Source organism: Campylobacteraceae bacterium, assembly GCA_013215945.1.
GTDB lineage: Bacteria > Campylobacterota > Campylobacteria > Campylobacterales > Arcobacteraceae > NORP36.
On sequence record JABSOM010000017.1, the window covers coordinates 1 to 57,671 of the forward strand.

59 protein-coding genes (1 of these 59 running past the window's edge) are annotated in these 57,671 nt (G+C 30.4%); 20 read left to right on the forward strand and 39 right to left on the reverse strand.

The features are described 5' to 3' along the window. From eno to HRT41_14650, 3 genes are all read left to right on the forward strand, one after another. The coding region (gene eno, locus HRT41_14640; GenBank protein NQY25258.1) for a phosphopyruvate hydratase at window positions 1-165 on the forward strand (165 nt) is incomplete at its 5' end. Window positions 166-172: 7 nt separating this feature from the next. Beyond that, window positions 173-424 carry a septum formation initiator gene (locus tag HRT41_14645; GenBank protein NQY25259.1) on the forward strand — a complete coding sequence of 84 codons (252 nt, stop codon included), beginning with the start codon at window positions 173-175 and terminating at the stop codon, window positions 422-424. Then, the gene (locus HRT41_14650; GenBank protein NQY25260.1) at window positions 421-1,185 is read left to right on the forward strand and encodes an AMIN domain-containing protein; all 765 of its coding nucleotides are present in this window, start codon (window positions 421-423) and stop codon (window positions 1,183-1,185) included. Before HRT41_14645 ends, HRT41_14650 begins: the two co-directional genes overlap by 4 nt. Window positions 1,186-1,242: 57 nt before the next feature. Here the strand turns inward: HRT41_14650 and HRT41_14655 are convergent, their stop codons facing one another. From HRT41_14655 to HRT41_14770, 24 genes are all read right to left on the reverse strand, one after another. After that, on the reverse strand, window positions 1,243-2,400 hold the full coding sequence (locus HRT41_14655) for a cation:proton antiporter (GenBank protein NQY25261.1): 1,158 nt from the start codon (window positions 2,398-2,400) through the stop codon (window positions 1,243-1,245). A gap of 1 nt (window position 2,401) precedes the next feature. Next, a complete protein-coding gene (locus HRT41_14660; protein NQY25262.1) occupies window positions 2,402-3,262 on the reverse strand; it encodes a biotin synthase in 861 nt (286 codons plus the stop codon). Beyond that, complete coding sequence (locus HRT41_14665; GenBank protein NQY25263.1) at window positions 3,249-3,764, reverse strand: YfcE family phosphodiesterase; 516 nt, start codon at window positions 3,762-3,764, stop codon at window positions 3,249-3,251. The genes HRT41_14660 and HRT41_14665 overlap by 14 nt, the downstream gene beginning before the upstream one ends. Before the next feature lie 11 nt (window positions 3,765-3,775). Further along, window positions 3,776-6,220, reverse strand: a complete 2,445-nt coding sequence (topA, locus tag HRT41_14670) for a type I DNA topoisomerase (GenBank protein NQY25264.1) — start codon at window positions 6,218-6,220, stop codon at window positions 3,776-3,778. A 132-nt stretch (window positions 6,221-6,352) separates the two neighbouring features. Beyond that, a complete protein-coding gene (locus HRT41_14675) occupies window positions 6,353-7,144 on the reverse strand; it encodes a UDP-N-acetylmuramate dehydrogenase (protein NQY25265.1) in 792 nt (263 codons plus the stop codon). A gap of 1 nt (window position 7,145) precedes the next feature. Next, a complete protein-coding gene (locus HRT41_14680) occupies window positions 7,146-8,009 on the reverse strand; it encodes a succinate--CoA ligase (protein NQY25266.1) in 864 nt (287 codons plus the stop codon). 323 nt (window positions 8,010-8,332) lie between these two features. Further along, a complete protein-coding gene (locus HRT41_14685; protein ID NQY25267.1) occupies window positions 8,333-8,644 on the reverse strand; it encodes a hypothetical protein in 312 nt (103 codons plus the stop codon). A 331-nt stretch (window positions 8,645-8,975) separates the two neighbouring features. Further along, entirely contained in the window at window positions 8,976-10,466 is a 1,491-nt protein-coding gene (nuoN, locus tag HRT41_14690; protein ID NQY25268.1) for an NADH-quinone oxidoreductase subunit NuoN, read from the reverse strand. Beyond that, the gene (locus HRT41_14695; protein NQY25269.1) at window positions 10,466-11,989 is read right to left on the reverse strand and encodes an NADH-quinone oxidoreductase subunit M; all 1,524 of its coding nucleotides are present in this window, start codon (window positions 11,987-11,989) and stop codon (window positions 10,466-10,468) included. The genes nuoN and HRT41_14695 overlap by 1 nt, the downstream gene beginning before the upstream one ends. After that, the gene (gene nuoL / locus HRT41_14700) at window positions 11,990-13,861 is read right to left on the reverse strand and encodes an NADH-quinone oxidoreductase subunit L (protein ID NQY25270.1); all 1,872 of its coding nucleotides are present in this window, start codon (window positions 13,859-13,861) and stop codon (window positions 11,990-11,992) included. Between the two features lies 1 nt (window position 13,862). Continuing rightward, the gene (gene nuoK, locus HRT41_14705; GenBank protein ID NQY25271.1) at window positions 13,863-14,162 is read right to left on the reverse strand and encodes an NADH-quinone oxidoreductase subunit NuoK; all 300 of its coding nucleotides are present in this window, start codon (window positions 14,160-14,162) and stop codon (window positions 13,863-13,865) included. Beyond that, on the reverse strand, window positions 14,159-14,722 hold the full coding sequence (locus HRT41_14710; protein ID NQY25272.1) for an NADH-quinone oxidoreductase subunit J: 564 nt from the start codon (window positions 14,720-14,722) through the stop codon (window positions 14,159-14,161). Before HRT41_14710 ends, nuoK begins: the two co-directional genes overlap by 4 nt. A gap of 8 nt (window positions 14,723-14,730) precedes the next feature. Next, window positions 14,731-15,354 carry an NADH-quinone oxidoreductase subunit NuoI gene (gene nuoI, locus HRT41_14715; GenBank protein NQY25273.1) on the reverse strand — a complete coding sequence of 208 codons (624 nt, stop codon included), beginning with the start codon at window positions 15,352-15,354 and terminating at the stop codon, window positions 14,731-14,733. Window position 15,355: 1 nt separating this feature from the next. Beyond that, entirely contained in the window at window positions 15,356-16,351 is a 996-nt protein-coding gene (gene nuoH / locus HRT41_14720; protein NQY25274.1) for an NADH-quinone oxidoreductase subunit NuoH, read from the reverse strand. Between the two features lies 1 nt (window position 16,352). Continuing rightward, a complete protein-coding gene (locus tag HRT41_14725; GenBank protein NQY25275.1) occupies window positions 16,353-18,824 on the reverse strand; it encodes an NADH-quinone oxidoreductase subunit G in 2,472 nt (823 codons plus the stop codon). Continuing rightward, window positions 18,824-19,084, reverse strand: a complete 261-nt coding sequence (locus tag HRT41_14730; GenBank protein NQY25276.1) for a hypothetical protein — start codon at window positions 19,082-19,084, stop codon at window positions 18,824-18,826. The genes HRT41_14725 and HRT41_14730 overlap by 1 nt, the downstream gene beginning before the upstream one ends. 214 nt (window positions 19,085-19,298) lie before the next feature. After that, window positions 19,299-20,525 carry an NADH dehydrogenase (quinone) subunit D gene (nuoD, locus tag HRT41_14735; GenBank protein NQY25277.1) on the reverse strand — a complete coding sequence of 409 codons (1,227 nt, stop codon included), beginning with the start codon at window positions 20,523-20,525 and terminating at the stop codon, window positions 19,299-19,301. Further along, the gene (locus HRT41_14740; protein NQY25278.1) at window positions 20,526-21,332 is read right to left on the reverse strand and encodes an NADH-quinone oxidoreductase subunit C; all 807 of its coding nucleotides are present in this window, start codon (window positions 21,330-21,332) and stop codon (window positions 20,526-20,528) included. Further along, window positions 21,332-21,841 (reverse strand): NADH-quinone oxidoreductase subunit B, encoded by a 510-nt coding sequence (locus HRT41_14745; protein ID NQY25279.1) that lies wholly within the window; start codon window positions 21,839-21,841, stop codon window positions 21,332-21,334. The genes HRT41_14740 and HRT41_14745 overlap by 1 nt, the downstream gene beginning before the upstream one ends. After that, window positions 21,823-22,212 carry an NAD(P)H-quinone oxidoreductase subunit 3 gene (locus HRT41_14750; protein NQY25280.1) on the reverse strand — a complete coding sequence of 130 codons (390 nt, stop codon included), beginning with the start codon at window positions 22,210-22,212 and terminating at the stop codon, window positions 21,823-21,825. Before HRT41_14750 ends, HRT41_14745 begins: the two co-directional genes overlap by 19 nt. 239 nt (window positions 22,213-22,451) lie before the next feature. Continuing rightward, window positions 22,452-24,191 carry an ATP-binding protein gene (locus HRT41_14755; GenBank protein ID NQY25281.1) on the reverse strand — a complete coding sequence of 580 codons (1,740 nt, stop codon included), beginning with the start codon at window positions 24,189-24,191 and terminating at the stop codon, window positions 22,452-22,454. Continuing rightward, on the reverse strand, window positions 24,191-24,544 hold the full coding sequence (locus HRT41_14760; GenBank protein ID NQY25282.1) for a hypothetical protein: 354 nt from the start codon (window positions 24,542-24,544) through the stop codon (window positions 24,191-24,193). The genes HRT41_14755 and HRT41_14760 overlap by 1 nt, the downstream gene beginning before the upstream one ends. A 79-nt stretch (window positions 24,545-24,623) precedes the next feature. Beyond that, entirely contained in the window at window positions 24,624-25,472 is an 849-nt protein-coding gene (gene nfo, locus HRT41_14765) for a deoxyribonuclease IV (GenBank protein NQY25283.1), read from the reverse strand. A gap of 10 nt (window positions 25,473-25,482) precedes the next feature. Beyond that, window positions 25,483-25,758, reverse strand: a complete 276-nt coding sequence (locus HRT41_14770; protein NQY25284.1) for a hypothetical protein — start codon at window positions 25,756-25,758, stop codon at window positions 25,483-25,485. A gap of 198 nt (window positions 25,759-25,956) precedes the next feature. On the opposite strand from HRT41_14770, the gene HRT41_14775 reads away from it, so the two are divergent. Genes HRT41_14775 through mreC form a run of 7 tightly spaced genes read left to right on the forward strand, consistent with a single transcriptional unit; the run spans window position 25,957 to window position 32,428 of the window. Continuing rightward, window positions 25,957-27,030, forward strand: coding sequence for an epoxyqueuosine reductase QueH (locus HRT41_14775; protein ID NQY25285.1), 1,074 nt, complete (start codon window positions 25,957-25,959; stop codon window positions 27,028-27,030). Continuing rightward, window positions 27,027-28,070, forward strand: coding sequence for a lipid-A-disaccharide synthase (locus HRT41_14780; GenBank protein NQY25286.1), 1,044 nt, complete (start codon window positions 27,027-27,029; stop codon window positions 28,068-28,070). Before HRT41_14775 ends, HRT41_14780 begins: the two co-directional genes overlap by 4 nt. Window positions 28,071-28,118: 48 nt before the next feature. Then, a complete protein-coding gene (fabZ, locus tag HRT41_14785) occupies window positions 28,119-28,562 on the forward strand; it encodes a 3-hydroxyacyl-ACP dehydratase FabZ (GenBank protein ID NQY25287.1) in 444 nt (147 codons plus the stop codon). Window positions 28,563-28,568: 6 nt separating this feature from the next. Further along, on the forward strand, window positions 28,569-29,360 hold the full coding sequence (gene lpxA / locus HRT41_14790; GenBank protein NQY25288.1) for an acyl-ACP--UDP-N-acetylglucosamine O-acyltransferase: 792 nt from the start codon (window positions 28,569-28,571) through the stop codon (window positions 29,358-29,360). After that, window positions 29,360-30,577, forward strand: coding sequence for an ATP-dependent Clp protease ATP-binding subunit ClpX (gene clpX / locus HRT41_14795; protein NQY25289.1), 1,218 nt, complete (start codon window positions 29,360-29,362; stop codon window positions 30,575-30,577). Before lpxA ends, clpX begins: the two co-directional genes overlap by 1 nt. 15 nt (window positions 30,578-30,592) lie before the next feature. Further along, a complete protein-coding gene (locus HRT41_14800; protein ID NQY25290.1) occupies window positions 30,593-31,621 on the forward strand; it encodes a rod shape-determining protein in 1,029 nt (342 codons plus the stop codon). Window positions 31,622-31,630: 9 nt separating this feature from the next. Further along, window positions 31,631-32,428 carry a rod shape-determining protein MreC gene (mreC, locus tag HRT41_14805; GenBank protein NQY25291.1) on the forward strand — a complete coding sequence of 266 codons (798 nt, stop codon included), beginning with the start codon at window positions 31,631-31,633 and terminating at the stop codon, window positions 32,426-32,428. 7 nt (window positions 32,429-32,435) lie between these two features. On the opposite strand, the gene ribE is transcribed toward mreC, so the two are convergent. Next, entirely contained in the window at window positions 32,436-33,044 is a 609-nt protein-coding gene (ribE, locus tag HRT41_14810) for a riboflavin synthase (GenBank protein NQY25292.1), read from the reverse strand. 149 nt (window positions 33,045-33,193) lie between these two features. Here ribE and mnmG point away from each other — a divergent pair, with 149 nt between their 5' ends. Further along, the gene (mnmG, locus tag HRT41_14815; GenBank protein ID NQY25293.1) at window positions 33,194-35,101 is read left to right on the forward strand and encodes a tRNA uridine-5-carboxymethylaminomethyl(34) synthesis enzyme MnmG; all 1,908 of its coding nucleotides are present in this window, start codon (window positions 33,194-33,196) and stop codon (window positions 35,099-35,101) included. Between the two features lie 130 nt (window positions 35,102-35,231). Here the strand turns inward: mnmG and HRT41_14820 are convergent, their stop codons facing one another. The 4 genes from HRT41_14820 to HRT41_14835 are packed head-to-tail and all read right to left on the reverse strand — an operon-like array spanning window position 35,232 to window position 38,357. Next, a complete protein-coding gene (locus tag HRT41_14820; protein NQY25294.1) occupies window positions 35,232-36,281 on the reverse strand; it encodes a multicopper oxidase domain-containing protein in 1,050 nt (349 codons plus the stop codon). Then, window positions 36,281-36,673, reverse strand: coding sequence for a cytochrome c (locus tag HRT41_14825; GenBank protein ID NQY25295.1), 393 nt, complete (start codon window positions 36,671-36,673; stop codon window positions 36,281-36,283). The genes HRT41_14820 and HRT41_14825 overlap by 1 nt, the downstream gene beginning before the upstream one ends. After that, window positions 36,663-37,394, reverse strand: a complete 732-nt coding sequence (locus HRT41_14830) for a c-type cytochrome (GenBank protein ID NQY25296.1) — start codon at window positions 37,392-37,394, stop codon at window positions 36,663-36,665. Before HRT41_14830 ends, HRT41_14825 begins: the two co-directional genes overlap by 11 nt. Window positions 37,395-37,409: 15 nt before the next feature. After that, window positions 37,410-38,357: a multicopper oxidase domain-containing protein gene (locus HRT41_14835; protein NQY25297.1), complete on the reverse strand. Its 948-nt coding sequence runs from the start codon at window positions 38,355-38,357 to the stop codon at window positions 37,410-37,412. A gap of 172 nt (window positions 38,358-38,529) precedes the next feature. On the opposite strand from HRT41_14835, the gene HRT41_14840 reads away from it, so the two are divergent. Further along, window positions 38,530-38,955 (forward strand): Rrf2 family transcriptional regulator, encoded by a 426-nt coding sequence (locus HRT41_14840; GenBank protein ID NQY25298.1) that lies wholly within the window; start codon window positions 38,530-38,532, stop codon window positions 38,953-38,955. 317 nt (window positions 38,956-39,272) lie between these two features. Here HRT41_14840 and HRT41_14845 read toward each other — a convergent pair whose 3' ends face one another. From HRT41_14845 to HRT41_14855, 3 genes are read right to left on the reverse strand one after another with little or no spacing between them, the layout of a single operon-like run. Then, window positions 39,273-39,947: a copper resistance protein B gene (locus tag HRT41_14845; GenBank protein NQY25299.1), complete on the reverse strand. Its 675-nt coding sequence runs from the start codon at window positions 39,945-39,947 to the stop codon at window positions 39,273-39,275. A gap of 9 nt (window positions 39,948-39,956) precedes the next feature. Next, window positions 39,957-41,801 carry a copper resistance system multicopper oxidase gene (locus HRT41_14850; protein ID NQY25300.1) on the reverse strand — a complete coding sequence of 615 codons (1,845 nt, stop codon included), beginning with the start codon at window positions 41,799-41,801 and terminating at the stop codon, window positions 39,957-39,959. A gap of 26 nt (window positions 41,802-41,827) precedes the next feature. After that, window positions 41,828-42,217, reverse strand: a complete 390-nt coding sequence (locus HRT41_14855) for a hypothetical protein (protein ID NQY25301.1) — start codon at window positions 42,215-42,217, stop codon at window positions 41,828-41,830. A 198-nt stretch (window positions 42,218-42,415) separates the two neighbouring features. On the opposite strand from HRT41_14855, the gene ccoG reads away from it, so the two are divergent. The 3 genes from ccoG (at window position 42,416) to recJ (ending at window position 47,202) form a co-directional block, all read left to right on the forward strand. Further along, window positions 42,416-43,795, forward strand: a complete 1,380-nt coding sequence (gene ccoG, locus HRT41_14860) for a cytochrome c oxidase accessory protein CcoG (protein ID NQY25302.1) — start codon at window positions 42,416-42,418, stop codon at window positions 43,793-43,795. Window positions 43,796-44,023: 228 nt separating this feature from the next. Then, window positions 44,024-45,640, forward strand: coding sequence for a CTP synthase (locus tag HRT41_14865; protein ID NQY25303.1), 1,617 nt, complete (start codon window positions 44,024-44,026; stop codon window positions 45,638-45,640). Beyond that, the gene (recJ, locus tag HRT41_14870; GenBank protein ID NQY25304.1) at window positions 45,640-47,202 is read left to right on the forward strand and encodes a single-stranded-DNA-specific exonuclease RecJ; all 1,563 of its coding nucleotides are present in this window, start codon (window positions 45,640-45,642) and stop codon (window positions 47,200-47,202) included. Before HRT41_14865 ends, recJ begins: the two co-directional genes overlap by 1 nt. Here recJ and HRT41_14875 read toward each other — a convergent pair. Together HRT41_14875 and HRT41_14880 are read right to left on the reverse strand one after the other, a co-directional pair. Next, the gene (locus HRT41_14875; GenBank protein NQY25305.1) at window positions 47,197-47,790 is read right to left on the reverse strand and encodes a hypothetical protein; all 594 of its coding nucleotides are present in this window, start codon (window positions 47,788-47,790) and stop codon (window positions 47,197-47,199) included. The two genes, recJ and HRT41_14875, sit on opposite strands and share 6 nt — an antisense overlap. Window positions 47,791-47,794: 4 nt before the next feature. Further along, window positions 47,795-48,397: a hypothetical protein gene (locus HRT41_14880; GenBank protein NQY25306.1), complete on the reverse strand. Its 603-nt coding sequence runs from the start codon at window positions 48,395-48,397 to the stop codon at window positions 47,795-47,797. A gap of 247 nt (window positions 48,398-48,644) precedes the next feature. On the opposite strand from HRT41_14880, the gene HRT41_14885 reads away from it, so the two are divergent. The 4 genes from HRT41_14885 to HRT41_14900 all read left to right on the forward strand — a co-directional run bounded on the left by HRT41_14885 (window position 48,645) and on the right by HRT41_14900 (window position 54,111). Beyond that, entirely contained in the window at window positions 48,645-49,415 is a 771-nt protein-coding gene (locus HRT41_14885) for a patatin-like phospholipase family protein (protein NQY25307.1), read from the forward strand. 103 nt (window positions 49,416-49,518) lie between these two features. Beyond that, window positions 49,519-53,064 carry a DNA polymerase III subunit alpha gene (gene dnaE / locus HRT41_14890; protein NQY25308.1) on the forward strand — a complete coding sequence of 1,182 codons (3,546 nt, stop codon included), beginning with the start codon at window positions 49,519-49,521 and terminating at the stop codon, window positions 53,062-53,064. After that, a complete protein-coding gene (gene surE, locus HRT41_14895; protein ID NQY25309.1) occupies window positions 53,061-53,849 on the forward strand; it encodes a 5'/3'-nucleotidase SurE in 789 nt (262 codons plus the stop codon). Before dnaE ends, surE begins: the two co-directional genes overlap by 4 nt. Before the next feature lie 4 nt (window positions 53,850-53,853). Continuing rightward, window positions 53,854-54,111 (forward strand): hypothetical protein, encoded by a 258-nt coding sequence (locus HRT41_14900; GenBank protein ID NQY25310.1) that lies wholly within the window; start codon window positions 53,854-53,856, stop codon window positions 54,109-54,111. A gap of 20 nt (window positions 54,112-54,131) precedes the next feature. Here HRT41_14900 and HRT41_14905 read toward each other — a convergent pair whose 3' ends face one another. From HRT41_14905 to moaC, 4 genes are read right to left on the reverse strand one after another with little or no spacing between them, the layout of a single operon-like run. Then, window positions 54,132-55,505 (reverse strand): deacylase, encoded by a 1,374-nt coding sequence (locus HRT41_14905; protein ID NQY25311.1) that lies wholly within the window; start codon window positions 55,503-55,505, stop codon window positions 54,132-54,134. Then, entirely contained in the window at window positions 55,477-56,289 is an 813-nt protein-coding gene (locus HRT41_14910) for a D-alanyl-D-alanine carboxypeptidase family protein (protein NQY25312.1), read from the reverse strand. The genes HRT41_14905 and HRT41_14910 overlap by 29 nt, the downstream gene beginning before the upstream one ends. A gap of 25 nt (window positions 56,290-56,314) precedes the next feature. Then, a complete protein-coding gene (locus HRT41_14915) occupies window positions 56,315-56,578 on the reverse strand; it encodes a DUF493 domain-containing protein (protein ID NQY25313.1) in 264 nt (87 codons plus the stop codon). Beyond that, the gene (moaC, locus tag HRT41_14920; protein NQY25314.1) at window positions 56,578-57,069 is read right to left on the reverse strand and encodes a cyclic pyranopterin monophosphate synthase MoaC; all 492 of its coding nucleotides are present in this window, start codon (window positions 57,067-57,069) and stop codon (window positions 56,578-56,580) included. Before moaC ends, HRT41_14915 begins: the two co-directional genes overlap by 1 nt. A 134-nt stretch (window positions 57,070-57,203) precedes the next feature. Between moaC and HRT41_14925 the strand changes: the two genes are divergently transcribed. Continuing rightward, complete coding sequence (locus HRT41_14925) at window positions 57,204-57,416, forward strand: 30S ribosomal protein S21 (protein NQY25315.1); 213 nt, start codon at window positions 57,204-57,206, stop codon at window positions 57,414-57,416. Window positions 57,417-57,610: 194 nt separating this feature from the next. Here the strand turns inward: HRT41_14925 and HRT41_14930 are convergent, their stop codons facing one another. After that, a protein-coding gene (locus tag HRT41_14930) for an FAD-dependent oxidoreductase (GenBank protein NQY25316.1) crosses the window boundary here: on the reverse strand, window positions 57,611-57,671 show its 3' end. It continues 1,079 nt past the right edge of the window; 61 of the gene's 1,140 nt are visible here — the last part of the coding sequence; its start codon lies off the right edge, out of view; its stop codon occupies window positions 57,611-57,613.

Sequence of the window (57,671 nt, forward strand, 5' to 3'; positions counted from 1 at the left end):
GAAGATACTTTTATTGCTGATTTTGCAGTGGCTTTAAATTGTGGACAAATCAAAACAGGTTCAACGTCACGATCTGATAGGATTGCCAAATATAACAGACTACTAGAAATTGATGCGGAAATCGCATATGCACAATATTTAGGAAAAACTCCCTTTACTAAATAATTGAATCATGCAAAAAAAAGAAAATAAGAACAGTGAGGTAATTAAATTTACATTAATAGTAATAGCTTCTATTGCTATTACACTGTTTCTAAGCTATCATGTGGCAAACTTATTGTTTGGAATTAACTCTTATGATGTTTATTCTAATTTAAAAGAAAAAAGGACCTTTCTTAAAAAAGAGATAAGGCGCTTGCAGTTCGATAATGCAAGACTACAAAAAGAGTATTTTGAATTAAAAAACTTGGAGCCAGAAGAATGAAAAAACATTTTATATTTTTACTGTTATTAAGCTCAACATTGTTTGCGAGAGAAAATCCTTTTGCCCCAACAGATGCTTATTTAGAAGAAGTTGCTCGCTTAATGCAAGAAGGGGAGTGGAATCCACAAGCTTTTACCAAAAATGCTGAAGACTCTAATCAATATGAAAATATGGATTCTACCTTAGAAATTCCAGGAGAAAAAACTACTTACAGTATAACTATGGTTCCTAAAAAAATGAGTGAAGACAAAATGTCTAAAAAACCTATGAAAAAAATGTCTCACAGAAAAACGAATACTATGAATGATGAAAGTATTAATGCAATTTTACATAAAACACTAAAAATGCAAAAAGACATTGAAGAACTTCAAAAAGTAAAAATGCCCGAAAAAACAATGCAAGAAATTGTTTATGTTAAAAAACGTATGGATATTCCAGATGAAAAAACAATGTACAATCCCCTTGATTTTGTAAATATTCAATACGATAATACTTCAATTGATATTGACTCAGGAAAATACAAAGTATTTAAAAAATTTACTATTGAAAAAGAGAATAAAATTATTTTAGATTTTAGAGCTTCTAATCTTAAATTTTACACAAAAAGAAAAACTATAAACAATGCAAATTTTAAACAAATTGTTATTGGTAATCATAAAAAAGAGAATTATTTTAGAGTAGTTATTTCTTTAGAAAACAATCCCTCTATGTATGAAGTTAATTACAATGAAAATATTGTAAGTATTACAAAAAATCAATAAAATATATGCCTAGCATATATTTTATTACTAAGCAAAAAAATCACTCACTTCTTTCTCTTAAATAATTTTCTTCTTCAATATATTAGAATAAATACGAATTACAATCATAACAACTAACACTTCAAGAATAGATGCTAAAATAAAAGCAAAATACCAAAACTCTGTAATAGAGTGATTATGATAAGCAAGTGTAGCAACTGCAATAAGTAGTGTTAAAGGCATAGAATGAGATAAGGCTAATAAGATGAACTTATCAGATCCAAGCTCTTTAATGAAGAGCGTAGATGCTATTACGCGCATTAATATCATAGTAAATGTAATTAAGAAGGCTTTTTCAACCAAAGTATCATCAAAAAGAGCAGATAAATCAAAAGAAGAACCAACACTTACGAAAAATATAGGCACCAACCATCCAAAACCAAAATGTTCTAATTTTGTAGGTAAAGACTTATTGTGTTCTGCAAAAAATGTAGTAACAAAAGTACCTGCAATAAAAGCACCAAAAGCCACTTCTAATTGTAAATATATCATTACTGCTATCATTACAAAAAATATTGCCATAGAGACTCTAATATCTTGTTCTTCATGATCATTTTCAGGCATTAAATAGGCTTTTATTTGTGGGAACCACCAAATAAGATTATGAAAAACTTTATATACCAATAATAAAGCAATAAGGAAAACAATAAATAAAAACATAGTTTTTATAAATTCCCAACCAAAACCGAGTTCCAAACCAGCTGCCACAGTTGTTAATGCAAAAATAGATATCACTTCTCCAATAATCCCCACAAGAATAGAAAGTTTAATCCAGGGAGTATCTCCATATTCTTTTTTAAGTGCTGCTAAAACACCAATAGAAATAAGTGGCAAGATAACAATAAATATTTTACTTAAGTCTAAATATAAAGTAATCATAAAACTCATAGAAAACAGAAGAATATTATAAAGTATGGCTTTTTTTAGTATACGTTTAGGAACAGTAACCAGGGTTTTTAAATCAACTTCCAGCCCTGCTAAAAACATGAGATATAAAAATCCAAGTTCTGCTACTTGCTCAAATAAAGCATGTTCATGTATTAATGAAAATGCCGCGAATAAAGCACCTAAAATAATTTCAATAGGAATAGTAGGTATTTTTGTAATCCTTGATAATAAAGGAGAAGCAAAAATAATAAATGATATTGAAAATATTATTAGGATTTCATCGTTCATTTTATGCCTTGGCCATGCACTCGTTAATGATTTTAAATCCTAAATCTTCTATTGATTTTATATCTTCATAGGCAGATTTTCCTTTTGTCGTTAAATAGTTTCCAACAACAACAGCATTCACACCATGATCAAAAACTTTGTATTGTTCATCACCAAACATTAATTCTCGCCCTCCTGCTGCCATAATCTTCTCAGCATTAGGAACCATTTTTCTTGTTAACTCAATTAGTTTAAACGCTTCTTCCCTTGTAACAGAATTTTCCACTAAAGGCAGAGCTTTATTGGGGTGAAAAAAGTTAATAGGAACATTTCTTGGATTTAAAGAAGCAATGGATTCAAGCATAGAGATTCGTTGTTCTTGTGATTCACCTAAACCGAAAATTCCGCCACAAACTAAACGCAAACCTACTTTATTAACATTTTGACATGTTTCATATCTTTCATCCCAAGTATGGGTTGTAACAATTTCAGGATAAAAATCCCTTGATGTTTCTAAATTATGATTATAAGCATCCGCACCTGCTTCTTTTAACGCTTCTAACTGCTCTATATTAGCCGTTCCATTACAGGCAATTAAGATAAGTCCTAAATTTTCTTTTTTTACAGCTCTTAAAGCTTCACATACAAAAGCTAATCGTTTTTTGGTAAGCCCTTTTCCCGCGGTTACTAAACAAAACCCATTGGCCTGATTCGCTTTTGCTTGTTTTGCATCAGATACTATTTGTTCTATTTCTTTTCTTTTATATCTTTCTATATCCGCTTTATATCGTACACTTTGTGTACAAAATTTACAGTCTTCATTACAGGTACCACTTTCAATATTAGAAATAGCACATAAAAATATAGTTTTATTTTCGCTCATAGTTTTTTCTCTCTTTTCTATAAATTGTTTCGTTTATATTTTTAGAATAATAATCAACAATGTATTCTTTGTCGTTTACTTCTAATAAAACACATTCAATAAGTGGTTTTTCTCTTGCACATACTTCACCAGGGTTAAGAAATAAAGTATTGTTTATATATTCACTTTTAAAAATATGTGTATGTCCATAAATTACAATATCACAATCAGGTGACATATAATAAGGCATATGCATTAATTTAAAAGTAATATCACTTTTCTTAAAATAATAAGGTTCACTCTTAATATTATATTTATGCGCAATTCTTTGCAATGAAGAATCATTGTTTCCAAATACACTAACATAAGGCAAATTATTTTCTTCTAAAAGCGCTAAATTTTCTTCGCAACACAAATCTCCTGCATGTATTACAAAAGTAGCGTCTAAGTCTTTTAAAAAATCCAAAACCTCTTTCGTATAAGAGGTTTTGAAATGAGAATCAGATAAAACAGCAATTTTCATAATATTTACGTTTATTTGTCTGTAGCTTTTGTGCTTTTTTTAGCAGCAGCTTTTTTTGTACTTGTTTTTGCTGTTGTTTTTTTAGGAGCAGCTTTTTTAGCTGGAGCTTTTTTTACAGTTGTTTTCTTAGCTGCGGTTTTTTTAGCTGGAGCTTTTTTTGCTGCAGTTTTCTTAGCAGGCGCTTTTTTAGCCCCTTTACTTTTTGGATCATTTGCAATAATTTCTTCACACTCTTCCAAGCTTAAATCTTCCGCTACTTTACCTTTTGGAATTTTAAAGTTTTTTCTTCCTTGTTTAATATACGCGCCATAACGTCCTATTAACACATGAATTTTTTCTTTTTCAAATACTTTTATAGTAGCTTTTGCTTTTGCTTCATCTAATTCTTTAATTAACTCCAGCGCTCTTGGTAATTCAATTTTATAAGGATCATCTGTTTTTAAAGAATAATATCTTGTTTTTATTTGTAAATACGGACCAAATCGTCCAATATTGGCTTTTATTTCGTCCCCTACGCTATCAAGTCCAACAACACGAGGAAGTGTAAATAAAAACAAAGCTTCTTCTTTTGTAATCGTATCCATATTTAAATCTTTTGGAATAGCTACAAATCTTGGTTTTTCTTCATCGTCTTTTGTTCCAATTTGCATGAAAGGACCAAATCTTCCTACTCTAGCACTCATTGGTTTCCCAGATTCTGGATCTGTTCCCATTTCTCTTATTTGTAAATAATCACTTTTTTCTACGGTTTCTTCTTTTTCAATAATTGTTTTTTTGAAATCCCCATAAAAATTTCGAAGCACATCTTGCCAAGCAATTTTTCCTTCTGCAATATCATCAAATTGTTCTTCTACTTTTGCAGTAAAACCTAAATTAATAATATCAGAGAAATGATCACTTAAAAAAGAGTTTACAATTTCACCTGTTGGTGTAGGTATTAGTTTTTTATCTTCTGTTTTTACAACATATTCTCGTGTTTGAATAGTAGAAATGGTAGGAGCATAAGTAGATGGTCTTCCAATTCCTTCACTTTCTAGTTTTTTAACCAAAGAAGCTTCTGTATATCGAGCAGGAGGTTTAGTAAATAATTGTTCACAAATCAATTCTTCTAAAGGTAAAATAGTACCAACACTTACATTGGGTAAAATCTTTTCACTGGAATCTAATGCAGTATCTGGATTATCACTGCCTTCTGTATAGGTTTTCATAAATCCAGCAAAAATAATTCTTTGACCTTTTACTTGAAATTCATACTCTTTATTTGCCCCCGCTTCTATTTTATACGTAGTATTAGCAATTTTAGCTGCAGCCATTTGTGTTGCTAATGTTCTTTTCCAAATTAATGAATATAATTTGTATTGTGAATTATCTACAAACTCTCTAATTTGGGAAGGTTTTAAAGCCAAGTTTACAGGTCTAATAGCTTCATGGGCTTCTTGTGCCCCTTTTGCTTTTGACTTGTATTTTCTAGGCGTGTCAAGTGAATATTCTTTTCCGTATTCAGCATCAATTACTTTTTTAGCATCACTTGTAGCAAGTGTAGATAAGTTTAAAGAATCTGTTCTCATATACGTAATTAATCCGCCTGTATGATTTGGAATAGTTCCGACATTCCCTTCATAAAGTTGTTGAGCAATAATCATGGTTTGTTTTACCGAATATCCAAGTTTCCTACTGGCTTCTTGTTGTATCGTAGATGTGGTAAAAGGAGCGGCAGGGTTTCTTTTGCTTTCTTTTTCTTCAATATCTACTAATTCAAAGATTCCTTCTTTTACTGATTTTTCAATCACTAAAGCTTCTTCTTCATTTTTTATTTTTGATACTTTTCCATTGTCTTTTGCAAGCTCTGCTTTTAAACTTGGATTTAATAAGTCTGCTCTTACTTTCCAATATTCAATAGGATCAAAAGCTTTTATTTCATTTTCTCTATCAACTATTATTTTAACAGCAACACTTTGTACTCTTCCCGCACTCAAACCGTATCTAACTTTTTTCCAAATTAAAGGAGAAAGTTCATATCCAACAGCCCTGTCTAAAATTCTTCTGGCTTGTTGGGCATCTACTAAGTTTTGATCAACTTCTCTTGGGTTTTCCAAGGCTTCCATAATTGCTTTTTTTGTAATTTCGTGAAAAACAATTCGTTTTAAAGGGTTTTTTTCGATTTTTAAAGCAGGAATAAGGTGCCAAGCGATTGCTTCACCTTCCCTATCCTCATCGGCCGCTAGGTAAATAACAGTTTCTTTTGTTATTTGTTTTTTCAAATCAGCAATAACTTTTCTCTTATCTGTTGATATTAGGTACTGAGGTTTAAAATTATCTTCGGGGTCAAAGCCTAATTTAGACTTAGGTAAATCTCTTACATGTCCCATAGATGCCATAACCGTATAGTCAGAGCCTAAAAATTTTGATATTGTTCTTGCTTTTGCGGGTGATTCCACGATAACTAAGTTTTTCACGTATTACTTACCTCTAAAATATTTTTGAGTGAATTCTAACATATTAAATTTAAAAATACTTAATCTTGGCAAATTAATATGAAAATATTATATAAAAGAAGCTAATAATTGTACTTTTTACCGTTTTGTGAACTAATTGTAAGTAATGATTTCTTCTTCTAAAGTAATATTAAAGGCTTTTTTTACTTTTTCTTTCGCCAAATTAATTAAATATCTGGCTTCTTCGTATGTTCCTTTATTATTATTCACTAAAAAGTTGGCGTGTTTAATAGAAAAACTCATACCTCCATGCTCAAAACCTTTTAAACCTACAGCTTCAATTAATCGTCCAGCACTGTCGTTTTTAGGGTTTTTAAAACAAGAGCCCGCACTTGGTGTTTGGGGTTGATTGTCTCTCATATTTTTAAAAAGCTCTGCTTGTTCTTTTGAAAAACCAGCTTCAATATTAAAAACTACTTCATAGACAATTTCATTTATATTTGTATGTCTATAAGAGTAGAGAATGTCTTCTTTTTTAATATAACCACTTTGTGTTTTAATAGAATGAATATAATTAAATATCTCCCACTCTTTTAAACCTGCATTCATTTTTACCAAACCACCCATATTTCCAGGTAGTTTTCCTAAAAATTCCATATTTTTTATATTATTATTTTTAGCATAATGTAATAGTTTTGCTGATTTTGTCGCACAACCTACATATAATAGCTTGTCTTTTTCTTTGATATAAGCAAAGTTTTCGCCTAAAATTGCAAATTTTGGATGAGTGGATGAAATTAAAGCATTGTTTCCCAATCCAAATATCTTGTAATCATCATAAGTATTTATTTCATTTATTACAAGTACTTGGGCTTTGGGTCCAATTTTTATAGAAGTATAACGAGAGAAATCAATTTCTTTAAAATAATTTTTACTCTCATTCATCTTATTGTGCTCTTAATTCTTCATATTCACAAGGAATTAAAAACTCTTTACTTTTTAATAAGTTCTCATAAAAACCATGTTTAAACCCAAGTTCAAAGAGTTTATCCAAGGCTTTTAATTGTAAATCACTCATTTCTACGGAATCATCATTCGCATATAAATCAAGGTATTTATCAAGTGTTGGCGCATCTACTCTAATTAAACCTTCGTCCATTAACATTCGAGACAATAATGCTTTATTTTTATTTCCAACTATTACCGCTTTTATTAATGTATTTTCATAATTAATAGCATGAGCTAAAGGAAGGGATCTTCTTAAGCACATTCCACCTAAAGGAAGAGGTAAATCTTTTCCAGCAAGGTTTTGCCAAATATCCCACATCTCTTTTTCAACTTCTAATTTATCATCATAGGTTAAAATTGATTCATGAATTAAAACACCTGCATCTACATCTCCATTTAGAACAGCTTCTTCAATTTCTAAAAAATTCATATACACAGGTTTAGCATTGGGATAAGCTATTTTAAATAAAAGGGCATTGGTCGTATATTCTCCACTTAATGCCACTTTAAAATTTCTTTTAAGTTTTTTGCCTTTTAATTTAATAAGTTTAGGACCATAACCATCTCCAAAAGAAACAGCTGTTTTAAGAAGTGCATAATCCTCTTTTACAAAAGGGTACAAAGCAAAAGAAATAGCACAAATATCGTACTCTCCTTTTAGTGTTGCTTGGTTAAGAGTTTCAATATCTGCTGCAATATTTGTAAATTTGGCATCTTTTGGACTTACCCAACCAAATTTAATTGCATAATACATAAAAATATCATCTGCATCGGGGGAGTGTGCTACGCTTATGGTTCTCAATGTGTTTCCTTATAGCTATTGGTATTGTTATTCTTTTGTGATTGTAACAAGTTATCAATTTACTTTTGATGAGTTATAAAATATTCATTCGCATTAATTTTTTTATTAAAATTAGATTGAAGAGTTATAAAAGCATGAAAAAAAATATAAAGAGAAAATCTTTGAGAATTTGTTTTAATTTTTAGTGGAAGGATAGTTTTTTAACTTGGAGTAAAATTGAAGTAATTATTACCTCAATTTTACATATTATTTACTTAATAAAGTATAAATAATTATTAAGTCAATGAAGATTTTAAAAACTTAAATCATTTTTATATCCTCTTTTAATTTATTCTTATTGCAAAAAGTTTTCCATATTGATTATTCGCTAGTACACTAATCTTATCTCCTGTTTTTATTTTTTCAGGGTTTGAAATAAAGGTGTGTTTATCAACCCAAAGATCTTTTCCATCAATACTCCAAGTACCATATAAACCTTTCATGGGTTTTTTATTTATTGTTCCAGTAATATTAAAACTGAGACCTTTTGAAATAACGCTTTCCTGATTTTGAGAATATTTAATTTCTCCGGCCATTAATGAGAGAGGCAATAACATTGCACTTATTCCTAATAAAGTTTTTGTAATCTTTTTCATGTGTATCCTTTTTTTATATATTGATTATATAGAATTTATGTGTAATTAAAGTGAAGACTTATGTGTAATTAATGTGTAGACTTACATGTAGTTAGTGTGTAGACTTATAATTTATATATAAGTGAGATAACATTAGAAGTGCAAAAATTATAGTACGTTTGATAAAATATTAAGAACAGAAATTATACATATTCAAAATCTCTTAAAGAATAGGTCACTAAAGATTCTTGGGCATAAACTCTAAATGAGATAATTTTCAATAATTCTTTAGTGGAAACTCTAAGTATCGTTTTTAGACTATAAGTGCACTTCTAACTTAAAAGGGCACTATTTAGAAACCTGAACTTTGAACATAATATAAAATAATATTTAATAAAGGTTCTATTAAAAAAATACTTAACAAAGTAAAAATAGCACAAGTAGTTAAGACAAAACGCAAAGCTTTTGAAGAGTTATTTAAAACTTTCTTTTTTTCATCCTTAGGCTCTAATAAAAACATTACTACTATGGGTCGTAAATAATAATAAACGGCAATAGCAGAGTTTAAAACCATAATTACAGCTAAATATATCATGCCAGAATTAATAGCACTTCCAATTAAATACATCTTTCCCCAAAAGATTGCCAAAGGGGGAAGACCTGCTAAAGAAAGCATAAATAAAGCCATCAAAATTGCAGTATATTTTGAACTTCTAACTAATCCAGCATATCGCTCATAAGAATAATCGGATTCATAATTTTCATAATCTTTATTTCTCATAACCCAAAGCAAAGCAAAAACTCCCAAATTAACTACAAAAAATAAAATCCAATACAAAAACATTGCTTGTGTTGCTTGTGTCGTTCCAATTAAAATAGCACTCATAACAAAACCAGCAGAAGAAATAGAAGAATACGCCAACATTCGTGCTAAGTCTTTTTGCAATAAAGCAAGAATATTTGGAATAGTCATGGTTAAAACAACAATCACGTATAAAATAGCTTCTACATAAGGATCACGTGCAGCTACAAAAATCTCAAAGAATCGTAAAGCTACAACAAAACCTGCTACTTTTGGAACAATGGAAATAAAACCAGCGAGAGCTGCTGAACTTCCTTGATACACATCTGCAACCCAAGCATGAAAAGGAACAAGTGAGAGTTTAAAACCTAAAGCCCCCACCATAAAAATAACCCCAACAATTACAAAAGCATAATTTTCAAAACCGGACTCAACCAAAACATCAGAAATAATACTAAGCTCAACACTTCCTGTAAGAGCATAAAAAATCATAGAAGCAAAAGCAAAAAAAGCAGTAGCTAAAGCGCCCATCGTGAAATACTTGATGGCCGCTTCTATAGCATTGTGTCTGTTATGCATTGCTATCATGGTATATAAAGCCATAGAGGAGGTCTCAAGTCCCACAAAAATTAAAATCAAAGAATCAGTGCTTACCATAAACATAAACCCAGCTACGGCAAATAAATACAGGGCAAAATACTCTGGATATTGTGTTTCATGAAAGTGCATTTTATTTAAATATAAAAGGACAAAAAACACAGAGGATATTAATATAATGATTTGAGCTAAAACAGCTATTCCATCAATCAACATTAAATCAAACATTCCACGCACAGGTCCTGAGAACCCAATAATAGAGCCCAAAGCCATAAGTAAAAACAAAACACTTAAAATTATATATAAAGATTTATCTGTTTTTTTTGTAAATAAATCTATACATAAAATACTTAAAGCTCCTACAATAACAATAATCATAGGTAATAAACTGGCAAAGTTTAATTCTGCAAAATCAATTACAACAGAAGGAATATTCGGATTCATTATTTACCTCCTATCACATTAATTATTCTTAATGTATCTTTACTGCTTTGTTTTACCGCTTTAATTTCCATAATATTAACAAGCTCATTAACACTTGTATTCACAGGTGTTAAAATAATTTTAGGAAAAATACCTAAGAGAACAACTAAGAAACATAAAGGAAGTAAAGCCAAAACTTCGTTTTTATTAATATCAATTAATTTTTCATTCTTTTTATTATCAAGTTTTCCAAAGAATACACTTTTATACATAACCAACATATAAACAGCGCCTAAAATAATAGTAAGACCTGCTAAAGAAGCTATTATAGGTGAGACCTTAAAAAACCCTAAAAGAGATAAAAACTCTCCTACAAAACCAATTGTAAGAGGCAATCCCACACTTGCCATTAACATTAAAGCAAAAATAACTGCAAACTTAGGCATGACAGATGCTAAGCCTCCAAATTCACTTATCATTTTAGTATGACGCCTATCGTATAACATTCCTACTAACATAAACAGTGCCCCTGAAACCAAACCATGAGAAATCATTAAAAATATTGATCCCCCTATTCCTTCAACATTTAAAGCAAAAGTTCCTAAAATAATAACACCCATATGTGAAACTGAAGAATAAGCAATAACTTGTTTCATATCTTCTTGAGCGTAGGCCAACATAGCAGTATAAATAATAGCAATAAGAGCTAAAATAGCCATAGGTATCATAAAATAAACACTGGCATCAGGAAACAAAGGAAGAGAGAAACGAATAAAACCGTAAGTTCCCATTTTTAATAACACTGCAGCTAGAAGTACAGACCCAATGGTTGGTGCTTGTCCATGAGCATAAGGCAACCATGTATGGAAAGGAAACATAGGTACTTTTACTGCAAAACCTGCAAAAAAGGCTACAAATAACCATAACTGCATATCAAAAGGCAATAAAAGCAAATTCCAATCAAGTAAAGAAAAACTCCAAATACCTGTGGTTGCATAATAAATATATCCCAAATACAACATTGCAACAAGCATAATCATAGAACCTAAGAAGGTATATAAGAAAAATTTAATGCAGGCATAAATTCGTTGTTTCCCACCCCAAACACCAATTATAAATAACATAGGAACAAGTGATAATTCCCAAAAAAGATAAAAGACAATTGCATCAAGCGCTAAAAACACTCCAACCATTGTCATTTCTAAAAATAAAACAGTAAGAATTAATTGTTTTAAGTCTTTTTTCTCATTTAAAGCAAGTAAAGAAATAAAACTCATAAAAGTAGTCATAATCACTAAAAATAAAGAAATACCATCAATTCCTACAAGATAAGAAATACCATAAGAAGGAATAAGCGCATATTCTTCTATGAACTGCATTTGTGCTTCATGGACATCAAAAAGTGAATATAAAATCAAGGATAAAACTAATTCTAAACCAGTAACTATAAGACCATAGATAAAAATAGAATCTTTTTTAACCAAAATTCCAATAAGAGCAGCAAGGGCTGGGAAAAATATTAGTATTGATAAAATGTAATCCATTTATATCACCTTCTTAAAAAAAATAACAGCAGCAAAAATAAATAACACAAGTATTCCTATAGTCATAACTTTTAAAGAAGAAGATAAAGAAGCTTTTTGTACAATTCTGGCTTCTTTTCCACTTGAATAAATAAAATGGGCAATACCATCAACAAAAGCATCAATTATTTTTAAATCCACTTGTTTATACGCTATTTTAGATAAATACAAATACGATTTACAAATAATATTCTCATAAAACCAAGGCACATAATATTGATTTTTTAATATTTTATACATAAAATTATTTTCCCAAGAAGATGAAAAACCATCTTGTTTAATGTATTTAAACCAAGCAAAGAATATTCCCATAAGAGCCACAAAAGAAGTAATTAAAATTAAAATAAGTGCCGTAGAGTGTTCCATGTTTAAAGCAGCCCAAGATGGCAATTGATTCGTAACAAAAGTCTCAAAACTATGTTCAAACCAACCTGATATAACAGCTAAAATAACTAAAGGAAGCATGGAAGCCAAAACATAGTTATGTGTTTCATGAGGCTTTAACGTATCTACATCATAAGAAACTTTTCCAAAAAAGACTTTAAAAATCAATCTAAAAGAATAAAAAGCAGTCATAAATGCACCACTCCATAATACAAACCAAATAAATGTGGCATCTGCATTAAAAGCTGCTTCTAAAATTTTATCTTTTGAGAAAAAACCGGCTAAAGGATAAATTCCTGCAAGTGCAATTGAAGCAATAATCATGATTATTGCGGTACTTTTCATTTGTTTATACAAACCACCCATTTTTCTAATATCTAATTCATTGTGCATAGCATGCATAACATTTCCCGCACCTAAAAACAGAACTGATTTGAAAAAAGCATGAGTAACAAGATGAAATAAAGCTACCCAATAAGCGCCTAATCCAGCAGCTACAAACATATATCCCAATTGTGAAAGCGTTGAATACGCAATGATTTTTTTCATATCATTATGTACTAAAGCCATTGAGGCTGCAAAAATAGCAACAAAAGCTCCCAAACAAGCAATTGCATAACCTATATGAGGTATTAATACATAAATCTCATTACAACGTACTAATAAATAAACTCCAGCTGTTACCATAGTAGCAGCATGAATAAGGGCAGATACAGGAGTTGGTCCTTCCATTGCATCAGCCAACCAAGTATGAAAAGGAAATTGTGCTGATTTACCCATAGCTCCTATAAATAAAAATATTCCTATTAAACTTATAGTTTCTATATCTAAAGTAGAAATATTAGCAAAAACAATATCATAATTTAAAGAACCTAAATTCCAAAAAATCAAAAAGATTGCTATTAACATTCCCAAATCAGCCACTCTGTTCATTATAAATGCTTCATTTGCTGCCCAAGAAGCAGAGTCTTTGTGATACCAAAAACCAATAAGTAACCAAGAACATAAACCAACACCTTCCCAGCCTATAAATAAACCCAAAAAATTATCAGACATCACTAAAACAAGCATAGAAAATACAAAAGCACTTAAATAAGAAAAGTACCTGTTAAAACCCTTATCATCTTCCATATAACCAATAGAATGAATATGTACCATGGTTGATACCAACGTAACTACACACATCATTACAACAGAAATATAATCTACTACAAAAGAAAAAGAAACATTTATATTCCCAATATTAATCCATTGCATTAATTCTACTTGGATTACTTCATTTGTTGTAAAAATAAAATACAATAAATAAAAAGAAGAAAGTGTAGAAATTCCCAAAAGACAAGAAGTAAAAATCCCTGTAAATAAAACTTTCTTTTTCATTGCAAACAAGGCTGCGACTAAAGAACCTACAAGAGGTGAAAACAGTGCAAGATAAACAAAAATTTCCATCTTAACCTTTCATCTTAGTAAGTGAGTCTAAATCAATAGAATTTTTCTTTTTAAACCAAAGGATTAACAAACCCAAACCAATAGCAACTTCAGATGCAGCAATTGCAACGATAAAAAAAGAAAACATTTGACCGGTTAAATCTCCATAATGTCGCGATACTGCAACAAAACCAATATTGCATGCATTTAGCATAATTTCAGTAGAAAAAAAGAGCATTAAAAGATTTTTTCTTCTAAGTACTCCAAATAAGCCAATACAAAAAAGCAAAGCTGATAAAATCAAATAAGCATTCAAGGTCATTTTTCATCCTTTTTTTCTAAGCTTGTAATTTCATCTTCACTTAAAGACGAATAAGAAATATCCATTTTTTTACCAGCTAAAATAATTCCACCAATCATTGCTACTAACAACATAACAGCAGCTACTTCAAAAGCCACCAAATACTTAGTAAACAATACGATTCCTACATCTTGAGTATTCCCCCATGAAGGATGAACAGGCGCATGGGCTACTATTCCCACATCAATTAAAGGAAAAGAAAAAATAAGTACAATACATAAAGCAATAAGTCCAGATAAGGCAAACACTAAACGAGGATTGGATATTTTTTCATCAATGCCAGACAAAGAATCAAAAAACATCATTCCAAAAGCATATAAAGCCATAACAGCTCCTGTATAAACAACAATTTGAACCACCCCTAAAAAATCAGCATCTAAAATAAAGAAAAAAGCAGAAATAAATATCATTCCAGCTGCTAATGAAGACAAAGCGTATAAAACATTATTAGTAGTTACCGTAATAGAAAACATCCCTACGCATAAAAAAGAAAATAAATAAAAAGCAATAATTTCGTACATAATTTATCCTAGTAAAACAAAGGAGTTTTTTTAACTCTTTTGTCTGCATCTGGTGAAACAGCACCAAAACCATCGTATTCTTTTTGGAAAATAAGTTTATCCAAGGGTGTTGCCATATCTTCTTTTAGAACAAAATGGGCACGCTGTTCACTGGCATTTTCATACCTCTCCCCATGAACAATAGCTAACTCAGGACAAACCTCAGCACAATACCCACAAAAAATACAACGTCCAAAATTAATAGAAAATTCTAATACTTCTTTTCTTGAGTTTTCATCAATTTTTGTATCCAATCTAATACAATCAGCAATACAAATCTTTTCACATAAACCACAACCAATACATCTGTTTTCCCCTGATTCTAACAGTGCTAATAATTTGTGCACTGCTCTGTATCGTGGACCTATTGGAAGTTTTTCAGCAGGATATTGCACGGTATGCATTTGTTTGTTAAATAAGGCTTCTTTCATCATAATAAACGTGATTTTCAAACCACCTAAAAGCTCTCCTTTAAGTGAGCGTTTAAACACTTGTTTAAATTCAGCCCAAGGAGTTTCCGGATATTCATCTTGTTTAACATTTACATAAGAGCCCTGCCCTACATTTCTGTTTTTAAAATCTTCCACATTCATTTTATAATCCTATCATCACAATCACACCCGTTAAGAGTATATTTAATACAGCTAAAGGCATTAGTACTTTCCAACACAACCACATCAATTGATCTGGTCTAATATGAGGCCATGAAGCTCTTGTCCATAAAAATAAAAAGATTAAGAACATTACTTTTAAAATAATAGCAAGTCCTCCTGGAATAAATCCCCAATCATTGAAACCGCCTAAAAATACCAAAGAGACTAAAAAACAAATAGTAAATAAATTGGCATATTCTCCAATAAAAAACATTCCCCATCTCATACCTGAATACTCAGTCGCATAGCCAGCAACTAATTCTGCTTCATGTTCAAGTAAATCAAAAGGTGTTCTATTGGTTTCAGCAAAACCAGCAATCAAAAAAAGTAAAAATGCCAAAGGCTGAGTAAATATCATCCACGATAACATTCCCCCACTTTGATAATTATTCAAATCAATTAAAGATAAAGAACCAACTAACATAATAGGAGCTAATAAAGCAAGTCCAGAAACCACTTCATAAGAAAGTAACTGAATAGCTGTTCTAGCACCTCCTAATAACCCCCATTTATTTGCAGAACTCATTCCTGCTAATAAAGGTCCATATAAACCAACAGAAGCAACGCCTAGTACAAATAACACACCTATATTAATATCTGCAATAATAGGTCGTACTGTATATCCAAAAAGCTCAAATTCTGGAAAAAAAGGAATGGCACTCATAGCTATAAAAGCTGTTGCTGCTGTAATAATAGGAGCTATCATAAATACAGGTTTGGAAGCATTTGCAGGAATTACATCTTCTTTTGTAAAAAGTTTAATTCCATCTGCTAATACTTGCAATAAACCATAAGGTCCTACATTCATAGGTCCTAAACGTCTTTGCATGAAAGCCAAAACTTTTCTCTCAATATAAGTAGTAAAACCAGCCAAAGCAGAGAAAACTGTTAAAACGATAAGTACTTTAACAATGGTTTCAATAATTATTGTTTCCATCTTAAGCCTTTTTGATTAATGCAATATTATATCTGCTATTTGTAAACAATGCTTTAGTTCTTAGGTTTTTATCAAAGGTAGAAACATAAACAATATCACCTTCTATTTGATTATCTAAATAAACATTTGTTTCTAAAGACAATCCATTTGCATTAATAAAAATTCTGTCTTCATCTTGCATTTCTAAGCTTTTTAAATATACTTCAGAAACAAAAACACCCGATTTATTTGATGTTTCATGTGCTTTTGCTGTAAATTCATTAAATTGATTCATAGGATTGGCTCTGTAAATTACTACTTCTTCACTTTTTGGCTCTAGTTCCAGGGCAGATGAAATTTCAATTTCTTCACTAATATCAATATCATAAGAATTAAGAACATAACCTCTGTTTTCAAGTCTGTCATTCGTAAATTCATTTTTCAAATCATCAAAATCTATACTTAAAAAACCTTTATTAATAGGCAGTTTTTTTGTATATTCAATAGTATGTTCAATATCTTCTTCTAATAAAACATTTGCTAAATCATTTAAGTTATACCCTGTAAAATCTAAAGCAGCATTGGTGGGTACTATTCGTTTATTAATATTCGTAAAGGTTCCTTCTTGTTGATTTAAAGCAGGCATATCTAAATCTCCATCCCCTAAAGAAGAAAGTTCAAAGTCTGATTTCTCATTATAAGAAACACTTTTCCCTTCAACTTCTTCTTTATCTAAATCACAAAGTAAAGATACCCCCAGCGTATTCGTAGAACTTGGAATAATAAGAACTTTAAATTCGGTACATCGTTGAATCAAACCTAAGAGTTTTGCTAAAGTAGAAGCTTGGGGATGAAATATTAAATCTTCTCCCACAATCAATGAAAACTTATCTTTTTTAGCAAGCATTGTCTGTACTAAAGAACTTAAATCTTGTGAAGCATTAATCTCATCTAAGATTTTTGAATGTTCATATTCTTCTTCTTTGGATACTTTTTTAGACACAACTTTTTTAATCTCTTTTTCTTCACCTGTTTCTTCATCTACTTTAATAGTAATAACTGTTTCTTTTACTGTCTCTTCTACTGTTCTGCTTCTTGTTTCTTTAAAAGAATTTATATGATCAAGAATAGCAGAAGGTAGATCTTTTCCAAAAGTATCTAAAATATAATATAAAACCATCTCTTCTTTTAAAGCAGGTGGATAAATAAATTGTGTAGTTTTGCCTTTTTTACCAATACGTTCCATAATAGGATCTTGTATGGGATGAAAGTATAAAGCCGCACCCTTATTCATAATAACAGAGTTGTTTAAAGCATATCTGGCATGTGGTAAATCACTTTTCAAAAAAGACCCTACAGAGATAACAAAATTTGATTTATGTACATCATCTAGTGTTGCATTGTATAAACTCGTACCAGAAGTGCAAGAAAAATGTTTCAAAAATTCTTGATACGCATAAGCATCTTTATTAATTAATCTAAATCCCAATTTTTCTTTTAATTTTTGTAAAATAAAGGCTTCTTCATTGGTAATAAAAGAATTAAATCTAAGATTTTTTGCTTCTTTAAAAGCTTCTATTGCATTTTCAAAAGCTATTTTAATTTTACCTACACTCTTATTCTCAAAATCATAAGCAAAACGAGCAGCGCCGTTTAACGTTGAATAGTGATGGTCATTGGTTACTCGGTATATTTTTTGAACTCTGTGTGTATCAATAGATTCAAACTTGGTTTCATAATACATTAATGAACAATCACTTGAATGAGGATTTGATGCAGGAATTCGTGTTAACTCCCAAGAGTTTGATTTGTATTGAAAATCATTAGATACTAAAGCTCCAACAGGGCAAACAGAAATACACTCACCACAATCTGTACAGGCATTTTCATCAAAACCAATTAAAGATTTATTTAATTTATTCCACATAGAATAGGCATCTTTAGGCATAGTTTCTTTAAAAGATTTAAAAATAGGCTCAGATCCTCTTTTAACCGTTGATAATGCACTTGAACCAATCATGTCCTTACAAACCGTTACACATTTTTCGCATACAATACAAAGACCTGGGTCATAATTCATAACTCCCCAATGAGACGTTGGTCGAGCTACATCAGGAATTGCATAATGCTGTTTATCAACTTTCATATACAAAGAATAGTTTTGAAGTTCACACTCTCCACTTTGATCACATACTCCACATTGCAAAGGATGATTTACATCATAAACTTCCATGATAGATCTACGTTCTGTTTCAATTTTTTCTGTGCTTGTACTTACTGTCATACCTTCTTTTACTTTGGCATTACAGGAATATACTTGTTTTCCATCAACTTCAACTAAACACAATCTACATGCAAGCGTAGGTGAACATCTGCTTAAATAACATAAAGCTGGTACAAAAATATCATTGGCCCTTGATACATTAAGTAAAGTTTCGCCTTCTTTTGCTTGTACCGCTTTTCCATCAATAACTAAGTTTATTTTTTCACTCATTATTGATCCTCTTCTTGTACTTTAGGTTCTGGTGCTAATTTTTTAACAACCAACGTCCAATCAACTTCATTAAATTTAATAGAATTCATTAGGGTATAACCTGCAGTATAAATAACATCTGCTGATTTTTGAATGGCTGTAAAATCACCAATTTCAAACATAAAGATAGCTACTTCATTTGCAGAGATTTCATTTTTCATCAAGAATAACATTCTGTCATAAAAATCTTCTTTTAAAGGACGTAAATCAAAACGTTTCATGAAAAATCCTTATTGTTTTCAAGCAAATTTTCATATGTAAGATTATTCTTCAAGCTTTCGTGCTTTAAAAAATATTGTGACTTATTTTTCATGCTTTCGTGCTTTAAAAAATATTGGGACTTATTTTTCAAGCTTTCGTGCATTAAAAAATATTGGGACTTATTTTTCAAGCTTTCGTGCATTAAAAAATAAAACTGTTTATTTTTTAAAGCACTCATCTATCAATCTCCCCAAATACAATATTTAAACTTCCAATAATTGTAACAACATCAGCTAATTGATGGCCGGGTAAAATATCTTCCAGAATACCTGTATGCCAATAAGAAGGCGCACGTAATTTCATTTTATAAGCATAAGGACTTCCATCACTTACAATCATATATCCAAGCTCACCTTTTGGAGATTCTGTTGCTACATAAACTTCACCCTTAGGTGGTCTCATACCTTGTGTTACTAAAACAAAATGTTGCATCAAAGAATAATTTTGTGTCATTATTTCTTCTTTTGGAGCTGAGATATACTCAGGGGAATGAACCATTAATTGAGTATCACTTTCTTCATACATAGGTATTAATTGTTTTAGAATTTTTGCACTTTCTTTCATTTCTTGCATATACAATTGATATCTGGCATAAGAATCACCACTTTTTCCAACGGGTACATCAAAATCAAGTTCAGGGTATAAACCATAAGGCATTTCTCGTCTTAAATCCCATTTAATCCCAGAAGCTCTTAAAGTAACTCCCGTACATGCCCATTGTTTTGCAAGTTCTTGATTAATAACACCAACATTCTCAAGCCTCATTTTCCAAATTCTATTTTCTGTTAATAAACCTTCATATTTTACAATCTCTGTTTCTAAAATGCCTATGAATTTTTCTAAATCCTTGCACCAGTTTTTTGGTAAATCTAAAGGAACACCACCAATTCTAATAGCAGAATGCGTAAGTCTGGCACCACAATAATCTTCAATTAAATCCATGGCAAATTCACGTTCTCTAAAAGCATATAAAAACACAGACATAGCTCCTACATCTAAAGCATGAGTTGCTAACCAAAATAAATGAGACATAATTCTATTAAGCTCTAAAAGCATGGTTCTGATTACTTCTGCCCGTCTTGGAGCTTCTATTCCCAATAGTTTTTCAACTGCCAGCGCATAACCATAGTTATTTGAACTAGCAGCTATATAATCCATTCTATCAGTAGTAGGTAAGAATTCATTGTAAATCATATTCTCGCCCATTTTTTCCATACCACGGTGTAAATAACCAATTCCTGGAGTTGCTTTGGTAATTTCTTCGCCTTGCATTTCTAGAATCAAACGCATTTGACCATGAGCCGAAGGATGTTGGGGTCCGAAGTTAATAATCATAGTATTATCTTCTTTTTCAAAGTTTATATTTTCAAAAAAAGGTTTTAACCTATTGACTGTTTGCATTTATCTTCTGCCTTTTATTGTAATTGAATCTTTGGGATCAAGTTTTTTAATAAACAAGGGTTTATCATCTTCTTGGTAAGAAGTACTTACTTGTTTAAGTGTTTTGTCAGTAACTTCTACTCCAAATTCAACTTCATGTCCAAGTCTTGAAAAGCGCGAAGTATCGTATCTGTCAATAGCAGCAGAATCTCTGATTTCAGGACCTATTGTATCTCTTGCTTCTTTTCCAAAAATTTTATCAACTTCATACCATGAAGCTGCTTCATCCCCTTGAAGTGGATAAGTTTTTAATAAAGGATAATCGTACCAATCATCTGGCATTAAAATTCGTTTCATGAAAGGATGATTTATGATTTTAATACCATACATATCAAACATTTCTCTCTCACTCCAATTGGCCATCTTAAAAACATTAATAACTGATTCAAGTTCTTCTTTTTGTTTGATAAAACATTTAACTCTTAGTCTTTTTCTCTCACTCATGCTTAACATTTCGTAAAAGATTTCAAAACCTTGTTTTGTTTTAATATAATCAATAGCAGAAAGTTCCATTAGCATATCGTAAGAACATTCATCTCTTAAATATTTTAATACTTCAACATTAGCAGAGGCATTAATATAAACTACTAAATGCTCAACTTCAATATAAGCATCTAAGACAGTGAAGTTTTCTTCTAATTTTTGCAAAGTATCAAAAAATACTTCATCATCTTGTACTTTTTGTCGTGGAATACTTGGTGTAATATAAAATCTGTCATTAAAGTATGATTTTTTTTGAACATCCTCTTTGTTTTTATATTTTCTCACTAAACCAACCTTTTACGCTTGTGCGACCTAAAAATACTTTCTCTTCGTATTTTTTTTTGTAACATCATAAGAGCATATTGCAAAGTTTCTGGTCGTGGGGCACAACCAGGTAAATAAATGTCAACAGGAACAATTCTATCAGCGCCTTGAACAGTGGCATAAGTATTAAACATACCACCCGTATTAGCACAGCTTCCCATAGAAATAACCCATTTAGGATCAGGCATTTGATCATAGAGACGTCTCATGAATTCTGCATGTTTTTTAGTAAGCGTACCTGCTATTATAATAACGTCTGCTTGCCTTGGACTGGCTCTAAAAATAGTTCCAAACCTATCAAAATCGTATCGCGAAGCGCCTGAAGCCATCATCTCAATCGCGCAACAGGCCAAACCATAAGTAAGCGGCCATAAAGAGTTTGAACGCCCCCAGTTTACAAATTTATCAATACTAGTAAGTGCAATAGGTGCACCACCATCTTGAAAATAATTTACTTTATGCTGTGCCATTCTAAGGCTCCTTTTTTCCATGCATATATGAATCCAATTGTTAATAATAAAATGAATAAAATCATTTCAATAAAACCAAACCAGCCTAAAACTTTGAAGTTTACAGCCCAAGGAAACATAAATATAATCTCAATATCAAAAAGAATAAATAACAGAGCCATTAAATAAAATTGTACAGAGATACTGTTTTTTTGTTTCGTAACTTCAGGACCACATTCATAAATACTGTATTTTAATTTTTCAGTATCTTGTCGTGCTAACTTACGGCTAATTAATCGTGCTAAAAAAATGGTGGTAGTAAAAGCCCCAAAGGTTATTACAAACATCATGAAAACGCCAAAATAGGGATGTGCGAACTCCATATGAGTCATCAAAAGTCCTTGTTGTTTATACATATGTTTAAAAAACAAACACTTAGTGTGTTTGTTTTAAATACTTTTAATATTCTATTCGTAAACTTAGTTTGCAAAAAAGCAAAAGCTTAAGAAAAAAATATTATCTTCTTATTTAAGAGATAGTATACAACAATTTATCTTTTGACAAAAATACTCAAGAATTAAATAAGACATGTTTTGTCCTATTTAGCCTTAAATAAGAAAAATAGTTACACTTATGAAACAAAACCTACTTTGTTTTCACTATCAAACTGTCCTTTTTTCTCTTTTGAGATTTGTTCTTTAAAAATTTCAACTGTAAAAATAGCTTCTTGCATAACAGCTACTTTATAAGCAGTATTTTTAATAATTAACTCAATTTGTCCACCCGTTAATTCAATTTTTGCAAGCTCATTTATATTAAAATCTTTCTCTAAAGGAAGAGTAGAAGGTAGTAATTTTTTCCATAAAGCAAGTCTTTGTTCTAAATTTGGTTTTACAAATTCAATTTTGTAATTAAATCTTCTTGAAAATGCTTTGTCTAAGTTTTCAAGTAAGTTTGTGGTTGCTATTAATATTCCATCAAAACGCTCAATCTGTTCCAAAAATATATTTTGCATTTGATTGTGCATTTTATCACTAGAACTTCCTTGTCCACTTGAACGTGAAGACAAAAACTGATCGGCTTCATTTAATAATAAAATAGGCTCAGATTTTGTTTTTATTTTTAATTCTTTATATTTATCAAAAATTTCTCTTACATTTTTTTCACTCTCACCCACATACATAGACAAGATTTTAGAACAGTCAAAAGAAAGTACCTGACGTTTTAAAGATTTTCCAAGTGCTAAAGCAGTTATTGTTTTACCAGTACCAGCTGCGCCATAAAAAATTATTTTGGCTTCAATGCCTTTCTTTTTATCTTTAATTCCCCACTCTTTAAGTCTTGTAACTACTTCTTTATCTACTTGTTTTAATAAAGCATCCAATGTTTCTTTGGTTTTGGGATTTAAAACAACATCTTCAAGACTTTTATTGGTAGTAATTAATTCAAACATTTCTTGCTCTGCAATTAATGAGTCCAGTTTAATTTTAGCCGCTCTTGTTTTCTTTTTTGCGGGATGAGAAATTTTATATAAAACCTCATCAGGAATAAAAAAGTTTCTAGAAATTCCACCAAAAGGTGTTAACATTTCATCATAATCTACTAAATTATTAGAAACCAATTTTGAACTCTCTTCTAAAAGCGATCGATGTTTTATTTTTTCATAATCGTCATGGGATACCAATTCAATTAAAGAGTTCATATCTCGCAAAGACTCATCTCCTCCAGCATATTCTTCTTTTAATAAAGATAAAAAAATCATACGTTCGTTTACATCCAAAGTATTGTCTTCAAAAAACTTTTCAATCATAATATCAGTTGAAGTAGCTTTAATTCTCTCAGATATACGGTTCTCCAAAAGCGCAAGTTTTGATTTTAATCTGTTAATATTAGGAGAGTTTTCATCAAAACTGTGTTTAACAACATTTAGTTTCTGAGCCAAATCTATTTTAAAGAATTGATCTTGTAAATATTCTAAATGGTCCGTGTATTCTTTAATTTCAGGCAGAGCAATATCAAGCGTACCATCTTCTACTAGTTTTAAAAAAGAAGAACTTAAAGTCACAGAAGAATTTAATAACTCTAATTTTGATATTTCACTTAGTTTTACATTGGTATACACACTGCTTTGAACCATCCACCCAAGCTCCAATAGTTTTTTAACATGTACAATTTTTTCAATATGTTCGTATTTTTCTAAGTCATAAAATTGTGAAAGAATATCAAGAACCATAATAGAATCACGGCCTTGAACATATTCTTTACTTATATATTGCAAAATTTTTGCTTCTTGCAAAGTGCATTTTAACTGAGAGTATAATTGTGTTTTTCTAAGATTTGTACTGTTTATAAAGATTAAAAAATCTTTCATTATATTTTATCCTCTAAACTTTTTTTAAATGTTTTTATTTCTTCATTTTTTTCAAAAAATAAAATAAAAAGTTTATTTTGTGTTTGTATTTCTATGGAATTATTTTTTTCTTGTATTTTTTCTATTTTAGAAAAAACAATCTTTTCATTGCTTGAAAAATCAAGTGAGAATTGATTGTTTATTAGTAAAATTTTTGAATCACAAATACTTTTATATCTGCTTCTATAATAAAACACTTCTTGGCACTTAGCTTTTTTTAAATAAGCTCTAACTTCTTCATCATTAGAAGAGTCAACCATCACCAACCAGCCAATTACTATAAAAAAAGGAGCAAAAAATACAAGTAAAATCACGTTTTTCCTTATTGTTATACTTATTATATAATAAAAAGATTAATGTTTTGTTTATTAATTATGTATCTGCCCTCGTTTCTTATTCCACCAAATCATAAAGACCTTGAATTTCTTGGGGCCAAATTTCATCATTAATGGTTTCTAAAATTAAGGGAATATCATCCATTCTATCGTCATTCATTAAATATTTAAAACTGTCCCAGCCTATTTTTCCAAGCCCCAAGGAATCATGTCTGTCCACTCTGCTACCCAGTTCTGGTTTTGAGTCGTTTATATGCATTCCCATTAAATACTCAAAACCAACAATATTTGAGAATTCTTCCCATGTTTTATCATAAGTCTCTCGTGTACGAATATCATAACCAGCAGTAAACATATGGCAAGTATCAATACATACACCCATTCTGCTTTTATCATCTACTTTTGAAATAATATGCGCTAAATGTTCAAACCTATAACCCATATTAGAACCCTGTCCTGCTGTATTTTCAATCACCAGTTTTACTTTGGAATTAGGAGTGGCATCTATTACTCTATTTAACGTTTGGGCAATATTATCCAAACACTCTTCTTCACTAATTTTACGTAAATGAGAACCAGGATGGAAATTAAGTCGATCAAGTGTTAAAATATCACAGCGTTCTACCTCATCTACAAAAGCATCAAAAGATTTTTCTCTGTTTTCAATTATAGGATGTCCTAAATTAATCAAATAAGAATCATGAGGTAAAATATGTTTAGTTTGAATACCTGTTTTTTCTAATTCTAAAAACCACTTATCAATTACTGTTGATTCTAAGTCTTTCACTTTCCACTGTCTTTGGTTTTTAGTAAATAAGGCAAATGCTTTTGCTCCAATAACATTTGCGTTGATACAGGCATTAAATACCCCTCCACTTGCACTAACATGTGCTCCAATATATTTCATTTTTTTCCTTTTAGTCTTTTAAAATTTTAATTAAAATGTGATTTTTTTTATCTCTAAATATGATTTTTTTTTCTTTTTGCTCAATTAGTTTTTTGAAAAAGTCTTTTTTATAAGAAGAATGTAAAAACTCTTCATTAAAAGCTTTTGGACTTAAACATTTAAAGGTACTTTTACAAATTCTATCTGCATATACTTTTAGATCCAAAACAAGTGAACCTGCTGAAAAAACTTGCAGCTGTGTGTAAAAAGGGAAAAAAGAAATAAAACCTTTGTCATAAAATTTCATTTTGGGTGTTTTTATTAATATAGTCGCACTCTTAGATAGCTGTGGAGTTTTTGATGCACAAGCAATAAATAGAAAAAGGACAAGAATAAGTCTTAAATATTTAAACATTTTTTCTCTTTACAATCATTTTGAAAGAATTTTACTATAATAGGATTAAATATAGCAGAAAAAACATCCTGCTTTTAAAAAAGGTTTAATTTGTTAGTACATATTTGCTGTTCTGTAGACAGCCATTATTTTTTAGAAAGAATACAAGAAGAATACCCAGATGAAACACTTGTTGGATATTTTTATGATCCAAATATCCACCCTTTTGCAGAATACCAACTAAGATATAAAGACGTTGCATATTCATGTAAGAAACTCAATATTGAATTGCTTGAAGGCCCATATAATTTAGAAGCATGGCTTAAAAAAGTAAGTGGTATGGAATTATTACCTGAAAAAGGCGATCGTTGTACTGTTTGTTATGACGATAGATTAGAAAACACTGTTCAAAAAGCAGTGGAATTAGGTCATGATAAATTTACCTCAACACTTTTAATTTCTCCTAAAAAATCACAAGATAAGTTAAAAATTATTGGAGAAAGACTCACAGAAGAATACAAGTGTGAATTTATTTTTAAAGATTATCGTGCAGGACAAGGTCAAGTATTGCAAGGTATTAGAGTAAAAGAGCATTCTTTATACAGACAAAACTATTGTGGTTGTTTATTTGGCTTAAGTCCTCAAAGAGAATCTCAAGATAAACTAATGGATGAAATGATTAATCCTATTTCCAATCAAATTCTGCCTGAATCAATTGAAAGCAGACTAGAGTTGTATCACAGAAGAGATGAATTAGAAGAAAAAGACATTCCTTACAAAGTAATCAAACAAAAGTTTTTAAATTACAGGCTATTAAGTGCTTTAGTAAAAGTAAATAAAATTGCTGTACCTTCTTATTTTTTATGTTATTCAATTTCTTCCCGTAAAAAATATTCGGGAAGAATAGAATATGAAAGAGGCGATATTGCTTATTTAAATAAAGAAGAAACAAAAATCATTCCTATTGAGATATTTAATGATATAGCAGGTACCAATTATGACAATGTAAAAGCCTTGATGTACGGACCGCCTACTTTTCAAGCAGAATTAAACGCACGAAATAAAATTACTAAAAATCCTTATGGTTTATCCCCTATAATTATAGTAGATAGCTTAAGTGAAGACAAATATGAAATAGAGCTTAATGCAAAAATTTATGAAGATGTAAAAGAAGACATTATATGAAAATTTTGGTTTCAGCTCTTGAAACCTCTTCTAATATCCACTTAAAAGAACTGCTTAAAGAATTTGACGAAACAACTGAATTTTTTGGTATTTTTGATAAAAAACTAGGACCTGCATCTTATGATTTAGAAGAACTTGCAGTTATGGGTTTTGTTGATATTTTAAAAAAATTGCCTTTCTTTTTTAAACTAAAAAAAGAAATGGTTGAACTAGCACGTGAGGCAGATAAAGTCTTACTAATGGACTCTTCTGGTTTTAATCTTCCTTTAGCAAAAGCAATTAAAAAAGAATTCCCCAATAAAGAAATCATTTATTATATTCTGCCTCAAGCATGGGCTTGGAAAAAAGGAAGAATTCCTAAAATTGAAAAGTATTGTGATAAATTATGTTCAATACTGCCTTTTGAAAAAGATTTTTATTCACAAAAAGATAAAATTACTTACGTGGGACATCCATTATTAGATGAAATTACTTCTTATAAAACACAGCAAAGTTCTTCTTCTAGTATCGTTTTTATGCCAGGAAGCAGACGTACTGAAATAACAAATCATATGCCTATTTTTAGAGAATTAATCAAAAAAATTCCTCAAATGGAGTTTGTTTTAATTATTCCTTCGAAATTTGATCAAAATTATATAGAAAAAACCTATGGAGACATTTCTTCATTTACTCTTTCTTCTAATGCCCATGAAAGTCTAAAAAAGGCACACTATGCTTTTATTTGTTCAGGTACTGCAACACTAGAAGCTGCAATTATTGGAACACCTTTTACTCTTTCTTATATTGCAAAAAAACTGGATTATTTTATTGGCAGTCGATTGGTAAAACTTCCCTTTGTAGGTTTGGCAAATATTTTCTTCAATAAGATGGGTAAAGGGCAAATACACAGTGAATTTTTACAAGAAAATGTCACTGCGCAGGCTTTATTTAATGATTATAAAACTATGGATAAATCATTATTTTTAAGTAATTCACAAATTTTAAGAGACTATTTACAACATGGTAGCTCAATAAAAGTAAAACAAATTATCCAAAGCTAATAAAGTTTTCGATAAAATATTGTTTAAAGAAAAAAATAGGATAAATTAATGTTAGATATAATGGAAATACAAGAAATATTACCACACAGATACCCATTCTTATTAGTAGACAGAGTAACAGGAATGGAAAAATCAAAATCAATAGAAGCCTATAAAAATGTTTCCATTTCAGAACCTGCATTTACAGGTCACTTTCCAGGACATCCAATTTACCCTGGGGTTATGATTCTTGAAGGAATGGCACAAGCAGGTGGAATCTTGGCTCTTAAAAGCAATGATTTATCACAAGAAGAACTTAAAAATAAAGTAATTTATTTTATGAGCATAGATAAAGCTAAATTTAGAGCGCCTGTTAAACCAGGAGATCAATTGGTGTATAAAATTGCTATTCTTAAATTAAGAGGTAATTTGATTGTTCTTGATGGAAAAGCATATGTTGATGACAAATTAGTCGCACAAGCTGAATTAAAAGCAATGATAATGGATAAATAAATACAAATGAACAATATACACAAGACAGCGATAATTGAAGATGGAGCAATCATAGGTGATGATGTCACTATTGGTGCCTATACAATTATAGGAAAAGATGTAAAAATTGGGAATAACAATACTATTGCCTCTCATACTTTAATTACTGGATATACCAGTATTGGAGATAACAATAAAATATATTCTCATGCAGCCTTAGGTAGTGAGCCTCAAGATTTAAAATATGCAGGTGAAAAAGTAGAACTAATTATTGGAAATGACAATAAAATTAGAGAATTTACCCTCTTTAATCCAGGAACGTCTGGTGGTGGTTCTATTACAAGAATTGGAAATAACAATTTATTTATGGGTTATGTTCATGTTGCACATGATGTAATCATAAAAAACAATTGTGTATTTGCAAATGTAGCTACTCTTGCTGGTCATGTAGAAATTGAAAACAATGTTGTTGTAGGTGGACTTACTCCCATACATCAATTTTGTAAACTCGGAAGCCATGTAATGATTGGAGGAGGTTCTGTTGTTACTCAAGACATTCCTTCTTTTTGTTTAGCACAAGGAAACCACGCAAATGTTCGTGGTATCAATCTTAATGGTTTACGACGTAAATTCTCAAGAGAAGATATTAATGCAATAAAACTTGCATACAAAGATCTTTTTGAATCAGGACTTCCTTTAAGTGAAACAGCACAAGATTTAATCAAAAATTCAAACAATACTTATGTAATTGAATTAGCTACTTTTGTATCCAATACAAAAAGAGGCATTCCATTTACTAGAAAAACAAAGGAAAATTAATGAGCAAACTTCAATGTGATTTTTGTGGGACAAACGACAGCAACGAAAATCCAATAATCTCAGGAGACAAGGCTTGCATTTGTCAAGCCTGCGTAAGTGCGGCTCATGAAATCATGGATCATACAAAAGAAGAATCTTCTAATCCTTCTAATCTTCCTGTTTTAAGAGAAGAAGTTAAATTATTAACGCCCAAAGAACTAAAAAGTATTTTAGATGATTATATTATTGGACAAAATAAAGCAAAAAAAGTTTTAGCTGTTGCAGTATACAATCACTATAAAAGAATTTTTAGAAAAGATGAAATTGAAGAGGGCATTGAAATTAATAAATCAAATGTTTTATTAATTGGACCAACTGGTTCGGGTAAAACTCTTTTAGCTCAAACTATTTCAAAATTTTTAGATGTTCCTTTGGCTATTGCGGATGCTACTTCTTTAACAGAAGCTGGTTATGTTGGTGATGATGTAGAGAATGTAATTACACGTTTACTTCAAGCAGCAAATGGGGACGTTAAAAAAGCAGAAACAGGTATTATTTTCATTGATGAAATTGATAAAATCGCTAGAATGAGTGAAAACAGATCTATTACAAGAGATGTATCAGGAGAAGGTGTTCAACAAGCTATGCTTAAAATCATAGAAGGTGCAACAGTTAATGTCCCTGCTAAAGGTGGAAGAAAACATCCTGGACAAGATGCCATTCAAGTAGATACTACTAATATTTTATTTATTTGTGGTGGAGCTTTTGATGGGCTGGAAGATATAATCAAAAAGAAACAAGGTGGAAATACCTTAGGTTTCAATCAAGGTCTAAGCACTAGAAAAGATGGGGAAGAACTTTTATCTTTAGTTGAAGCAGATGATTTAGTAAAATATGGTTTAATTCCTGAACTTATTGGGCGATTACATATGATTGCTACTTTAAATGAAATTTCTTTGGAAGATATGGTTCATATTCTAACTGAGCCTAAAAATGCATTAATTAAACAATACCAGCAACTGTTTTCTATGGATGGTGTTATTTTGGATTTTGAAGAAGATGCATTAAAAGAAATAGCAAAAAAAGCAATTGATAGAAAAACAGGTGCAAGAGGTTTACGTTCAATTTTAGAAGAAATCATGTTAGATATCATGTTTGATTTACCTGATTATAAAGGTAAAACAATTACAATTACAAAAGAAGTAGTACTAGACGACAAACTACCAAACATAGCTTAAAGGAGAGATTAGATGATATTAGACAAGCTCATTGGTTTATTTTCAAGCGATATGGCAATTGATTTAGGTACAGCAAATACAATTGTTTCTATCAAAGGAAAAGGAATCATTATTAATGAACCTTCTGTTGTAGCAGTACAGCATGACAGATATGGTACTGACAAAATTCTTGCAGTAGGGCAAGAAGCAAAACAGATGATAGGAAAAACTCCTTTAAATATTCAAGCTGTACGTCCTATGAAAGATGGAGTAATTGCGGATTTTGAAATGACTGAGAGAATGATCAGATATTTTATTGAAAAAGCACATGCTAGAAAATCTTTTATCCGTCCAAGAATCATCATTTGTATTCCTTATGGAATTACACAAGTTGAGAGAAAAGCAGTAAAAGAATCTGCTTTAAGTGCAGGTGCACGAGAAGTATTTTTAATTGAAGAGCCAATGGCTGCTGCAATTGGAGCAGGAATTCCTGTATCTGATCCTTCTGGATATGTAATAGTTGATATTGGAGGAGGAACTACTGAAGTAGGTGTTACTTCTTTAGGTGGACTTGTATTATCTAAAAGTATTAAAGTAGCTGGAGATAGATGTGATAAAGCCATTATTGATTATGTTAGACAAAACTATAATCTTTATATAGGTGAGAGAACAGCTGAAAATATCAAAATTGAAATAGGTACAGCTATTAAATTAGATACTGAACTTAAAATCAAAGTAAAAGGTAGAGATAACTCTGGTTTATTATCAACTATTGAACTTGGTTCTGAAGGTGTTAGGACTGCTATTAAAGAGCCCTTACGAGAAATAGTATCTGCTATTCGCTCAGTTTTAGAGGACATGCCACCTGATTTAGCAGGTGATGTTGTTGATAATGGTGTTACACTAACAGGTGGAGGCGCACTTATAAGAGGTCTTGATAAATATATTGCAGATATTATTAAACTTCCTGTACGCGTTGCAGATGAACCTTTATTAGCAGTTGCTTATGGTACAAGTGCCGTATTAGACGAACCTCAATTATTAAAAATAATATCGAATCAATAAAGTATTCCATTGAATAAAATAGTATTCTTTTTATTTTTTATTCTACTTAGCCTATCTTATATCTTTGATATAGATAGGCAAATTATTCGAAACTTCAATTTTATAAACTCTTTTAAAAACTATTATTATGAAAAAACAATAATAAGCTCAAATTTTATGGATGAATATTTTGAACAAGCCCAAAAAATAAAAAATTATCGAGATGAAAACCTGCATTTAAAAAACTTCCAATACTTGTATGAAATAAATGAGTCAAAATACCAACAATTGTTAGAAGATTCAAAGATAACAAAACAAGAACATAAGATGGAACTTGTAAAAGTATTATCCTATGTTAAATTCAATGATTTTACAAAAGTATGGTTGGATAAAAATAAAACAAATGATAAAATCCTTGCTTTAATAGATGATGAATATGCAGCAGGTATTGTTATTCAATATGATAATAAAAGTTTGGCATTATTAAATGGGAATGAAAAATCAAATTATGCTGTATATATTGGTGAAAATGAAGCACCGGGTATTGTGCATCAAAATAAAAACAATAAAGAATATTTAAAAATTAAATATATACCTATTTGGATTAATATTAAAATAGATGATGAAGTTACTACTTCTGGAATGGATAATATTTTTTATAAGGGATTAAAAGTAGGAAAAGTTGTAAAAATAAATAAAATGGCAGATATGCAAGAGGCTATAATAAAACCCTACTCACAGGTGTATCAAAAAAGATTTTTTTATACCTATGAAAATATAAAAGAAGAAACAGCTTCTAGCTTAGAAACTAAAGAAAAAAAGAAATAAGTTTATTTTAATAAGATGCCATAATCTTATCAACACTATCCCAACTTAGATCATTTTTGTTTTTAAACATATTGTAAATATATCTGGCAAACATATCTGTTTCAATATTTACTTTTGTACCTACTTTGTAGGTATGGAAAAGGGTATTTTTAATAGTGTGAGGAATAATTGTTAATCTGAATGTGTCATTTATTACTTCATTAATAGTTAAAGAAACACCATCAATTGTAATAGAGCCTTTTGGAATAATAAATTTAAGATATTCTTTTGGCAAAGAAATAATAAAATCACTAGAATTACCTGTATTATTAATACTTTTTATTTCTCCTATACAATCTACATGTCCTTGAACAACATGGCCTTCAAAGCGATCACCCATTTTCATGGCAGGTTCAATATGTACCAAACCTTTATAATTATCCATAGCAAGAACTTTTTGTGATTCAGGTGAGAGTTCTACATCAAAAGTATTTTTTCCTAAATTTACAACCGTTAAACATGCTCCATTAATAGCAATTGAATCCCCAATATTAGGACAATACTTAGCTTTTATACTTAATGTACTGTTTTGTAAACTTAAAACTTGGCTCATTTCTCTGATTAATCCTGTAAACACTGTCTGCCTTTTGTGAAATATTCGCTATAATAGCGAAAATATATTAAGAAGCTAATTTTAGCTTATATCTTACTTGCTAAATAATCACAGTTCTTAATAATACAATAAAAAAATACTAAAGAGTTAAAATAGTATTTTATGGAGACAAAATGAGATATGACGTAATAGTTGTAGGAGCAGGACATTCAGGAATTGAAGCCTCTCTAGCAGCGGCAAGAATGGGTAAAAAAACTTTATTAATAACAATGCTTGTTGAACAAATAGGGGCAGCTTCTTGTAATCCAGCAATAGGTGGACTTGCAAAAGGTCACTTAGTACGAGAGCTGGATGCACTTGGTGGTGAGATGGGATTATGTACGGATGCCACAGGAATTCAATTTAGAATTTTAAATGCTTCAAAAGGTGCAGCTGTTCAAGGCAGTCGTGCTCAAATTGATATGGATGAATACCGTTCATATATGAGAAAAGTTTGCCACAATACTCCTAATTTAGAAATCTATCAAGACGAAGTAACTTCATTAATTATAAAAGAAAATGAGGGTGAATATAAAGCCTGTGGCGTTGAAACAAAACTAGGAGAAGAGTTTAAAAGTAAACGCGTTATTTTAACAACTGGTACTTTTATGAAAGGTCTTATTCATATTGGTCAAAAGACCTATGAAGCTGGACGTGCTTGGGAATTACCATCGTCAACTTTATCTACTCAGTTAAAAGAATTGGGATTAAATGTTGGACGATTAAAAACAGGAACACCTGCAAGAGTTGATGGTAACTCTTTAGATTTTTCGGTTATGGAAGAACATGGTGGGGATGAAAAACCTACTCCTTTCTCATTTAGAACCAATAAAGATGAATTTAATCCCAAACAATACCCTTGTTATATAACCTATACCAATTTAAATACCCATGGAACTATTTCTTCTAACTTTGCTCGAGCCCCTTTATTTACAGGTCAAATAAAAGGATCAGGTCCGCGGTATTGTCCAAGTATTGAAGACAAAGTAAATAGGTTTTCAGAACGTGATCGACATCAGTTATTTTTAGAACCACAAACGGCTACATGTAGTGAGTATTATATTAATGGACTTAGCACTTCTATGCCAATTGATGTACAAAAAACAATGATTCATTCTATAAAAGGAATGGAGAATGCAAAAATTGTTCGTTATGGTTATGCTATTGAATACGATTATATAGATCCAACAGAATTAAAACATACACTTGAAACGAAAAAAATTAAAAATCTTTATAATGCAGGGCAGATTAATGCAACTACTGGTTATGAAGAAGCCGCAGCACAGGGCTTGATGGCAGGAATTAATGCTTGTTTATCTATTGATAAAAAAGAGCCTTTTATTCTACGACGGGATGAAGCGTATATTGGGGTTTTAATTGATGATTTAGTAACAAAAGGGACAACTGAACCTTATAGAATGTTTACTTCAAGAGCAGAGTATCGTCTTTTATTAAGAGAAGAAGGTGCAGATATAAGACTTAGCGCTTATGGACATCAATTTGGTCTTATAAATGATGAAACGCTGGAGAAAGTAAAAATAAAAGAAAAAACTATTTTAGATGCAGTTGATTTAATGAAAGAACAATGGTTTACTTCAAAAAAAGAAAACTTAGAATTATTAGAAGCCTTGGGTCAAGATAGAATTAAAGATAAAGTTTTATTATTGGATATTGTAGGACGATCAACTGTTACGGTTAAAGATCTTGATGTTTTAGTTCCTTCTTTAAAACCATTAAATACTTATATAAAAGAACAAATTATAATAGAAGCAAAATATTATAGATATGTTCAAAAACAAAAAAAACAAATTGATAAAATGAAAAAGTTACTTAAAATGAAAATTCCAAGTGATTTCTCTTATATAGGTATTCCAGGACTTTCAAATGAAGCAGTAGAAAAACTAGAGAAGTTTAAACCCCCTACTTTATTTAATGCAAGTGAAATATCGGGAATTACTCCAGCTGCTTTAGATATTATTCATTTGTATATTGATTTACGATGTAAGAAACAAGATAAATCTATAATAAGAAACAAAAAATGATAAGATAGATTCATACTCAAAATTTAAAAATTCTGAGATAAGATAAATGAGTAAGAGTTCATATGAGAAAAAATAGAACTTGACTTTATAAAGTTTGAAAGAAAAATGACTCTCAAACGTTTACTAAATATTAGTTTTTCTTTTTTTTCTTTCTCTTTTTTCTCTTTTCTTTTTTTAATGGATCAAGTTTAAAATAAGCAGTATTATGAATTCCATAAGGTTTTTTCATACTTTCACTTAAAAAATAATCCGGTCTTTCTTGCTGATCTTTCCATACATACCACTCAGGTTTTTCTACACCTTCATATTCTATAATAAGAACGGAGCCTCCTGGCATTTTCCCATTATTTGAGGTATGGTGCTCTATATGATCGTGGTTAAGCCATAGTCCTGGATTATCCATTCGAACGATAACATCTATTCTCTCTCCTTCAAGTAAAGGAACTACATCTGCCCAATAGGGATTATCTAGGGGCAAGCCATCTTTGTGTGTCACCCACATATCATGGCCGTGCGTATGAAATGCCACATTTGAGGAAACTGCAAGTAATCTAATTCTTAATACGTCACCTTCTTTAACTTTTAAAGGAGCATTTGATGGGAAAGCTTTTCCATTAATTGAGTGATAGTCATTCACATCTCTTGGATGTCCACCTTTTCCATATTCATTAGCAACTTCTGAATCCCATCCTGAAAATGCCATAATCACTTCTTTTGTCACTTCTTTTTCAAGAGGCGTTGGCTTTAGTGGGTCCACAATTAACATTCCCCACATACCTCTTAAACCAACATGTTCTGGTACATTTACATGACAGTGATACCATAATGTTCCAGGTTTATCTGCTTTAAATTTATACGTAAAAGTATCTCCTGGTTCTATTGGCATTTGAGTTACTCCGGGAACTCCATCCATTTTCCATGAATTTTTTTGATAAACACCATGCCAATGGACTGTATGTTGTAAAGCTGTCTTATTTATAACCGTTACTTCTAAATCGTCACCTTCTTTTACATGAATAAGAGGACCAGGTACTTGACCATTAAATCCCCATGCTTTTGATTTAAAAGTTGGAGTTACTTGTACCGTACCTTCCTCTATCGTCATATCAAACTTATGTACCTGTGCAAATAAAGTGCTGCTAGTAAATAAGAATGAAAATATTATATATTTTAGTTTCATTATTTTTCTCCTTCATCTGAACAACAGACATCTCTTAAATAAACTACGATTGCATCAATTTGTTTATCACTTAAATTGGCCTCCCATGCAGGCATTAAAGCTGATTTACTAACAGCCTTCCCACCATATTTAATGGCTTTAAATAAATCTGCATCACTTCTTGTAATCATCTCTTTTTTATCGGTATGATCTTTTGGTAAAACACTCATATCTTCAACATTGATGCCATAACCATCACCTGTTATTCCATGACATTGAACACAATATACTTGGTAAAGTTGTTTCCCTAGATATTTATCACTCTTATTGTCATTTAATTTTTCAGAAGCAAATCCATAGACATTTGCAAGTATCATGATACTTATAATGCTTCGTTTTAATTTATTTGTCATTACTTTCTCCTATTACTTTTAAATAATCTACAAGCTTTTGAATTTTTGAATCTTTTAAATGTTTATTAGGCATCATGGTAAATTTATCCCAAAGTTGTGGCTCTTTTAAATAAGACACTATATATTTAGCTTGCAATCTATTCCATGCAGTATAAAGTTCAGGGCCAGAACGCCCTCCTTCAGTAGAACTGTCTTTATGACAAGACAGACATCCTTGAAATTTTGCAAAATTCATTCTTCCTGAAGATTTTGAAATCTTTTTGGCTTTATAGCTTACTTTGTCGATTAAATCTTGATGTGCCTTTAAAGTCATTAAATATTGTGCCACTTCTTTGGCTTTTTTTTGTGACAGTTTCATATGTTTAGGTAAAGTTTTTTCATCAATAATATCACCCTCATCGGTCACAATCGTATGATTAGGAGGAAATGAACCACCAGGTCTAATTGTTACTGGGTTTTGTAACCAATTAATCAACCACGATTCATTGTATTTATTACCTGCGTAATATAAAGGGGATCCCTTTCTCTCTAATCTTTGAGTGAAGTCTGTCTCAACTTTCTTAAATGAATGACAAGAAGCACAATCGTTTTTTACTGTAGTTCTGATATCTGCATATGATATGTTAAAAGCAAATAATATAAGTACAGCTATTTTTGTTATTATTTTCATATTTTTTCCTATCCTATTATCATAAGTCATCAAATGATATGGCTTACGCATAAATTAACCTCTCGCCTATTCTTCTCGTAGAACTAAATTACCATCTTGGCCTTTTTTACCATCATAATCTTCATGATTCATTAAAACAGTGATTGCTCCGTTTAATGCTCTTTTCATTCTATGATTTACCAAAGCATTGTTAGTATCTTTACCCTTTGGACTAATAAGGTCAAACACCATTCCATGTGCAGGTGCAACATCAACAGTTTGCATACCATATTTAATGTTCTTTGGATTACCATTATCATAAACTCTGTCCCAAATTCCTGCAATTGGGTGAAATGCTACTGATTCATTAATATTTGCATTTACAAAAAATATTCTAACTCTCTCACCTGGTTTTGACTCTAATGTTAAACTTGCATCTGAATCATGAACGGGATCATAATGAAATACCTTTCCATTAATTAAAGATGCCTTCCAGCCCTTACCCATAGTGATATCATTTGGTTTTGTACCTGCCTCAAATAAGTCACCTTCAACAATTACATATTCTCTATCTGGTTTTGGATAATCTTCGGTATACCCATCTTTTGGATCAACGATAATTACTCCATACATTCCCCTTGCAATATGTTCACTCATAGCAGATGCCCCACAATGGTAAATAAACACACCGGGATAATTTGCTTTAAATGTATAGTTCTTAGATTTTCCAGGTTTAATTTCTGAAAACTCATCTAAAACATCAACTTGTGCTGCATGAAAATCCATCGAGTGACTTTGTTTATTAGACTTTAGATTAATTAAATTAAAATTAACTGTGTCTCCTTGTTTTACGCGCACAACTGGACCTGGAATTGTTCCTCCAAAAGTCCACATCATTTGTTTTGTACCTTTATTATCAATCTCTATTTCCAGTTCTTGAACAGTAATGTCAACGTTAACTTCTTTAGCTAATACATTTTGATTCAGCATAAAAGCTGTCATAGCCCCCAGTAATAATTTAGTGCTTAATTTCATATTTTTTCCTTCATTTTATATTCTACCTTGAGGTAGCAATTGAAATACTAGCAAACTAAATATAATTCTACCTTAAGGTAGTAATATACAATTTAAGTTTATTACTACTTTAAGGTAGTAATAAACTATTGACTATGATATACTTATTGTATTAATATCTATGGAGAAATAAATGAAATTAAATGTGACTTCCCAATATGCCATTCGGGTTATTGGTCTAATTTCTGAACTAAACAGAATATGTAATGCAAAAGAGTTATCACTACAGTTGAATATTCCATATAAGTATCTAACAAAAATCATGAATGAATTGGTAAAAGCTGGTCTTATCCTTTCCACGAGAGGAAGAGAAGGAGGATATACTTTGGCAAAAGAACCTTCAAAAATAAGAATACTTGATGTACTTGATGCGGTACATGAAAATATCGAGAACAATGAATGTATTTTAGGAATAGGAGTATGTTGTGAAAATGGACAATGTGCTTTACATGACAGTTGGATAGAACGTAAACAAAGCTTAATAAAAATGTTTAAAGAACAAACCGTTGAAAACTTCTATTATAAAGATAATGAAAAGAAAATTTGCTTAAAAAGATAATATTTTAGCAAAGGTATTGAAAACTTTTAAAGGTATGAAGATAAAACCTTTACTATTTATACAATATTCAAAAGATACAAATTTTATTGCAAGACTTCGTATATATCAACCCCGTCATTTACTTTTCTAAATTCTTACATACTTAAAAAGGAATCTTTATGAAATTAAATAAGCTTAATCATATTGCTCCTGTGAAGGGAAAAAGATATCTAAAATTATTGATTGACGAATACGATTAAAGAAAAGTAAATAACACACATAAAAAAAGCATTCACTTAAGGTGAATGCTTTTTTTTCTTATTCTTAATTAGTTTTACTTAAAACCAAAGGCTAATACCAAGAACTAAACTTGTTGCACTGGAAGAATTATCACCAAAAGATTTATCATATGAAAGACCTATATAAGGTGCAAATTCTTTTGTAATTTCATATTTTAAATTTGCTCCTAAAGATAAAGAAGAAAAGCCTCTTTGTATTTCATATTTTTCATCATCTTTACTATAAGCACTTAGTTCAGAATTTACATTAATTCGTAACTTTTGTGTAAGTAAAAACTCATTTTCTGCACTTGCTCTTAAACCTAAATTTCCATTATCATCTAATAAAAAAGCCGTTCTAATTTCGAAAAAATATGAGCTCATTCCAGAAAATGCCAAAACTCCCCAATTTTTTGTATTTTCTTTGGTTTTATCAATTCCAAGACCGTATTGAATATCCCAATAAGGAGCAATGGCATTTGACCAAACAATTTGGTTTTCACTTTCATTTTCATTTTTTGTTCGCTCACCCTCACTGTAGATATAAATTTTATTTAAATCATATCCCAGCCAAGCATTCATGTCCCATTCGAAGGTTTTGTCTTTATTATTATCGTATTTCATTTGTAAAGCGTCAAAGGTAACTTTATAATTTAAAGGATCATCTTTTCCTGCTGCACTTAAAGATGAAATCAACGCTGCACTTATTATACTTATTTTTAATAACTTGTTCATATTTCTCCCTTAAACCACAATTACTTTTCTAAACATACCCAACATATGATAGAGCAAATGACAATGAAATGCCCACTGCCCTTTTGCATCAACAGTTACTCTAATACTAACTTTTGACCCAGGTTGTACAACAACAGTATGTTTTCTTACCAATTGATTATCTCCTGTTTCTAAATCAGACCACAGCCCATGTAAATGCATAGGGTGATTCATCATAGTATCGTTTATATAGGTGATTCTTAATCTCTCTCCATATTTAAACTCTAAGGGTTTTGACTCGGAAAACTTAATACCATTTATTGACCACATATATCGTTCCATATTACCTGTCAAATGTAAAATGATTTCTCTATCAGGATAATTATCTTCATCACTTGCATTTTTAAATGACTGTAAGTCTGAATATGTTAGTACTTTTCTACCATTGTTTCTAAGTCCAACGCCAGGATCTTCCATTCTATACATGGGGTTTTTAACCTGCATAGTTGTTTGAACACCCCATTTAGTTTCCAAAGAAGTTATAGGTATTTTTTTGCTTAGTTTTCCCGTATATGCTTTTTTAGGCTTCATTATATTTGTTTCTGACATCTTCATTGAATCCATATTCATTGAAGAATGATCCATTTTTGACATATTCATTGAACCCATGTCCATTGGCTCTTGTTTTGTTTTGGGCATATTCATTGAACTCATGTCCATTGAAGAATGATCCATTGAACTCATATCCATTCCCATATCAGCATGGCTTAATACAGGTACTTCATCCATCTTAGGGACCATTGCTAAAACATTTTTATTATATGTCAAATGTCCAATAGCATAACCAGATCGTTCTATACTTTGAGCAAAAATGGCATAAGCTTTTTGATCTTTTGGTTCAACGATAACATCATATGTTTCTGCCGTTCCAATTCTAAACTCATCAACTTCAACGGGTTTAACATTGTTACCATCTGCTGCAACAACTGTCATTTTTAATCCTGGTATTCTTATATCAAAAAACGACATAGCAGAGGAATTTATAAATCTAAGTCTTATTTTTTGACCTTTTTTAAATAAAGCAGTAAAATTAGAAGCAGGATTATACCCGTTCATTAAATAGGTATAAGTAGAGCCAGAAACATCAGATAAGTCTCTATCTGTCATAGACATATTATTCCACATTTTTCTTGCATTAAATGCATTCCAAAGGCCAAACTCTTTCACTTCACTAGCAAAATCTCCAACCGTTCTACCCACTCTATTATAGTAATCACCTGCTACTTTTAATTTTCTATAGACATTTTTTGGTTTTTCATCACTCCAATCAGATAAAGCAATGACATAATCTTCATCAAAAGAATAAGGGTCTTTTTCTTTTGGTTCAATAACAATGGATCCATATACACCCGTTTGCTCTTGAAAACCAGAATGACTATGATACCAATACGTTCCACTTTGATTCAAAGTAAATTTATACGTAAAGGTTTCCCCTGGTTTAATACCATCAAATGATATTCCAGGTACCCCATCCATTTTAGAAGGCAAGATAATTCCATGCCAATGTATTGAACTGTCTTCTTGTAAATTATTTTTTACATGTATTGTAACTTCTTCTCCTTCTACCCATTTTAATGTAGGAGCTGGAAGCATTCCATTTATAGTTGTGGCAAGAACATTGTTACCTGTATAATTAACCATTGTATTATCAATTGTTAAATAAAACTCTTTTCCACTCATTTCACTACATTTTAATGTTTTAGCATAGGTTTTAGAAGCTAATAAAGAGCTAGGAGTTGAGGCTATGATACTTCCTGCAATTATACCTTTGACAAAACCTCTTCTATTTAAATGCTGTACATTTATATTTTGCATTTTATTCCTTTTAATGGTCTAGTGTTTTATAGTTTTGCGTTAGGTTTTCCATCTTGATTCATATGATTTTGCATTTTTCCATTGTGCATATGATCGCCCATATGATTGTTTACTTTACTTTGCACATTTGTTTTTGTCACTTCTTTAGACTTTTTTAATTTTGCCAGTTGCTCGTTTGTTTTTCCATTTGAATTCATATGGTTTTGCATTTTTCCATTATGCATATGATCCCCCATATGATTATTTGTTTTTGTCATTTTTTTATGCATTTTATTCATATCCATATTTTGCATTTTACTCATATCTTCATGACCTCCACCATGACTTCCAGATGCCATTAACATCGTGCTTGTTAATAAACTTGCACTTAAAACAATCTTGCCAAAAACTTGAACTAAAGTATTATTCTTTTTCATTATTTTCCTTTTATTTTTTAAATTATAATAATTTTATGTGTAAAAAGTGTGCAAGCGTCTAAAATTGATTTCAATCAAGTAATTTAACTTATTTTAAACTTATAATATAAATTTAGTTAAATATTTTTAGATTAAATATACTTTTAAAATTAATTACACTATAATTACAATAATTAATATTTAAATTTAAGGTTGTTCATGAAAAACACACTTATTAAAACTTCATATAGAATAAAACGTTATTATATGTATGTTTTTGCAACGGTTCTTACGCTCGTTGTTCCTTTCATTACCATTAATGGCAATCATATTTTCCTCTTGTCATTTGACAAAAAACAATTGCATCTTATGGGGATAGCATTTGATATGCAAGAACTTTATATGCTTCCTTTTTTACTCATGTTATTATTTTTAGGTATTTTTGCTGCTACCACTGTTGGAGGGCGAGCTTGGTGCGGATGGGCCTGTCCCCAGACAATCTTTAGGGTTGTATACAGAGATTTAATTGAAGATAAAATTCTTGGATTAAAACGCATTAAAAACAAACAAAAAGATGCCGATTATTCAAAAAACAAAAACAAAATAAAAAAAGTTATTGGAATTTTCCTTTGGACCCTACTTTCATTATTAGCAGCAGCTGATTTGCTGTGGTTTTTTGTTCCACCAGAAGATTTTTTCCTTTATTTACAAAATCCTTCTGAACATGTTTTTTTAATAGGTTTATTGCTAGGGATTACTGCTTTTTTAGTTTATGACATCGTCAAACTGAAAGAAGATTTTTGTACCTATTTGTGTCCTTATTCGCGGGTACAATCCGTTTTATATGATGATGATACCTACCAAGCTATTTATTCAAATAAACGTGGAGGCCAAATTTACAATGACAAATTAGAAAAAAGTATTTTCAATATAAAAGATTTTGCTTCTGAGCTAGATGAATGTACTACTTGTGAAAAATGTGTCACCGTTTGCCCTACACATATTGATATAAGAAAAGGAACACAAGTTGAATGTATCAACTGTCTAGAATGTGTTGATGCCTGTACCACAGTAATGGGAAAACTAGGAAAACCTTCATTAGTACAGTGGTCAAGTACCAATAAAATTGTAAATGACAAAAAAACAAAGATCTTCAGAAAAGCAACTATTATGTATGCAGTAGCCTTGAGTTTAATATTGTTTGCACTTGTAATTATGGGTGGAACAAAAGAACATATGTTACTTAATATTAATAAAACAACCATGTTATATAAAATAAAAGACAACAATGAAGTGACAAATAACTTTTTACTTCTTTTTCAAAATACACAAAATAAAAAACATGTTTTTAACTTAGAAATTATTGATCATGATGAAATTGTAATCAAACGTTTTAAACCTTTTTCTCTGGGTCCCAAAAAATTGATAAAAAAAGTACTAATTTTATCAACAAAAGCACGTTTAGTAAATAATTATGAAAAAGACACCCCTATAACTGTAACAATAAGGGCATATGCAATTGATGATCCTAAGAATATCTCTGTTCTTAGAAAAGCAGTCTTTATTTATCCAAGAGCGGATAAACTCAAAAAAAATTAAGATTAAAAGTCTCTTTTAATCTTAATAGTTAAAAGAATTAATCCTAATAGTAAATATCTTTCTAAACTTTGTTTAGATATAATCGCGAAATAATTAACTCAAAAAGTTAGGGAATTAAAATATTTCTAAAACTTAACATGAATTATAAAGTATGGCTATTATGAGATTCTATACTTATACTTAATAATTTGAGTTTAAAATAAATTAAATAATTGATGGAGTATGTGCATGACAAAATTTATTTTTGTAACAGGTGGAGTGTTGAGTTCTTTAGGTAAGGGAATTACGTCAGCGTCGATTGCTACAATTTTAAAACAATCAGGATTTAAAGTTTCAATGTTAAAAATTGATCCTTATTTAAATGTTGATCCAGGAACAATGAGTCCACTAGAGCATGGAGAAGTTTTTGTTACAGCTGATGGCGCTGAGACTGACCTTGATGTTGGAAACTATGAGCGATTTATTGATGTAACCTTGGGTGCAAAAAATAACTTCACAACAGGGCAAGTTTATTCTTCTGTAATTAAAAGAGAAAGACAAGGGGGATACTTAGGTAAAACTATTCAAGTTATTCCTCATGTAGTTGATGAAATCAAAGCAAGAATTTTTGGAGCTTGTGATGATCATGACTTTTTAATAGTTGAACTTGGTGGAACTGTTGGTGATATTGAAGGTATGCCTTTTTTAGAAGCCATTAGAGAAATCAGACATGAACTTGATAAAACAAGAACTATGAATGTACATGTAACTCTAATTCCATATATAAGAGCAGCAGGTGAGCTTAAAACAAAACCAACACAGCACTCCGTTCAAGAATTAAGAAGAATTGGTATTACTCCACATATGTTGGTATGTAGAACAGAAAGAAGTCTTCCTAAATCTTTAAAGAAAAAACTTGCTATGTCTTGTGATATTGATAACAATGCTGTTATTGAAGCAGCAGATGCACCTTCTATTTATCAAGTTCCCTTAGCTTTTATAAAAGAAGGTATATTAACTCCCCTTGCAGATCATTTTAATATCTCAATTAAACCAGATATGGAAAAATGGGATACTTTGGTTAAACGTATTTTGGTACCACAAGATGAAATTACTATTGCTTTTGTTGGTAAATACTTAGAATTAAAAGAATCCTACAAATCCTTAACAGAAGCACTTATCCATGCAGGAGCTCATACCAATACTAAAGTTATTATTAACTGGTGTGATAGTGAGCGAATTGAAGATGAAGGTGCTTACGAAATCATTGGAAACTCTGATGCAGTATTAGTGGCAGGTGGTTTTGGACATCGTGGTGTTGAAGGAAAATTAAAAGCCATTCAATATGCAAGAGAAAATAAAATTCCCTATTTAGGAATTTGTTTGGGTATGCAATTAGCACTTATTGAATTTGCAAGAAATGTTTTAGGTTTAGAAACTGCAAATTCAGTTGAGTTTGACAAAGAAACACCTGATCCAATTATTTATTTAATTGATGAATTTATGGACCAAACAGGAATGAAGCAAATACGAACACATGAATCTCCAATGGGTGGAACTATGCGTTTAGGAGAATATCCATTTAATCCCAAAGAAGGTACTTTGATTCAAAAAGCTTATGGAAACAATGGTACCTATTTTGAGAGACACAGACACAGATATGAAGCCAATCCTACCTATAAAAAACGTTTTGAAGAAAAGGGAATGATTGTTTCTGGAGAATCTGATGGACTTATTGAAACAATAGAACTAAACGATCATCCATGGTTTGTAGGAGTTCAATTTCACCCAGAATTTACTTCAAGATTAGAAAACCCTAATCCAATTATTTTAGAATTTGTAAAACAGGCAATTAAAAATAATTAATGCAAAAAATTACATCTGAGCATTTAACTGCTCTATTAGAAGAAAGGCATAAGAATAATCCTTATGCCAAACTTTCAAATATCCCTAAACCTGATAGTTTTAAAGATATCAAAATAGCTACAAAAAGAGTTAAAGAAGCTATAACGAATAAAGAAACAATTACTATTGTAGGCGATTATGATGTAGATGGAATTGTTTCAACTACCATTATGGTAGATTTTTTCAAAACAATCTCTTACCCTATTAACTATATTATTCCCAATCGTTTTAAACATGGTTATGGACTTTCTCCTAAAATTGTAGATCAAATAGAAGAAGGTTTAGTAATAACCGTTGACAACGGAATTTCTGCTTATGAAGCGTCTGTATTATTAAAAGAAAAAAACATTGATTTAATTATTACTGATCATCATACAGTAGGAGATAAAATACCCTTAGCTTTAGCAATAATTAATACCAAACAAAAAGACTGTAATTTCCCTTTTAAAGATATTTGCGGAGCACAAATTGCCTGGTATTTTTGCGCAGCTATTAAAAAAGAGCTTGATTTAAATGTAGATATGAGTTCTTTTATGGATATTTTATGTATTGCAATTATTGCAGATATCATGCCTATGAATAGCCTTAATTATACCATGGTTAAATTTGGTCTTCAAAAATTCAAAAATTCTAAACGCCCTGCTTTACTCCAACTCAAACAATCTTTAAATAAAACAGTTTATACTTCTGATGATGTTGGTTTTTTTATAGCTCCTAAACTAAATTCAGCAGGAAGATTAGAAGATGCTTCTATTGCTTTAGAATTTCTCTTATCTCCGGATACTTTTAGCGCGCAAAATAACTTGGATTATTTAAACGAACTGAATAACCAAAGAAAAGTACTGCAAAATGAGATAAACAATCAAGCAGTACGTCAAGTAAATAAAAATGATAAGGTTATTGTTGTTTGGAATGAAAACTGGCATGAAGGTGTAATTGGAATAGTAGCTTCAAAACTTTGCCATGCTTTTAAGCGTCCTGCTTTTGTTTTTTCTATTACAAACGGCATTGCAAAAGGCAGTGCAAGAGCCAACAGTGAAATTAATTTACATACCCTGATTTCTACTACCTCTGATCTGCTTCTTGGTTTTGGTGGGCATAAGAATGCAGCAGGAATGGCTTTAAAAGAAGAGAACTTAGAAGAATTTAGAAAAAACTTGAATCTCAACATTAATAACTATGATGAAGAACTGTATATTAATACAAAAACATTAGGGGAACTTGATGTTTCAAGTGTATCTATGGATTTTTTGAATGTAATTGAGCGTTATGAACCTTACGGCCAAGATAATTTAAAACCAATATTTACAGTAAGTAATGCAAATATTATTAAAAAAGAAATCTTTGGAAAAGACAAATCTCACTTAAAATTATATTTAGAAAGTTTTGGATTTTATTATGAAGCTATTTTATTTGGGGAAACAAAACTTGAAGGAAAAAGTGTTTCTTTCATTGTATCTTTAAATAAAAATGAATTTAGAGGAAGATGCAATACACAGTTTTTAATTCAAGAAATCTTATAAAACCATAGGTGCATAAGATACACGTTGTTTAGGAACTCTTTCTAGTTCATGAATCTCTTTTGTTAAACGTGTGGTTAAACTTGATGAAGATAAGATATAACCTGTTTCAATATCAATTAATTTTACAAATAATAACAATTTTTTGCTAGTAACGGTATACGTACCAACAAGAGCAAAAGATGCCGTACTTATATTATTTTTTAAAATCTTAGTCGAATTTCTACTTAACATGTTAAAACCATATTTCCCAATGGTAAAATCTCTTCCAAATTCAACTTGTCTGATAATGATATCTTGTGAAGATAGGGTATTTTTCAGGGATTCTGATAATACAAAACCAAGTTTTGAAGGGTTTTCAAGTTTTGAGAGGTTTACAAAATCAGAAACCAGTACAACTTCTGAACGTGTTACGTTCTTTTTAATTCTTTTTAGAGATTTTTCTACTAATTCATCAGTAAGGGCCTGAAAATCAGTAGACCACGAATACTTATTAAATACATTAGGTACAGTCGTAGTACAAGAACTTAATATAAATATACTTACAATTATTAAAAAATACGTCTTAAAAGCGGGTATATTTATATTCACTTATTTATTCTTTAACAATAGAAATTTTTCTAGCAGGTTTACAATCTTTAAAAAGTACACAATCATTTCTTAAACCATGAACATAAGTAGCTCTTGCACTTGAAATAATTCTTCCACTTTCATTATCAATTACTCTTGCATTTAACATGATTTTTTCGAATTGTCTTGAATATGTTCCTACTACTACATAGGTATTTTCAATTTTATCTTTTAGTTTTTTAATATTTCTTGAAATATAATATTCACCTTCGGCATTAATAGATACAGCTAACTGTCCTCTAAATTCAATAACATTAAAATTTCTGTTTGATAATTCATTGATTAAACTCTCGCCAATAACTCTACCAAATTCTGTGGTTTTTTTGAAGTTATCAAGTCTTACAAAAGAAGTAATTAGTACAGGTTTAAAACTGTTAAACTTTTTGTTTTGCATCATTTGGGTTGCTAATGATGTAATTGTTTGTTCTAAAGAAATTTGTCTTGTTACATGAGTAGACATATCATTAGATACTTCCATTCTTTTTTTAGCACGATTTACTTTTAGTATTTCGCCTTTTATTGCTTTGTTAACTGTTGGTTCATCAGTATTTGATGGAGACGTATCCATTGGCTGTTGATAGGCACATCCTGTGCTTAATAACAAAGTAGATGCAATAAGAGCAAAACTAGCTTGCTTAATAAGTTTAATCATGAAAATCCCTTAAAGTGATAATTTATAAATTTTATTTAAATGTAACTTATAAACTCATGAAAAGCGACAAATTATACGCTAGAAAGTTATATTTCTTTTTTAGTGACAGAATTAAGTGAATTTTTTACTAAAAAACTTATAATAAGCAAAAGGATTCACAAATATGAAATTGGCATTGGTATTAAGTGGGGGAGGAGCAAAAGGAGCATTTCATCTTGGAATGTTGCATTTTTTTGAAGAAGAGAATATTAAAATAGAAGCCTATTCAGGGACCTCTATTGGAAGTATTATTGCTTGTTCTCATGCCAGTGGAGTAAGTGCAAAAGAACAATTTAAAATTTTCAAATCAAAAGAAATTAAAAAAGCATTAAAATTCAATTATTTTAAAAGGGGTTTACTAAAGATTGACCATAATAATAAAATTATTAATGAGCTTTTGCCTGTTGAGAAGCTTGAAGATTTATCACAAAAAGTTTATATAAATGCCTACGATATCATAGGAAAAAGAATGCACTATTTTTCCCAAGGTAATATCATAGATTTATGTATGGCATCATCTGCTCTAATTCCTATATTTAAACCCATAAGCTATAAAAAAATGCAACTCATTGATGGAGGTTTTATTGATAATCTTGCGGCAAAACCTTTTTTTAATAAAAACTTTAGTGTTTTTTCATCCAATGTGTTTCCAAAATCAGAAAATAAAAAAAGTCTTTATCTTAATCCTGTTAAATATCTTCGTAAAAAGATTTTTAGGCATGTAAGTAAAAATATGATTACAGCAATTGAAAACAGTGATTATTATTTTACTTCTTTAAAATTAAATAAGTATAAAATTTTAAGTTTTAAAGATATTGAGCCTTGTTATGCCCTTGGATACAAAGAAGCACAAAATCAATTAAAGAAATTTTTAAAAGATTATAGAGATAAATAATTAACACTTACTTAGCTTTTAAAGTAAGTATTTTTTTAGCTTTTATTTTAATTCTTTCTTAGATATAATCGCGATAATATAAAAATAATTCAAAAGATTTATCATGTCAAATATACCTCAATTTACACATTTACATTTACATACTGAGTATTCTTTACTCGATGGTGCCAATAAAATAAAAGTGCTTGCAAAAAAAGTAAAAGAAATGGGAATGACTTCTGTTGCTATGACAGATCATGGAAATATGTTTGGAGCCATTGATTTTTACAATGCAATGAATGCAGTAGGTGTTAAACCAATTATTGGAATGGAAGCCTATATTCATAACGCAGATGAAATTGATGATAAATCGACCAGACAACGCTTCCATCTTTGTTTATATGCAAAAAATGAAGTAGGATACAAAAACCTAATGTATTTAACCTCACAAGCTTATATGCATGGTTTTTATTATTATCCACGTATTAACAAAAAACTTTTACGTGAGCGCTCAGAAGGACTTGTTTGTTCGGCTGCGTGTTTACAAGGAGAGATTTCTTGGCATTTAAATACCAATAGTGAAAGAAACCTAAAAAATGGAGCAAAAGGTTATGAAAGAGCAAAAGAAATTGCCCTAGAATACCATGATATTTTTGGCGATGATTTTTACTTAGAAATTATGCGGCATGGAATTCCTGATCAACATTTTATTGATGATCCTATTTTAAGAATTGCAAAAGAAACAGGTATTAAAGTTGTTGCAACCAATGATACACATTACTCAGAACAAAAAGATGCAGAAGCACATGAGGCTTTTATGTGTATTGCTATGAATAAACTTTTTGATGATCCCAACAGATTAAGACACAGTGTTCATGAGTTTTATTTAAAAACACCCGAACAAATGGCACAATTGTACTTTGATATTCCAGAAGCTATACATGCTACACAAGAAATTGCGGATAAGTGTAATTTAACCATAAAACTAGGAGATCCAACCCCTCCTAACTTTAAATTTACAAGAGATAAAGCAGAAGTTCATTCACTTGTATTGCCAGAACCCGATATTGAATACTCGCTTGAAAACGATAAAATTTTATTTATTGATGAGTGTTGGAGAGGGTTAGATAAACGTTTATTGATTGTAGATGAAAAAAAACATCAAGAATATAAAGACCGTTTACAAGTTGAAATAGATATTATTAATAATATGAAATTCCCAGGGTATATGCTTATTGTTTGGGACTTTGTTATTGTTGCAAAAGAAATGGATATTCCAGTAGGCCCTGGAAGGGGATCAGCTGCTGGTTCCTTGGTTGCATTCTCACTTGAGATTACCGATATTGATCCTATGCCTTATGGGCTCTTATTTGAGAGATTTTTAAATCCTGAGAGAATATCTATGCCAGATATTGATATGGATTTCTGTCAAGCAAGACGGGGAGAGATTATTGATTATGTGGTTCAAAAATATGGACGGGCTAATGTTGCTCAAATTATTACTTTTGGAAAACTTCTTGCAAAAGGAGTAATAAGAGATGTTGCTAGGGTTTTAGATATGCCTTATTCCAAAGCAGATGCTATGGCAAAACTTATTCCTGATGAACTTGGAATTAATCTTGTAGATTCTTATAAAAAAGAACCAAAGATTAAAGAGCTCTGTGATTCAGATCCTCAAGCACAAAGAGTATGGACACTTGCTCTTGCTCTTGAAGGTTTAAACAGAAATGCAGGAACACATGCTGCTGGTGTTGTTATTTCGAATGAACCTTTATGGAATAAAACGCCTTTATTTAAACCCTCAGGCCTAGATACGCTAGCAACCCAATACAATGGAAAATATGTTGAGGATGTGGATTTAATTAAATTTGACTTCTTGGGATTAAAAACCCTAACAGTAATTGAAGCAGCCAATAAACTAATTGAAAAAAGACATGGGAAACGAATTGATTTTTTACGTGCAGATGTAAATGATAAAGGTGTTTATGAGTTAATTCAAACAGGAAATACTATTGGTTTATTTCAAATAGAATCAGATGGTATGCAAGATTTATGTAAACGCTTAAAACCCGATAATTTTGAAGATATTATTGCCGTACTTGCTTTATACAGACCAGGTCCTATGGAGTCCGGAATGTTGGATGATTTTATTGACAGAAAACACGGACGGGCTAAAATTGATTATTTTTACGATGAATTTACTGAACCCTTAACACCTATCCTTGAGCCTACTTATGGAGTAATTGTATATCAAGAACAAGTAATGCAGATTGTACAAACTATTGGTGGTTTTTCCCTTGGTGGGGCGGATTTAGTTAGGCGTGCTATGGGTAAAAAAATTGTTGAAGAGATGGCCAGATTAAAAGGTGAGTTTGCTTTAGGTGGCGTTAAAAAAGGGTATAACAAAGAACACTGTGAAGAACTATTTGATTTAATTGTTAAGTTTGCAGGATATGGATTTAATAAATCGCATTCAGCTGCATATGCCATGGTAACTTTTTACACTTCTTATTTAAAAAACTATTACCCTACTGAATTTATGGCAGCATTATTAACCCTAGAAAAAGACAATACGGATAAAGTTGTAAAATATGTGGATGAAGTAAAACGATTAAAGATTGAACTTTTTCCACCTGATATTAACAAATCGTATTTGGTATTTTCAGCAACTAGAATCGATAAAAAAGAAGTAGTAATGTTTGGAATGGGAGCACTAAAAGGTGCTGGAGATGTAGCGATTAAGTCCATTATCGAGGCAAGAGATGAAGGAGGAGATTTTAAGGATTTATCTGATTTTATTTCAAGAATTGATGGAAGTAAAGTAAATAAAAGAGTTATTGAAGCTCTTTCTAAATCAGGTGCATTTGATTGTTTTGGAATTACAAGACGTTCAATGATTGAACAAATTGAATTAATTTCTGAAACAGTAAAAAACTCAATGAAAGCGAAAAAACAAGCAGTGGGTTCTTTATTTGGAGACGATGCAGAAATTACTAGAATGGATATTAATCTTGAACCTTTAGAAGAATACTCTGCAAAAGAAATTCTTGAATTTGAAAAAGCCTCTTTGGGATTTTATGTATCAGGACACCCTTTAGATGAATACAGAGAACAACTCTCACAAATAAAATATACCCTATCTTCTGAAATTGATGAAATAGCAGATGGAAGTGAAGCTTTATTTGTTGGAAAAGTTGAAACCATTAATGAAAGAATTTCCAAAAAAGGAAATAAGTTTGCTATTGTAACGATTATGGATTTACATGGAAATATTGAATTGATGATGTTTGAAGATAAAATCAAAGAATTAAAAGAAGATTTTGATTTAGAAGAACCCATAGCATTTAAAGTAAAAATTCAAAAAGATGAAATGTTCACACGAATATCTTTAAGAAAAATTGAGACCCTAAGAGATGCAAAAAAAGAAAAACTAAAAGTAAAAGCCAAAGTTATTGCTGAACCACCTTTACATATAGCAGTTGAATTTGCACACTCTGATAAAATTATTTATGATTTATTTGAAATAATTGCACACAATCAAGGGAAAAGAGACTTGAAAATATTAGTAAAATCAAAATTAGGCGATATTGAGCTAGAATCAGGTTTTAAAGTCCACTCAAATGTTGTTAACATGATCAAATCACTCAAGGGAGCTTATATAATAGAATGAAACATATATTAATTACAAACGACGATGGGTTTGATGCTTCTGGCTTACGTGCCTTAATAGAAGCCTTAAGCCCACTAGCAAAACTAACAATAGTTGCACCTGCTAAGAATAAATCTGCTTGTGGGCATTCCCTTACTTTGGATAAACCACTGCGTATGATTAAAATAGAAAAAGATTTTTATAAAATGGATGATGGAACACCAACAGATTGTATTTTTGTATCTTTGAATAATTTATTTACAGACAAAAACAGACCTGATTTGGTTATTTCTGGTATTAATATTGGCTCAAATATGGGAGAAGATATTACCTATTCAGGAACAGCTGCAGGTGCTATGGAAGCAGTGCTTCAAGGCATACCAGCTATATCAATTTCACAGGTATTTACAGATGGTTATAAATCCCTAAAAATAGGTTTTAACTATGCATTAGCAAAAGATACCATACAAAAACTTGCGAAAAAAATACTTGAAGGGCAATTTCCCTTAGCAAGCAGAAAGTTTTTAAATGTTAATATTCCGCTTATTGATATAAATGAATGCAAAGGTATTAAAATTACCAAAGTAGGACATAGAAATTATGGTCATATTACGCATAAACATTTAGATCCAAGAGAGAAAGAATATTACTGGATTGGAGCACACCCTTTATCTTGGAAAGAAAGCAAGAATAAAGATTGTGACTTTGAAGCAGTTAAAGCAAACTACGTCTCAGTCTCTCCTTGTCATTTGGATTTAACATCTTATAGTGATATAGATAACTTAAGTACGTGGATAAAAGGATAGTATTATGAATTATAGAAAAGAAGTTCGGTCCCTAATTGAGAAATTAGTTGGAGATTTAAAAGAAGAAGAAGCGTTAATTGAAACCTTAAAAAGAAAACTAACAAAAAAAGAATTTAAAGTTTTTGTGGCACAAGGAAATGGACTTTCAAAAGAAGACATAGCAAAAGAAGTAAGAATTGAGCTTGATAGAGTAGAAGAAGTACTTAAAGCTTTAAAGAAAAAAATCAATCAAGAAAAAATTAAAAAAGAATTATGTGAATAATACCTTTGGTATTATTCATTTTATTTAATAATTAAAGAAGCTCTTTCATTCGTATTATTAAATGCAATAGCTTTTTGCTTCCGTTTATTAAAATGTACCAATAACATTCCTGCAAATTTTTTCTCTTTATAAAATTCAACTCTAAAAATTTTACCACGTTTATCTAATGAAAACTTTCTCATTATTTGATTTTTTGAAACAGAAATACCCGATTCGTTTTTAACATTTTTTCTTGAATAACCAATAATATTTACACGAACATCATCTTGTGGAAAGATATAGAAATTTTTTGTAACAGAAAGTAAAGTACCTAGTTTAACTTCTTTTTTAATGCCATCAACTTTTACTTCAACAAAGTTATTAATGTCATCAATCTCCAAATAATCAGGAATTAATCTAGCAACACGTCTGTTCCCATAATGAATAGCATACATATTGTCTTTTTTAACAATTGTCATTAAAGGATTACTTGCTTTAAATTTTAGTATTCCATCTTTGTTAATAGGAAAATATTTAATAATATTTCTTATTTTTGATAAAGGCAATTGCACTTTATTATCATGAAAGGAAATAGAAATATCATTATCAATAACATTTTTTAAAGCACGGCCTTGTAATTTAAAATTTCGTGTAAACTCAATACCCATAACGGCCATATACTCTTCTAATGCTAATAAATGATAATATGTTCGTTGATGCACAGGAAGAGACTTGCTCGCTTCATTTGCAAAAGCAGATTTTCCTCTATTAATAGCAAAATAGGTCAAAGATTTTTCCATTTCTATATCGCCGTCTTTAGTTTTTGTATTTCTTACTTCGTAATAATGCTCTTTTTTTATAAGGTTTTTATTAATTGATTTTGTAATTCTATTAGAAATTTCTAGTAAATTATTGTATTTCTCAACTTTTATTTTTGTTTGATCAATAATAACACTTTGTCCCCATCGTCTAGGAGAATGCATATTATCAATGTATTTTTTTCTGTAAAATCCACTTCCGTCATGTAAATTAATAATCATTTTTACATCATTTTGTTGAATTATATTTTTAATTCTTTCAACATTAGCAAAATCTGGGTCTTTTTCTGAAAGGTTTGAGAATTTTCTGTTCATATCACCAAAACGTCCGCGTGAACGTTTAATAATAGAATCAAAGTTTAAATTAGGAACAACCCAAACAGAGCCTTTTGTAATAGTATAATGTGTTGCTATTAAAGAAGCAGACATAAAACCACCTGGTTCATCCCCTTGGATTCCACCAATTATTAATAAAGTATTATTGTCTTGTTGTCCTTTTTTAATAAGCTCAAAATCAGGTAAAGTATTTGCAAATAAACATTGTGTAAATACTGCAAGCAGGGCCAGTCTAAATAATTTTAATGTGCCAAGGCTCATATCTCACTCCATCTTTATTATTAACAGTGTATCTCATGTCAATATATTTTAATTTTTTCATTTCTCTAAATTCATCTGTTAAAGCAAAACGTGCCGTAAAATTTGCATAACCAAAACCTTTTTTACCAATATCAAAATCTCCAATAGAATGATAAGTAAAAGCAGGAGGAGCAATTGATCGTGAAGTCAACGATAAGTTGGCTTTTTTTGAATACAATTTATCAACAAACAACTTTAATTGTTTTACAACAGATCGTACACCTGAAGTTAATATAATTGAGTTTCCAATGTCTTTTTTCATATGATTATACGCTTCTAGGGTTTTACCTTTATACAAATAATGACCTGTTCTTGGGACTTTATATAAGGCTTTTTTATAAATTTTATCAGTTAAAGAATAGGTTATTCTATCGCCATAAAAACCATGTACTCTGGGATCATAATAAAAAATGGACTCAATAAATTCAAGCTCCAATTTTGTAAATTTTCCTATTTTAGAGTAGTTTCTTCCAATAAACAACATATCATCAAAAGATAGGATATTAAAGTTTCCATAACCAACATGTCTTTGCACCATTTTTAACTTATATCGTAAGCTTTTAAGTGCTTTTTGATATTCACCTGGTAAAAAGATATCGCTGTGCTGATTGTTTAAGGTTTGTCCAATTGAATCATTAGGCGTGATTATTTTAACATCTGCCATTAAAATTGGAGCTGCTATTGTACTACTAAGTGTAGTAATAGTAAGGAGTTTTGCTTGATTTAAAAAATTTCTTCTATTCATAATGCATATTGTATAAAATTATTTCTTATAAAACCATTTTAATTTGCTTATGTTTACCTAATCTTTCATATAAATATGTTCTGTCCTCATCATTATGCACAATTAGATCAATATTAAAGGATGCAAATTTACCTTTTTTACTTGTTTTTGAGGCTTCTAAAGTATGTGTTCGCCCCTCTAATACTTCTTTTACTATTTTTTTCGCATTATCTTCTTGTAAAATAACAATTTTATATGCCCAAGAACAAGGATAATCTAATTTTAATTTTTCTTTATTTAAATCTACCACTATATATTTCCTTCTAAATTCTTTCTTGAAAAATCACCACTTTTTCCACCAGATTTTTTTTCAAGCTGTACATTTGAAATAATCATTGATTTATCAATGGCTTTTACCATGTCATAAATAGTTAATAAGCCAATGGATATTCCCATTAATGCTTCCATCTCAACACCTGTTTGCCCCTTTAATTTGGCAGTAACAAACAATTTAAAACCTGGAAGAGATGCTAATTCTTCAATATCACAAGATATTCCGCTTAATAATAAAGGATGACACATAGGAATCAATTCTGATGTTTTTTTAACCCCCATAATAGCTGCAATTACTGCAGTCTGGATAACAGGGCCTTTTTTTCCTGTATTATTAACAATTGCATCAAACGCATCTTGGCTCATTGTTATAGTCCCAGAAGCAATAGCAACTCTTGATGTTTCTTCTTTAGAACCCACATCAACCATTTTAGGTCGGTTATTTTCATCTAAATGAGTTAAATTCACTATTATGTCCTATTCTTCGATGTTTATTTTGATTTATTATATCAAAATATTAATTTTTCTTCAATTTAATAAGACTTAAGCAAGTTTTAAATATGATTTCAATCAAAATCTATAAAAGAAAGTGGGTGATTTTAGTGCCCGGAATTAAAGTTAAAGATAGTGAATCTTTTGACGAAGCGTATAGACGATTTAAAAAACAATGTGATAGAAATCTTATTGTTACAGAAACTCGAGCTAGACGATTTTTTGAACCCATGACTGAAAAGCGTAAGAAACAAAAAATTAATGCGAAGAAAAAAGCTCTTAAAAAATTATATATGCTTAGAAGATACGAAGCAAGACTGTAGTCTTCTTTCCTTCTATGCTTCGGTATTATCCGATAAAAGGATTGCAGTTTTGCAATCCTTTTTTTTTGCTCAAAAATACTTATTTTAATACTCAAGCTTAACTATCCAGAAATAATATTATTATAAACAGTAAAAATTGAGAAGTATTTAAAAGAAGTGAAAAATAAAAGAGAAGAAAATTCTTCTCCTTATAGTTATTTAAATTTATTCTTATGCATTTTTGTTACTACTTTCTTCATCATATTCGCGATAAAT

What these genes read in the sequence shown, in the direction of transcription:
- HRT41_14660 (NQY25262.1), bottom strand. Translation starts at nt 3,262, where the DNA reads ATGAGCGAAAATAAAACTATATTTTTATGTGCTATTTCTAATATTGAA.
- HRT41_14780 (NQY25286.1), top strand. Translation starts at nt 27,027, where the DNA reads ATGAAAATTTTGGTTTCAGCTCTTGAAACCTCTTCTAATATCCACTTA.
- HRT41_14825 (NQY25295.1), bottom strand. Translation starts at nt 36,673, where the DNA reads ATGACAAATAAATTAAAACGAAGCATTATAAGTATCATGATACTTGCA.
- HRT41_14770 (NQY25284.1), bottom strand. Translation starts at nt 25,758, where the DNA reads ATGAAATTTTATGACAAAGGTTTTATTTCTTTTTTCCCTTTTTACACA.
- HRT41_14650 (NQY25260.1), top strand. Translation starts at nt 421, where the DNA reads ATGAAAAAACATTTTATATTTTTACTGTTATTAAGCTCAACATTGTTT.
- nuoK (NQY25271.1), bottom strand. Translation starts at nt 14,162, where the DNA reads ATGACCTTGAATGCTTATTTGATTTTATCAGCTTTGCTTTTTTGTATT.
- fabZ (NQY25287.1), top strand. Translation starts at nt 28,119, where the DNA reads ATGTTAGATATAATGGAAATACAAGAAATATTACCACACAGATACCCA.
- mnmG (NQY25293.1), top strand. Translation starts at nt 33,194, where the DNA reads ATGAGATATGACGTAATAGTTGTAGGAGCAGGACATTCAGGAATTGAA.
- HRT41_14695 (NQY25269.1), bottom strand. Translation starts at nt 11,989, where the DNA reads ATGGATTACATTTTATCAATACTAATATTTTTCCCAGCCCTTGCTGCT.
- HRT41_14645 (NQY25259.1), top strand. Translation starts at nt 173, where the DNA reads ATGCAAAAAAAAGAAAATAAGAACAGTGAGGTAATTAAATTTACATTA.
- HRT41_14900 (NQY25310.1), top strand. Translation starts at nt 53,854, where the DNA reads ATGAATTATAGAAAAGAAGTTCGGTCCCTAATTGAGAAATTAGTTGGA.
- lpxA (NQY25288.1), top strand. Translation starts at nt 28,569, where the DNA reads ATGAACAATATACACAAGACAGCGATAATTGAAGATGGAGCAATCATA.
- HRT41_14885 (NQY25307.1), top strand. Translation starts at nt 48,645, where the DNA reads ATGAAATTGGCATTGGTATTAAGTGGGGGAGGAGCAAAAGGAGCATTT.
- HRT41_14820 (NQY25294.1), bottom strand. Translation starts at nt 36,281, where the DNA reads ATGAAACTAAAATATATAATATTTTCATTCTTATTTACTAGCAGCACT.
- HRT41_14845 (NQY25299.1), bottom strand. Translation starts at nt 39,947, where the DNA reads ATGAACAAGTTATTAAAAATAAGTATAATAAGTGCAGCGTTGATTTCA.
- HRT41_14880 (NQY25306.1), bottom strand. Translation starts at nt 48,397, where the DNA reads ATGGATACGTCTCCATCAAATACTGATGAACCAACAGTTAACAAAGCA.
- nfo (NQY25283.1), bottom strand. Translation starts at nt 25,472, where the DNA reads ATGAAATATATTGGAGCACATGTTAGTGCAAGTGGAGGGGTATTTAAT.
- nuoI (NQY25273.1), bottom strand. Translation starts at nt 15,354, where the DNA reads ATGAATGTGGAAGATTTTAAAAACAGAAATGTAGGGCAGGGCTCTTAT.
- nuoD (NQY25277.1), bottom strand. Translation starts at nt 20,525, where the DNA reads ATGCAAACAGTCAATAGGTTAAAACCTTTTTTTGAAAATATAAACTTT.
- dnaE (NQY25308.1), top strand. Translation starts at nt 49,519, where the DNA reads ATGTCAAATATACCTCAATTTACACATTTACATTTACATACTGAGTAT.
- HRT41_14655 (NQY25261.1), bottom strand. Translation starts at nt 2,400, where the DNA reads ATGAACGATGAAATCCTAATAATATTTTCAATATCATTTATTATTTTT.
- HRT41_14755 (NQY25281.1), bottom strand. Translation starts at nt 24,191, where the DNA reads ATGAAAGATTTTTTAATCTTTATAAACAGTACAAATCTTAGAAAAACA.
- HRT41_14710 (NQY25272.1), bottom strand. Translation starts at nt 14,722, where the DNA reads ATGTACGAAATTATTGCTTTTTATTTATTTTCTTTTTTATGCGTAGGG.
- HRT41_14910 (NQY25312.1), bottom strand. Translation starts at nt 56,289, where the DNA reads ATGAATAGAAGAAATTTTTTAAATCAAGCAAAACTCCTTACTATTACT.
- nuoN (NQY25268.1), bottom strand. Translation starts at nt 10,466, where the DNA reads ATGAATCCGAATATTCCTTCTGTTGTAATTGATTTTGCAGAATTAAAC.
- ccoG (NQY25302.1), top strand. Translation starts at nt 42,416, where the DNA reads ATGAAAAACACACTTATTAAAACTTCATATAGAATAAAACGTTATTAT.
- HRT41_14730 (NQY25276.1), bottom strand. Translation starts at nt 19,084, where the DNA reads ATGAAACGTTTTGATTTACGTCCTTTAAAAGAAGATTTTTATGACAGA.
- HRT41_14685 (NQY25267.1), bottom strand. Translation starts at nt 8,644, where the DNA reads ATGAAAAAGATTACAAAAACTTTATTAGGAATAAGTGCAATGTTATTG.
- HRT41_14725 (NQY25275.1), bottom strand. Translation starts at nt 18,824, where the DNA reads ATGAGTGAAAAAATAAACTTAGTTATTGATGGAAAAGCGGTACAAGCA.
- HRT41_14750 (NQY25280.1), bottom strand. Translation starts at nt 22,212, where the DNA reads ATGACTCATATGGAGTTCGCACATCCCTATTTTGGCGTTTTCATGATG.
- HRT41_14855 (NQY25301.1), bottom strand. Translation starts at nt 42,217, where the DNA reads ATGAAAAAGAATAATACTTTAGTTCAAGTTTTTGGCAAGATTGTTTTA.
- HRT41_14850 (NQY25300.1), bottom strand. Translation starts at nt 41,801, where the DNA reads ATGCAAAATATAAATGTACAGCATTTAAATAGAAGAGGTTTTGTCAAA.
- surE (NQY25309.1), top strand. Translation starts at nt 53,061, where the DNA reads ATGAAACATATATTAATTACAAACGACGATGGGTTTGATGCTTCTGGC.
- nuoH (NQY25274.1), bottom strand. Translation starts at nt 16,351, where the DNA reads ATGGAAACAATAATTATTGAAACCATTGTTAAAGTACTTATCGTTTTA.
- HRT41_14830 (NQY25296.1), bottom strand. Translation starts at nt 37,394, where the DNA reads ATGCGTAAGCCATATCATTTGATGACTTATGATAATAGGATAGGAAAA.
- HRT41_14745 (NQY25279.1), bottom strand. Translation starts at nt 21,841, where the DNA reads ATGGCACAGCATAAAGTAAATTATTTTCAAGATGGTGGTGCACCTATT.
- HRT41_14675 (NQY25265.1), bottom strand. Translation starts at nt 7,144, where the DNA reads ATGAATGAGAGTAAAAATTATTTTAAAGAAATTGATTTCTCTCGTTAT.
- clpX (NQY25289.1), top strand. Translation starts at nt 29,360, where the DNA reads ATGAGCAAACTTCAATGTGATTTTTGTGGGACAAACGACAGCAACGAA.
- HRT41_14840 (NQY25298.1), top strand. Translation starts at nt 38,530, where the DNA reads ATGAAATTAAATGTGACTTCCCAATATGCCATTCGGGTTATTGGTCTA.
- nuoL (NQY25270.1), bottom strand. Translation starts at nt 13,861, where the DNA reads ATGGAAATTTTTGTTTATCTTGCACTGTTTTCACCTCTTGTAGGTTCT.
- recJ (NQY25304.1), top strand. Translation starts at nt 45,640, where the DNA reads ATGCAAAAAATTACATCTGAGCATTTAACTGCTCTATTAGAAGAAAGG.
- HRT41_14865 (NQY25303.1), top strand. Translation starts at nt 44,024, where the DNA reads ATGACAAAATTTATTTTTGTAACAGGTGGAGTGTTGAGTTCTTTAGGT.
- HRT41_14665 (NQY25263.1), bottom strand. Translation starts at nt 3,764, where the DNA reads ATGAAAATTGCTGTTTTATCTGATTCTCATTTCAAAACCTCTTATACG.
- HRT41_14835 (NQY25297.1), bottom strand. Translation starts at nt 38,357, where the DNA reads ATGAAATTAAGCACTAAATTATTACTGGGGGCTATGACAGCTTTTATG.
- HRT41_14905 (NQY25311.1), bottom strand. Translation starts at nt 55,505, where the DNA reads ATGAGCCTTGGCACATTAAAATTATTTAGACTGGCCCTGCTTGCAGTA.